Genomic DNA, 57156 nt, shown 5'->3' with positions numbered 1-57156 from the left:
GCAACGTGGTCACCCAGGCCTTGGGCGTCACCGACCCGATGCACCTGAATGTGGCCAGCATGACCGGCGAACTGCGCCCGGGCATGCAGCTGCTGTTGTGCAGTGATGGCCTGACCGAGGAAGTGGACGACAGCAACCTGGCGCGCACGTTGCAGTACGACGACTGCAGCGCCCAGGAATGCGTGGATACGCTGGTGGCCGCCGCCCTCGATGGCGGCGGCTCGGACAACATCACCGCGATCCTGGTGCGCTGCCACTGAGCACTCGGCGGCCGGCCAGCCTGCCGGGGATGGCCCACCGAGTCAGGGGGCCACCGTTTGCACAGCAAAGCGCGCGGCGGCAGCGCGAATGCGATGGCGCGTCATCGGACAACATCACCGCGATCCTGGTGCGCTGCCACCGACCGGGCTGGTCGCCTTGCACCGGCGGCGAGCACTCACACCTGCGCACTGGCCTCGCGCTCGCCATCCCAGAGCGCATGTCCGGATTTTTTACGCAGTTTCGCCAGCCGCGCCTCGTGCGCTTCCAGCTCCGAGGCGGTTGCCACCACCCGCGGGCGCGGCAACAGGATCGCCGGTTCGAACACCCGGGTCGCTGCATCGCCCTCCCCGCGCTCGCCCTCTACCTGAGCGAACCCGATTTCCTCCTGCCCGGAGGTCAGCGCGATGTACACATCGCCCAGGATCTGCGCATCGAGCAGCGCGCCATGCAACTGGCGGTGCGAGTTGTCCACGCCCAGCCGCCTGCACAATGCATCGAGCGAATTGCGCTGGCCGGGGAAGCGCTCACGCGCCATCAGCAGGGTATCGGTGACCGTGACCCGCTCGGCGAGCACGCCCCGGCCGGCCAGTGCCATCTCGTTCTGCAGGAAGCCCATGTCGAACGCGGCGTTGTGGATGATCAGCTCGGCGCCATCGACGTAGGCGAGGAATTCTTCAACGATCTCCTCGAACCGCGGCTTGTCGGCGAGGAACTCCAGGGTCAGCCCGGTCACTTCCTGCGCGCCGGGTTCGAACTCGCAATCCGGCTTCAGGTAGTAATGGAAGTTGTTGCCGCTGGGGCGGCGCTCGAGCAGTTCGACGCAGCCGATTTCAACTACGCGGTTGCCTTTTTTCCAGTCCAGGCCAGTGGTTTCGGTATCAAGAATGATTTGACGCATATCCGCCTCAGTTTGCCGCCACGCCCGCGCGCACGCGGATCGCCTGGTCACGCGCCAGCTCGTCCACGCGTTCGTTGTCAGGATCGCCGGAATGCCCCTTCACCCAGCGCCAGTCGATCGTGTGCTGCAGGCTGGCCGCATGCAGCCGTTCCCACAGATCGCGGTTCTTCACCGGATCGCCGCCGGCGGTTTTCCAGTTGCGCCGCACCCAGCCGGCCATCCATTCGGTGATGCCCTGGCGGACGTACTGCGAATCGGTGAACAGCACGATCTCGCACGGTTCGCTCAGCGCCTCCAGGCCCATGATTGCAGCCATCAGCTCCATCCGGTTGTTGGTGGTGTGGGCTTCGCCGCCCGTCACCTCGCGTTCGTGGCCGCGATAGCGCAACAACGCCGCCCAGCCGCCGGGTCCGGGATTGCCCAGACAGGCACCGTCGGTATGTATTTCAATTGATTTCATGTCGTTCCGAAAAAGAGGTCAGGTCGCCACCGGTCCACGCCAACCCACCGGCACCACGCCGGAAGGAGTCATCCCCGCCACGCGTTTTTCCGCTTCCAGCACGCATACCGCCCGCAACGAGGGCAGTGCCGAACCAGTGGCACCGGCACGCTCGCCCCACAGCGGCCCCAGATAGCGCACCGGACCGCACAGCAGTCCTTCCCGCTGCAGCAGGCTGCGGCAGCGCAACAGCGAGGCTGGACGCAGCCCATGCCGCTGCCAGCGCACGCGGTACGGGCTACAGGAATTGAGCTGGGTCATCCACAGCCGCCCGCCGGGCATCAGCAGCCGCGAACATTCGGCAATCAGCGCCGCCAGGTCGGCCCTGTCGGCGTGCTGGATCACGATCGCGTTGACCGCCTCACCGGGCATCGGCAACGGCAACCGGCAGCGCAGATCGCCCTGGAAGCCATTCCCGGCCGTGGCGTGCAGCCGCACCCCGCGTCCGGCCGGCAACGGAGACGGCGTCCACCCGGTCGTCGGGCTGAGCCACAACCAGGGCTGGGAAGGCAGGCGGTGCAGCTGTTCACGCAGGTGATGATGCTCGAGCTGGCGCAGACAACGGGCGCCTTGCATATCAAACCATGCTGAGACTGCTGCTTGACGGAGGAACGGGGCGGCAGGCATGGTCCAATTCTATGCGACTGACCCCCCTGCCCGCATTCGAGGACAACTACATCTGGGCGCTGCGGGCGGCTGACGGTCGCGCGGTGATTGTCGATCCCGGCCAGTCGGCACCGGTTCTGGCCGCCGCCCGCCAGGGTTTGCAGCCGGTGGCCATACTGCTGACCCACCACCACAACGACCATATCGGCGGTGCCGCGGACCTGCTGCGGCAATGGCCGCAGCTGCCGGTGTTCGCGCCGGCAGATGAACGCATCACACTGGAATGTGAAAAAGTCGGCGAAAGTGACCGGGTACAATTGCCCGGCTTCGACTTCGAGGTGCTGTCCGTACCCGGGCACACCCGCAGCCATATCGCCTTTTTCGGCCACGGTCATCTGTTCTGTGGCGACACGCTGTTCAGCCTGGGCTGTGGACGCATGTTCGAAGGTACCGCCGCCCAGATGCACGCCTCGCTGCAACGCCTGGCGGCATTGCCGGCGCAGACCCTGGTCTGCTGCGGTCACGAATACACACTGGCCAATGCCGCCTTTGCCCGGCATGTCGAGCCCACCAACGCTGCGTTGCAGCGCCGACAACAGGAAGCCCTGGACATGCGCAGCCGCTCTCTCCCCACCGTTCCGTCCGTATTGGCCAGCGAACTGCAATGCAACCCGTTCCTGCGCACCGCTTCGCCTGAAATCCAGCGCAGCGTGGCCACCCGTCTGGGCCGGCCAGCCGCCGACGAGATCGAGGTATTCGCCGAATTGCGGCGCTGGAAAGACGGTTTTCGCGCGTGAGCCGGCGCAGGCTGGCATGGGCGCTGGGGCTGGTGCTGGGAAGCTGTCTGGGCACATCCGCCGCTGCACAGACGCTTTCCGCCGGGCCCGGACTGGGCCAGAACCTGGCGGCGCTGGCGTCACTGCCGATTGATCCGGCCTCGTTGCCAGCGCCGACGATCCGCAACGGCCAGGAAATATTTGCGAACTTCCGCGAGGGTCTGGCCGCTCCCCAATGCGATACCGACGCCGCCAGCGCCCAGTGGCACAAACAGTTCGCCCATGCGCCCACGCGCCTGGGCAATGTCGACGAAGACGTGCTGCCACTGTTCGGCTACGTGGTGGACGAGTTGCGCAAGGCCAGCCTTCCCACCGAGTTCGCACTGATTCCCTTTATTGAAAGCGGCTATCGCCCCGGCGCGCGCAGTGCCAGTGGCCCGGCCGGTTTGTGGCAATTCATCGCCAGCACCGCCCGCAGCCACCGGGTGCCGATGGAGGCCGGCTACGACGGCCGGTTGTCCGCGGTGGATTCCACCCAGGCTGCGGTGCGTTACCTGAAGACCCTGCATGGCATGTTCGGCGGCGACTGGCGGCTGGCGGTCATGGCCTACAACGCCGGTGAATACCGGGTGCTGCAGTCGCTGCGCCGCGGCGGAATGAACGCGCAGAATGCGCGCCCGGCCGAATTGCCGGGGCTGTCACCGATCACCTACGCCTACGTCGAAAAGCTGCATGCGCTGGCTTGTGTACTCGAACAGGCCGAAACCGAAAATGGGCTGATGGCGTCACTGGACCGCCCGGTGCCGATTCTGCGCGGGCACTCGTTGCCCGCCGGCACCACGCTCAACCGCTGGGCCGAGCAACGCTCGCTGGACCCGGCGCGGATCGCGCGACTGAACCCCGCCGTGGCCGGCGCCCACCCCGGCGCCAGAGTGCTGGCCCCCGCTTCGCCCGCATTCCTGCCTGCAGATGTGGCCAGCGGGTCGCTGGCGGCAGCACCAATCACCGCCTCATCGACGGCCCCCGCGGTAGCGGCGGCGGGCACGCGTGCCAGTGGCGGCCGGCGGCATACGGTCCGCATCGGCGAATCGGCCTGGTCGATCGCGCGCCGCTATGGCATCCCGGTCAAAGCCCTGCTGGCAGGGAACAATCTGGGTCCGGCCAGCGTGCTCAAGCCAGGGATGGAGCTGAGTTTCGAAGACACGCGCTGAGCCGCCGTGGCGCATCCTGTGCGTTGATCGCCGCAGACGGTCAAGCCAGCGCTCCAAACCGGCCCACCGCGGCTGCAACGCGGCGGTCGGCAGCGGTCGCCGGAAAGTCACGCCGCTCAGTCTCCACCGGCCAGCGCTTGGCGATCCGAGGCCTGCGCTGATCGCACCCGGCCCGACTCCAGTCCGACCTTGTCGCGGCCCGGCATAACGCATGCTGCCCGCACGGGCCAGTCCGGCACGTGACACCCAGCCGGTCAGCTCATGAGCCGCCCCCTGGCCTACCGCCTCCCATTGCGCGCTGCTGGCGCACCATGCCGATCCAGCCAAGCCGGGCCATACCCCCTGCCGAAGAAGGCCGTAAGGCGGTCACTCCTGGCCTGCCGCGCCTGCACTGCAGCCGCGGCAGGCCAGGGGTAGAAAACCGGGCCGGTTTCAATGGCGATCAATGCCGCCGCATCCTCCGCACCTGCCTCAACCCAGGCATGGGCCAGCACACGGTCCGCCTTGCCGCGCCTGCAATCGTCCATCTTCAGGCGGCCGCCCTCGGCCCGGCCCGATACCACCGCCTTTTCCTGCGCTGCACAACCCGCCGCACCAACAAAAAGCCCGGCGATTGCCGGGCTTTTTGTTGCGCATCAACGCACCATCAAAGCTGCGACTCTTCAGTCTGCACCTTGAAGCGTTTGCGCATCGCGTCCACGTAGGCCTTTGCCGCTGCGGCGCCATCGATCTGGCTCAACTGCTGCTTCAGCATCACCTGCTGCGGTTCCGGTACCTGGGCCAGGTCGCCCGGCGTCACCTTGGTCACCGCAAATACCGCATAGCGGCCATCGTCCATCTCGATCTTGCCGTAGCTGGGGGTGCCGTCGACCGGCACCGGCGCGGCAAAGATCGCCTGATTGGCCGCCACGCTCGGCATCGGCGCCATGCGCGGCAGACCCGGCATCGGCATCACCTGCAGATGCTCACTGGAGGCCAGCGCCTGCAGCGTCTGACCCGCCGCTAGCTTGGCCAGCAATGCGTCGACCGCCTTCAGCGACGCCTTCTCCGCACGGTCCGCGCGAATGGCCGCAATGACCTTTTCGCGCGCCTTGTCCAGCGGCAACACCTGCTCGGGCGTATGCGCGGTCACGCGGATCATCACCGTATGATTCGGCGTGATCTCGATCGGGTCGCTGACAGTGCCGTCCTGCACCAGCACATCGGAAAACGCAGCGCGCAGTACCGCCGGATTGGCCGCCACGCCAGTGGCACTGGTCCGGGTAAACGGCCCCAGCACCTGCACCGGCAACCCGACTTCCTTTGCCGCCGGCTCCAGCGCGGTGGGATTCTTGTAGACCAGGTCAACCAGACGGCCGCTCAGTTCGTTGAACGCGCGCTCGGTGTCGGCTTGCAACTGCTCGGCGGCCAGCTGGTCGCGTACCTCCTCGAACGGCTTGCCTTCGCCCCCTTTGACCTCGCGCAGCTTCAGCACGTGATAGCCGAATTCGGTCTTGACCGGCCCGCTCACGTCGCCGGGCTTCATCGCAAACAGGGCCTCTTCGAACGGCTGCACCATCACGCCCTTCTCGACCCAGCCCAGATCCCCGCCTTCGGCCTTGGAACCGGGGTCATCGGAGTTGGCCTTGGCCAGTGCGGCAAAATCGGCACCGGGCTGCCTGGCTTCCGCGGCCAGCTTGCTGGCCTTGGCTTGCGCAGCCTTCTGCGAATCCGGATCGGAGCCGGCGCTGATCAGGATGTGCGAGGCCAGGCGCTGCTCGGGCGCAACAAAGCGCGCTTTCTCTTCCTGGTAGCGGTGACGCAGAGTGGCCTCGTCCGCCGCCGCAGCAGCCGGCATGTTGGCCGCATCCAACTCGACGTATTCGATGGATACCGATTCGGGCTGACGGAAATCCTGCACATGGCTTTCATACCACTGCTTGATTTCGGCTTCGCCGACGTCCGCGGTATCGGCTTCAGTAGCCGGCAGCAACGCGATTTCAACATCGCGGGTCTCGCCCAGCAGCTTCAGCAGACGCTCGCTTTCACCCTTGGTGGCGAAACCGGACTGCGCCAATGCGCTGGGGATGATCGACTGCCGCAGGCTGTCGCGAACCAGCTGTTCGAACTGGGCCGGCGTGCGCGGCGGCGCGCCTTGGGCCAGCGCAAGACGGTACTGTTCGGGATCGAACTTGCCATCGCGCTGGAACGCCGGAATCGTGGCGATGTAATCACGTACCGCCGCATCGCCGATGACAATCCCGGCTTCCTCGGCGGCCAGTCGCACCACCTGCTCGTCAATCAGCTGGTCGAGTACCGCCAGCTTGTTTTCCAGGGTCTCGAATTCGCGCGGATCGAAACTGTCGCCCTGTTGCTCACGGGCCTGCATCCGCATCTGCTCGAAGCGGGTGCGGAATTCTTCCGTGGTGATTTCATGGTGCCTCCACAACAGCGAAGCCGGCCACCAGGACGGCGCGGACTTCCACCAGGACGGCGGCGCCTGCACCTTGGCCACGTTGTTCGCACCGACACCGCCGAGATAGCTGTTATCGATCACAAACAGGAAGGGAATCATCAGCAGGCCAAGGATTGCCGTGGCGATCCAGCCTGAGGTCTTGTCGCGGAGTTTCTGCAGCATTGTGGAATCACGGCCTGATGACGAGCCGCGCAGTTTAACCCGCTTATGCCCCCGACTCCCAGCATGCGCCGATTGCAGCGGCTCCACACCTCCGTGGTCGAGCGCAATGAGAGCGGGCGGCCAACCGGAAATAAAAAAAAGCCCCCGGTATGCACCGGGGGCTTTGAGACAACTGGCGGAGCGGACGGGACTCGAACCCGCGACCTCCGGCGTGACAGGCCAGCATTCTAACCAGCTGAACTACCGCTCCACTTCGAACCCTGCAACTGCGTCCCTGCGGTTTTACCCGACGGGATCGGCCTCCCTTGGGGAAACCGTTGAAACTGGCGGAGCGGACGGGACTCGACCCCGCGACCTCCGGCGTGACCGGCCCGCCGTCTAACCAGCTGAACTACCGCGCCGCACTTGACCTTCTGCGTTCCCGCGCACCCGAGGTGCGGTGGAGAAAGCGAGGCCCCTGATGACTCAGGGGCCTCATTGACACTGGCGGAGCGGACGGGACTCGACCCCGCGACCTCCGGCGTGTCAGGCCAGCATTCTAACCAGCTGAACTACCGCTCCGCACTTGACCTTCTGCTTTCCCGCGCACCCGAGGTGCGGTTGAGAAAGCGAGGCCCCTGATTACTCAGGGGCCTCATTGAAACTGGCGGAGCGGACGGGACTCGAACCCGCGACCTCCGGCGTGACAGGCCAGCATTCTAACCAGCTGAACTACCGCTCCACTTTCAATACTGCTACTGACGATGCCTGGTGGGTGCTGAGGGTTTCGAACCCCCGACCCTCTCCGTGTAAGGGAGACGCTCTACCGCTGAGCTAAGCACCCCCGGTGAGCCGCTTAGTTTACGGCATCCTTCAGGGCTTTGCCAGCCTTGAATGCCGGATTCTTCGAAGCGGCAATCTTGATCGTATCGCCGGTCTTCGGATTGCGGCCGGTGCGCTCTGCACGCTCGCGCACCTGGAACGTACCAAAGCCGACCAGCGTCACAGCGTCGCCCTTCTTCAGCGCCTTGGTGATCTCACCGATGACAGCGTCAACGGCGCGACCTGCCTCAGCCTTGGACAGATCAGCAGCAGCGGCAACGCCATCGATCAATTCGGTCTTGTTCATTCTGTAAAACTCCCTTTGCGGTCATCCCGCGGAATTGATTGGTCGGCTCCCGTCACGTCACGCGTCACGGAAACCGCAAGATCTTTCAAACACCGCACCCGCATTCACTGCCGGTGGATGAGTCGCACTTTTATACCAGCAGCCCCCTACCCACGCAAGCTGAAAAGCCAATAGCGACAGGGGTTTCAGGCATATCCACCCCATTGATCAGTGCTTGACGCGCGCTGCCGGAGCTGTCTTCGCCTTGCTGCGTACCGCGACCCGCTGCCCACTTTTAGCCACCTTCCTGGGCTTCAGCGGCCGCTCCAACGCGATGTCCAACACCTCGTCAATCCACTTCACCGGCACGATCTCCAGATCGCGAGTGACGTTGGCCGGAATATCGGCCAGGTCCTTGCGATTCTCTTCGGGGATGATGACGGTACGGATGCCGCCGCGCAGCGCAGCCAACAATTTCTCCTTCAACCCGCCGATCGCCGTCACCCGCCCCCGCAGGGTGATTTCGCCGGTCATGGCCACATCCGCCCTCACTGGCACCTTGGTCAGCATCGACACCAGCGAGGTCACCATTGCACTGCCGGCACTGGGCCCGTCCTTGGGCGTCGCGCCATCGGGCACATGCAGATGTACATCGCTCTTCTGCAGGAAGTCGGTATCGATACCCAGCTGCTCGGCACGGGCACGCACCACCGACAGGGCCGCCGAGGCGGACTCCTTCATCACGTTGCCGAGCTGCCCGGTCAGGATCACCGCGCCCTTGCCCGGCACCAGCGTCGACTCGATCTGCAGCAGGTCGCCACCGACTTCGGTCCACGCCAGACCGGTGACCAGCCCGATTTCGTTCTGCTCTTCGGCACGGCCGAAATCGAAGCGGCGCACGCCCAGATATTTTTCAATGTTCTTGCCATTGACGATCAACAGCGCCTTCTTCTTCGCGCCTTTCTTCACCGCCCTGGCCGCAGAGACCGGCCCGGCCAGTGCGATTTCCTTGACCACCTTGCGGCAGATCTTGGCGATCTCCCGCTCCAGATTACGCACCCCGGACTCGCGCGTGTAATAGCGCACCACATCCTGGATGGCCTCCGGGACGATCTCCAGCTCCTCCGGCTTCAGCCCGTTGGCCTTGAGCTGCTTGGGCACCAGGTAGCGCATGGCGATGTTGAGCTTCTCATCCTCGGTATAGCCGGGAATGCGGATCACTTCCATGCGATCCAGCAGTGGACCGGGGATGTTCAGCGTGTTGGACGTCGCCACGAACATCACTTCGGACAGATCCAGATCCACTTCCAGGTAGTGGTCGTTGAACGCGTTGTTCTGCTCCGGATCGAGCACTTCCAGCAGCGCCGAGGACGGGTCGCCGCGGAAGTCCATCGACATCTTGTCGATCTCGTCGAGCACAAACAGCGCATTCTTGCTGCCGACCTTGTTGAGGTTCTGCACGATCCGCCCCGGCATCGAGCCGACATAGGTGCGGCGATGACCGCGGATCTCGGCCTCGTCACGCACGCCGCCCAGCGACATGCGCACGAACTTGCGGTTGGTGGCCTTGGCGATCGACTGACCCAGCGAGGTTTTACCGACGCCCGGCGGGCCGACGAGGCACAGGATCGGCCCCTTCATCTGCTTCACCCGCGACTGCACCGCAAGATATTCAAGGATGCGGTCCTTCACCTTCTCCAGACCGTAATGGTCGGCATCCAGCGTTTCCTGCGCGACCTTCAGGTCCTTGCGGATCTTGCTGCGCTTGTTCCACGGCACCCCGAGCAGCCAATCCAGATAGTTGCGCACCACCGCCGACTCTGCCGACATCGGCGACATCTGCTTGAGCTTGTTGAGCTCGGCCTTGGCCTTGGCTTCCACCGCCTTGGGCATGCCAGCTTCGACAATCTTCCGCGCCAGCTCCTCCAGCTCACCGGGCGCTTCATCCAGATCGCCCAGCTCTTTCTGGATCGCCTTCATCTGCTCGTTGAGGTAATACTCGCGCTGGCTTTTTTCCATCTGCGATTTGACCCGGCCGCGGATGCGCTTCTCCAGCTGCTGCACATCGATTTCGCCATCGACCAGGCCGACCAGCATTTCCAGCCGGTCGCCGATCTGCAGCGTCTCCAGCAATTTCTGCTTGTCGGACAGGCGCACGCCGATGTGCGCGGCGATGGTATCGGCCAGGCGCGCCGGCTCTTCGATGCCGGCCAGCGTCTGCAGCAGTTCCGGCGGCAGCTTGCGGTTGGTCTTGATGTACTGCTCGAACAACGACATCAACGAGCGTGCAATCGCCTCGATCTCGCGCGGGTCGCGCGACTCATCGGAATGCACTTCAACACCCTGTCCCTGCAGCGCGCCGTCATGCTCGAACACCTTGTCAACATGCACGCGCGAGAGGCCTTCGACCAGCACCTTGATGGTGCCGTCGGGCAGTTTAAGCAGCTGCAGCACCTGCGCCAGCGTGCCCACCGGGTAAAGGTCGGCCACACCGGGATCGTCGGTTTCAGCCGACTTCTGCGCTACCAGAAGGATCCGCTTGTCTGCCTCCATCGCCCGCTCCAGCGCGCGCATGGACTTGTCACGACCCACGAACAGCGGGATCACCATGTGCGGGAAAACCACCACATCACGCAGCGGCAGGACCGGCAAATCAAGGACTTCGAGTTGGGACTGGGCCATGAGGGCTCCGCAGGAAATTCAGGAAAACGAGCTAAAAAAAAGCCGATGGCCCCGTTATGGGGCCATCGGCGCAACGATGCAAGAGCAGACGTCCCGTCAGTGAATGCCGGCCGGGCAACGCCGCCGGAACACACCATCCCGGACTGCCAATTCAGTCGCCTGAAGCCGCCTTCGGCGCTGCCGGTGGCGTCTGGTAGATCAGGTACGGCTCGGACTTGTGTTCGATCACCGACTCGTCCACCACCACCTTGCTGACATTTTCCTGCGAGGGCAGTTCATACATCGTGTCCAGCAGGACCGACTCGACGATGGTGCGCAGGCCGCGGGCACCGGTCTTGCGCTTGATCGCCTTCTTGGCGATCGCCGCCAGCGCGTCGGGGCGGAACTCCAACTCGACACCTTCCATCTCGAACAGTTTCTTGAACTGCTTGGTGATGGCGTTCTTGGGCTCGCTCAGGATCTTGATCAGCGCCGGCTCGTCCAGTTCCTCGAGCGTGGCCACCACCGGCAGACGCCCCACGAACTCGGGAATCAGGCCAAACTTGATCAGGTCCTCCGGCTCGACTTCGGCCAGGATCTTGCCCACTTCCTGCTTCCGCTCGGCACTTTTCACCTTGGCACCGAAACCAATGCCACTGGCATCCGTGGACCGCGCCTGGATGACCTTGTCGAGCCCGGCAAATGCACCGCCGCAGATGAACAGGATGTTCTTGGTGTCCACCTGCAGGAATTCCTGCTGCGGATGCTTGCGCCCGCCCTGCGGCGGCACGCTGGCCACGGTGCCTTCGATCAGCTTCAACAGCGCCTGCTGCACGCCTTCGCCGGACACGTCGCGGGTGATCGACGGGTTCTCGCTCTTGCGCGAGATCTTGTCGATTTCATCGATATAGACGATGCCCTGCTGCGCCTTCTCGACGTCGTAGTCGCACTTCTGCAGCAGCTTCTGGATGATGTTCTCCACGTCCTCGCCCACATAACCGGCTTCGGTCAGCGTGGTCGCATCGGCCATGGTGAACGGTACATTGAGCAGCCGCGCCAGCGTTTCGGCCAGCAGCGTCTTGCCCGAACCGGTCGGGCCGACCAGCAGGATGTTGGACTTGGACAGTTCGACGTCGTCGTTCTTCTGACGGCTTTCGATGCGCTTGTAATGGTTGTACACCGCCACCGCGAGCGTGCGCTTGGCGCGGGTCTGGCCGATGACGTACTGGTCCAGGACTTCGAGGATCTCCTTCGGCTTGGGCAGCGAACTGCGGGCCGACTGGGCCTTTTCCTCGAGTTCCTCGCGGATGATGTCGTTGCACAGTTCCACGCATTCATCACAGATGAACACGCTCGGACCCGCAATCAGCTTGCGAACTTCGTGCTGACTCTTGCCGCAGAACGAACAGTAGAGAATCTTGCTGCTGTCCGCGGAACGACCTTGCCGGTCTTCGCTCATGCTTCGCTTACCCAGTTGCTCCCCCCGATGAACGGGGGATTCGATTTCGAGAATAGCACAGGGCCGGGAGGACTCGCGTCCCGCCCCGACCCTGCGGAAATGCCATGTTTCTGTAGGCTCTTGCTGATCAAGACGCTTGGATCGACTCTTCCGGACGACGCTCCAGCACCCGGTCGACCAGCCCGTACGCCTGGGCCTCGACGGCACTCTTGAAGTTGTCGCGCTCGGTGTCACGGGCGATCGTTTCCAGCGACTGGCCGGTGTGCTTGGCCAGCACTTCGTTCAGGCGCGAACGCAGGGTCAGGATTTCACGCGCATGGATGTCGATGTCCGAGGCCTGGCCCTGGAAGCCGCCCAGCGGCTGGTGGATCATCATCCGTGCGTTGGGCAGCGCATAGCGCTTGCCGGCAGCACCGGCCGCCAGCAGCAGCGCGCCCATCGAGGCGGCCTGACCGATACAGGTGGTGCTCACATCCGGCTTGATGTACTGCATGGTGTCGTAGATCGCCATGCCGGCCGTGACCACGCCACCGGGCGAGTTGATGTAGATGCTGATGTCCTTTTCCGGATTCTCCGATTCCAGGAACAGCAGCTGCGCGACCACCACATTGGCCATGTGGTCATCGATCGGCCCGACCAGGAAGATCAGGCGCTCTTTGAGCAGGCGCGAGTAGATGTCATAGGCGCGCTCGCCGCGGGCGGTCTGTTCGACCACCATCGGAACCAGATTCAGGGCTGTGATTCGGTTGTCCATTACGTGAGGCACCTATCTTTGAAGGGAACTCCCCGCGCCGGAGCGCGGAGATGGCACAGCATCATCACGCCTTACTGGCGGATGGCTTCCTGGAACGACAGGGGCTGCTCGGTGTGCTGCGCACGTTCGGCGATCCAGTCGATCACCTGCTCTTCCATTACGCGGTTCTGCAGGCCACTCATCAACTGGGGGTCATTGCGGTACATCTCAATGACCTGCTCGGGCTGTTCGTAGGTCGAGGCGATCAGGCGCATGGTTTCATTCAGACGCTTCGGGTCCAGACGCAGCTCGTTGCGGCGGGCCACTTCGCCGACCAGCAGGCCGACCAGGACGCGCTTGCTGGCGGCATCCTTGAAACCTTCATGGGCGTCGGCCGGGATCTCGCCCGGATCGCGGCCACTGCGGCGGATCTGTTCCACCTGCTGGCCCAGCATCGAACGCGCTTCGTTCTCCACCAGGCGCGGCGGCAGCTCCACCGACGCATAGGCGGCAATCAACTGTTCACCGACTTCGCGGCGCAGCCGGTTCATCAGCGCACCCTTGAGCTCACGCTCCAGGTTGGCCCGGATGTCCTTGCGGAACTGGTCGGCATCGCCGCTCTTCACACCGAAGCTCTTGATGAACTCCTTGTCCACGTCCGGCACTACCGGCGCGGAGACTTCGACCGCCTTGACCGTGACCTGGACCTGCTTGCCGGCCAGCGCCGGCACGCGCCACTCGGCCGGGAAATCGACGGCCAAGGTCTTTTCCTCACCCTTGGCCAGGCCGACCAGGCCCTTCTCGATCTGCTCGAACATCATGCCCGAGCCGATCACGACACTGCCCTGCTCCACGCCCTCGGCCGGCAGCCGCTCATCACCGGCCTGCGACCAGGTTTCCAGCGCGACCAGGTCGCCTTCCTGGGCGGCACGCCCGGCCACCTGCCAGCTGCGACGCTGCTGGCGCAGGTTCTCGATCATCTGGTCGATATCGGCATCATTGATTTCAGCCGTATGCCGGATCACGCTCAACCGGGTCACATCGACATCGCCGAAATCCGGCACCAGCTCGACCGTGGCGACAAAATCCAGCTCACCCTCGCCCGCCTTGTCGATACGGGGGTTGCCGGCAATCCGCAGCTCGTGCTGACGCAGCGCGGCATCGAAGGATTCGCGCAGCAGGCCATCCATCGCCTCTGCCCGCACCTGCGGACCAAAGCGCTGCTCGATCACCTTGGCCGGGACTTTGCCCGGACGGAAACCCTTGATACGCGTGGTGCGCGCGATCTCGCCCAGACGACCACTGATGTGGGCCTGCAGGCGCTCCTCCGGCAGGGAGAAGGTCAGACGGCGTTCCAGGTTGCCGGTGGATTCGATCGAAGCTTGCATGTGGACTCCTGCCACCGGTAGCGCCTTGGCACCGGTTCGATGTGGTAGAGAAACGGATGGACGCGGATACACATATCCGTCGCAGCCCCGTAGTTTCGCTGATTCCGGCGGGCGCTGCCAGCCTGACGCATCACCGGCCCGCCCGGGCCGTGCGGGCCGCTTCCCGCCCGGCCGATGAGCACACTCGCAGCGCCGCCATGACCGGGCGCCGGGATGGTGCGAAAGGGGGGACTCGAACCCCCACGCCTTGCGGCACTGGAACCTAAATCCAGGGCGTCTACCAATTCCGCCACTTTCGCGAGACTACGTTTTGCCCGGCCATTGTCACAGGCTCTGCGGCAAAGAAAAAGGCACCCGCCGGAGCGGATGCCTTGGTCTTGGTGGGCCGTCAAGGATTCGAACCTTGGACCTATTGATTAAGAGTCAACTGCTCTACCAACTGAGCTAACGGCCCTGAAACTAGACGCACATTTTAGCGTGCTTTTTGATTTCCGCAACACCCGATTCAAAAAAATCGGAGGTTTTTTCAGTGGGGTGGCTGAGGGGACTCGAACCCCCGACCACCGGAATCACAATCCGGAACTCTAACCAACTGAGCTACAGCCACCACTGAAACAACAACTCTCCTACCGCTTGCACCGATGGCGCGCCCGACAGGAATCGAACCTGTAACCGCCGGCTTAGAAGGCCGGTGCTCTATCCAGTTGAGCTACGGGCGCCCAGACCGGATTGTCGCATTCCAATCCCATTTTGAGCAGCGGACTGGTCGGGGTAGAGGGATTCGAACCCCCGACATCCTGCTCCCAAAGCAGGCGCGCTACCAGACTGCGCTATACCCCGGCGGTGAATCTCTCTCGAGGTTCCCCCCGAAAGGTCGGCTATTGTGGGAATTCGCACGCAGTCTGTCAACGCTCAAATGCGTTTATTTGCATTTGGTTATGCTCGGCAGCGCAATCGGCAATGTCCCGCCCCCACAACCACAGGGAAAATCATATGCGCAGTGGCAACCCCGCCCTCCAGGAATCCACCTTCCTCGATCTTGGCAGCGGCACCGTGGTCTCGCGCGATGGCGGCGCCATGACCCTCGACGGCACCGTCAACAAGACCGGCATCCTGCTGGTGCTGACCGTGCTCACCGCCGCCTTCGCCTGGAACAACACCCTCACCGCCAGCGGCGAGCTGGCACCCGGGGCGACGCTGTATCTGTGGGGCGGCATGATTGCCGGTCTGGTGCTGGCACTGGTGACGATCTTCAAGAAGACCTGGGCGCCGGTCAGCGCGCCGCTGTACGCGCTGGCGGAAGGCTTTTTCCTCGGCTCGATCTCGGCCATCTACGAAGCGCGCTTCCAGGGCATCGTGTTCCAGGCGGTACTGCTGACCTTTGGCACCCTGTTCGCGCTGCTGTTCGCCTACCGCAGCGGGCTGATCAAGGCCACCGAAAACTTCAAACTGGGCGTGGTCGCCGCCACCGGCGGCATCGCGCTGGTCTATCTGGCCACGATCGTGCTGGGCTTTTTCCACATCACCATCCCGCTCATCCACGGCTCGGGCCTGTTCGGCATCGGCTTCAGCCTGTTCGTGGTGGTGATCGCCGCGCTGAACCTGGTGCTGGATTTCGACTCCATCGAAAGCGGGGTCGCGCAGAACGCGCCGAAGTACATGGAGTGGTACGGCGCGTTCGCCCTGATGGTGACGCTGGTGTGGCTGTACATCGAGTTCCTGCGCCTGCTGTCCAAGTTGCAGTCGCGCAACTGATCACACCTGTACCGCGAGGAACGGAAAAGGCGCCGCAAGGCGCCTTTTCCGTATCCGCAAGCCGGGCCGGTCCATCTGCCTCCACCAGCACCGGAAACGGAAACGGAGCGCCAGGGCGCTCCGTTCCGGGTACCGCCGTCTGCAATTCCAGATTACACGCGGCTGGCAATCGCCTTGGCAAAGCCCATGGTGCTGCCGGTGCCGCCGAGGTCGCCGGTCAGCGAGTCCCTGGCCTCCATCGTGGCGACGATGGCCTTGCGCAGGCGCTCGGCGTTTTCCGGCTGGCCAATGTGGTCGAGCATCTGCGCAGCACCCAGCAGCAGCGCGCACGGATTGGCCTTGCCCTGGCCGGCGATGTCCGGCGCGGTGCCGTGCACGGCTTCGAAGATCGCCACATCGGCGCCGATATTGGCACCCGGGGCCAGACCCAGGCCACCGACGAGGCCGGCGCACAGGTCGGAGATGATGTCGCCGAACAGGTTGGTGGTGACGATGATGTCGAACTGTTCCGGGTTCATCACCAGCTGCATGCAGGCGTTGTCAACGATCATTTCCTGGAATTCGATCTCCGGATATTTCGCCGCCACTTCGCGGGCGACATCCAGGAACAGGCCCGAGGTCGACTTGATGATGTTGGCCTTGTGCACGGCGGTGACCTTCTTGCGGCCGGTGCTCTTGGCCAGCTCGAAGGCGTAACGCACGATGCGCTCGGAGCCCTTGCGGGTGATGCGGGTGCCGGAGAACGCGGTCTCGCCGTCGGCCGAGACTTCCTGGCCCTCGGCCAGGTAGGCGCCCTCGGTGTTCTCACGCACGGTGATCACATCGATGTTTTCGTAGCGCGCCTTGGTGTTCGGGAACGAGATCGCCGGGCGCACGTTGGCGTACAGGTCGAACTGGCGGCGCAGGGCCACGTTGATCGAGCTGAAACCACCGCCGACCGGCGTAGTCAGCGGGCTCTTCAGCGCGACCTTGTTCTTCTTGATCGATTCCAGCGTGGCGGCCGGCATCAGCTCGCCATGCTTTTCCAGCGCGGCCAGGCCGGCGTCGGCGTATTCGTAGGTCAGGCCGGCGTTCAGCGCATCGAGCACGAACAGGGTGGCGTCCATGATCTCCGGGCCAATGCCATCGCCACGGATGACGGTGATTGTCTGCGTCATAAGATAGATATTCCGAACAGGGAGAGGGAAGCGCCGTCCGGCTGCCCGGATCGCAGGCGCGATTGAAAAGGTTTCAGCTGGCAATTATGCCCGATCCAGCCCCCTCTCCCCAAACCCGGCCCCGGCCCGGGTTCAGCTGTGGTCGTGCCCAGCCGGTGCCGTGGCGCTGCCGTTTTCGAGCTGGTCGAGGAAGTCCACCGCCCGCCGCAGGTGCGGAATCACGATCGAGCCGCCGACCACCAGCCCCACCGAGAAGGTCTCGAAGAACTCCTCGCGGCTGACCCCGGCCTCTTTGCACTGGGCAACGTGATAGCCGATGCAGTCGTCGCAGCGCAGCACCATCGAGGCCACCAGCCCGAGCAGCTCCTTGGTCTTCACATCCAGCGCGCCGGCCTGGTAGGTCTGGGTATCGAGCGCGAAAAAGCGCCGTACCACCTGGTTGGGCTCGGCCAGAATGCGCTGGTTCATGCGCTGGCGGAACTCGGTGAATTCGGCGACCCGGTCGGCCGCCTTGCCCTCGCCGCTCATGGACGCGCCCCGGTGAACAGCGGCTCGAGTTTGCCGGCGCGGTGCATCGCCATCATGTCGTCATAGCCGCCAATATGGAGGTCGCCGATGAAGATCTGCGGCACGCTGGTGCGGCGGGTGGCCGCCATCATTTTCTCGCGCGCGACCGGATCCAGGTCGATGCGCACCTCGGTCCACGACTGGCCCTTGCTCTTGAGGAAGTTCTTGGCCGCCACGCAATACGGGCATACGGCGGTGGAATAGATGGTGATCTCGGGCATGGCGCCCGCGGCTTTGCTGGATATGTCAGAGGTCACAGGAAACTCCACGCTGGAAACTGGGTCCATACATGGTAGCGGTCGGGTGGTTTTTCGATATCACCCACGCAACACTGTGGATTAACCCGCGCTTCACACTGTCGCCGCGCCCTGCCGTCATCCTCCGCCCAGCCCTGCCCCGGAGTTCCGTTTGCGCCCCTTGCTGCTCGCCACCGCCCTGACCGTGATCCTGGCCACCCCGCTGGCGGCCGCCCAGGACGCGAAACTGCCCGACATCGGCTCCTCGGCCGGGGAGCTGCTGACGCCCGCGCGGCAGGCCGAATACGGCGGCATGATGCTGCGCGAGCTGCGCAACTACGGCTATCTGCTGGACGATCCGCTGACCGATGAATGGCTGCAGGCGATGGGCGCACGCCTCGGTTCCAACAGCGCCCAGCCGCGCCAGCCGTTCACGTTCTTCATGCTCAAGGACCGCCAGATCAACGCCTTCGCCACGCTCGGCGGCTACATCGGGGTCAACGCCGGGCTGGTCCTGACTGCCGAGCGCGAAGACGAGGTGGCGGCCGTGCTGTCGCACGAAATCGCCCATGTCACCCAGCAGCATGTGCTGCGCAGCGTGGAGCGCGCCCAGCGCGACCAGATCCCGATCCTGCTGGGCATGCTGGCCGCGGTGGTGGCCGCACAGCAGGCGGGCGGCCATTCGGCCGGCAACGCCACCATGGCCAGCATCACCGGCGCGATGGGGCTGATGCAGCAGCGGCAGATCGACTTCACCCGTTCCAACGAATCCGAAGCCGACCGCCTCGGCATCCGCACCCTGGCCCGCAGCGGCTACGACGTGGACGCGATGGCCGGTTTCTTTGAACGCATGTCGCAGGCCATGCGCGGCAACGAAGGCGGCTACAGCGTGCCCGACTTCCTGCGCACCCATCCGGTCACCCTGACCCGCATCAGCGAGGCCAAAGCACGCGCGGTGCAGATGAAGAAAGACACGGTGCTGCTGACCACCCGGACCCCGGGCGGGGTGCGTCAGGAGCGGGTCAATCCTTCCGATCCGGCGGCCAACCCGCTGGGCGGCAGTGGCAATCCGCTGCTGCCGGCGTCGATGCAGCTGTCATTGCCGATGGCCGGCGCGGGCGGCGGCAACGGCCAGTTCGACTGGGCACGCGAGCGGCTGCGCGTGCTCAGCGCCGCGACCCCGTCGGACCTGATCCGCGAATACCAGGATCTGCGCCGCGGCCAGAAACAGGGCCTGAGCGACCCGCAACGCTACGGCGTGGCGCTGGCCCAGCTGCGCAATGGCAGTGCGCCGCAGGAAGTGCTCGGCGAGTTACAGCAACTGCTGGCCAGCCATCCGGACAACCTGTGGCTGGCGCTGGCGCTGGGCGAGGCCGAATCACGCGCCGGCCGGCCCGCCGAGGCCAACCGCCGCTTCGAGGCGCTGCTGCAACGCCTGCCGCTCAACCGCGCGGTGGCCCTGACCTACGCCGGCATCCTCAACGAACAGGGCGGCGTGGACGCCGGGCGCCGCGCGCAGGCGATGCTGCGCCCGCTGCTGGCCCGCTCCGGGGATGACCCGGTATTCCAGCGGATCTTCGCCCGCGCCTGCGAACTGGCCGGCGACCCCGCCCGCGCCAGCGAAGCCTATGCCGAAGCGGCGTACCTGAACGGACACCCCGAGCAGGCGCTGATGCAGTTCCAGGCGCTGCTGAAACAGCCTGGGCTGGACTACGTGAGCCGCGCCCGGGTCGATGCGCGGATCGAATCGATGATGCCCACCGTGCTCGAGCTGCGCCGGCTGGGCGTGCGCGATCCGGATGTGGAGCGCCGCTGAGTGCGACAGCTGTCATAAACCGGTCATGAAACCGTAGTCTACTGGGCGGGATCCCGATTGGCGGGCTTTACGGTGGGCATGTGCAGAAACGCATCCTGATTGTCGATGACGAACCCGCGATCCGCGACATGGTCGCCTTCGCCCTGCGCAAGGGCGACTACGAACCGGTGCATGCCGGCGATGCGCTGGAAGCGCAGACGGCCATTGCCGATCGCGTGCCGGACATGATTCTGCTGGACTGGATGCTGCCCGGCACCAGCGGGCTGGAACTGGCCCGGCGCTGGCGCAAGGAAGCCGTGACCCGCGAAGTGCCGATCATCATGCTCACCGCCCGCGGCGAAGAGAACGACCGCGTCGGCGGACTGGAAGCCGGCGTCGACGATTACGTGGTCAAACCGTTCTCGGCACGCGAGCTGCTGGCGCGTATCCGCGCGGTGCTGCGCCGCGCCCGCGACGACGACGAGGACGGCAGCGTGGTGATCGGCCCGATCCGCATCGACGGTGCCGCGCACCGGGTATTTGCCGGCGAGGCGCCGGTGTCCATCGGCCCGACCGAATACCGCCTGCTGCATTTCTTCATGACCCATCCCGAACGCGTCTATACCCGCTCGCAACTGCTCGACCATGTGTGGGGCGGGAGCGTGTATGTGGAAGAACGCACCATCGATGTGCATATCCGCCGCCTGCGCAAGACGCTGGAACCTTTCGCCGCGCAGGACATGGTGCAGACCGTGCGCGGCGCCGGCTACCGCTTTTCCGCCGCGGTCTGACCCTGCAATACCGCAGCGCAACCTCGCGCCGCTGCCTGCAGCGCGCGGTCCTGCTATAAACAGGGGCCACTTCCACGGATTTTCCGCCTACCCGAGAGTGCAATGCCCGGCCACATCCAATCCGCCTGGTTGAAGACACTGGCCTCCGTGGCCGCGGCGCTGTTGCTTGCCGGGCTGCTCGGGCTGCTGGCCGGACACCCGGGCGCCGGGGTGGCCATCGCCGCGCTTGGCGTGCTGGCCTGGCACTACTGGCGCCTGCGCCAGGTGCTGATGCGGCTGACCGCCCGCCAGCGCTGGGAAACCAGCGATGGCAGCGGCGTGTGGAACGAGCTGGACCGCCTGCTCTACCGCAACCAGCGCGAGATGCGCGCGCGCAAAAGGCGCCTGCTGGACATGCTGCGCAGCTACCGCGCCGCCGCCGCCGCGCTGCCCGACGCCGTGGTGGTGGTCGATCGCAACACCCAGCGCGTGCAATGGTTCAACGAGGCGGCCTCAAGCCTGCTCGGCCTGCGCCACCCCGGCGACCGGCATGCCGCGCTGGTGGAACGCCTGCAACCGCTGCCGCTGGCGCACTGGCTGGCCGCCGGACGCCATGCCGAACCGATCCTGGATGCGGACTCGCCCGCGGACCCGGGCATCCGCCTGCACTTGCGGCTGATTCCCTACTCGGACAATTACTGGCTGCTGCTGGCGCGCGACGTCACCAAGCTGCTGCACCTGGAGCAGGTACGGCGCGACTTCGTGGCCAATGTCTCGCATGAGCTGCGCACCCCGCTGACCGTGGTGCACGGCTACCTGGACATGATGGACCCGGAGGATTTCCCCGGTACCGGGCCGATGCTGCTGGAGATGCGCAAGCAGTCCCAGCGCATGGCACAACTGGTGGAGGACCTGCTGACGCTGTCGCGGCTGGAATCGCAACAGCACTCCGAGCAGGAAACCGTGGCGATGACGCCCATGCTGATTTCATTGCGGCGCGAGGCCGAAGCCCTCAGCCACGGGCGCCACCGCATCCACATCGAGGACAGTGCCGGGGTGGACCTGCTCGGCTCCAGCAAGGAACTGCACAGCGCCTTCTCCAACCTGGTCAGCAATGCGGTGCGCTACACCCCGGCCGGCGGCCGTATCGCCATCACCTTCGCCCGCGAACCCGGTGGCGCGGTGCTGTCGGTGACCGACAGCGGTTATGGCATTCCCGCCTCCCATCTGCCGCGGCTTACCGAACGTTTCTACCGGGTTTCCAGCAGCCGCTCGCGTGAGAGCGGCGGCACCGGGCTGGGCCTGTCCATCGTCAAGCACATCCTCGGGCTGCACCAGGCGCGGTTGGAGATCCACAGCGAAGTCGGCAAGGGCAGCATGTTCTGCTGCCACTTCGACAGCGACCACCTGCGCCCGCGCCTTCCTTCCGCCTTGTCTGCTGAAGACCGCCCTGCATGAGCCCTCCTGTTCCGGCCCTGGTTGCCGTCCCGACCGCCTGCGACCCGCTGCGTGACCCGGCGCTGTATATCAACCGTGAACTGTCGCAGCTGGACTTCAACTTCCGGGTGCTGGCGCAGGCGCTGGATGCGCAGGTGCCGCTGCTGGAACGGCTGCGCTTCCTGTGCATCTCGTGCACCAACCTGGACGAGTTCTTCGAGATCCGCGCCGCGGCGGTACGCCATGCGCAGGAGTTCGGCCTGCCGCCGGCCCCGGACGGATTGAGCCCGCAGGCGATCCTCAACGCCATCCACGACCGCGCCGCCGAACTGGTGGAACAGCAGTACCGCTGCTGGAACAAGGTGCTGCGTCCGGCGCTGCTGGAGGCCGGCATCGGCGTGCTCGCGCACAACAGCTGGACGGCGCGGCAGAAGCGCTGGCTGCGCGCCTACTTCCGCAACGAGATCATGCCGGTGCTGTCGCCGCTGGGGCTGGACCCTTCGCACCCGTTCCCGAAGATCCTCAACAAGTCGCTCAATATCGTGGTCGTGCTCAAGGGCACCGACGCCTTCGGCCGCGCCGGCCATCTGGCGCTGGTGCGGGCGCCGCGCTCGCTGCCACGCATCATCCAGCTGCCCGAGTCGCTGGGCGGCACCCAGAATTTCGTGTTGCTGTCCTCGGTGCTGTCGGCCTTTGTCGACGAGCTGTTCCCGGGCATGGAGGTGCAGGGTGCCTACCAGTTCCGGGTCACCCGCAACTCCGAACTGGTCGTGGATGAAGAAGAGGTGGAAAACCTGGCGCTGGCGCTGCGTGATGAACTGGTCGACCGCGGCTACCGGCCGGCGGTGCGGCTGGAGATCGCCCATGACTGCCCGCGCCCGATCGTGCAGACCCTGCTGCAGAATTTCGGACTGCCGGAAAACGCGGCCTACCGGATCGATGGCGCGGTCAACCTCAATCGCGTCAGCCAGGTCTACGACCTGGTGCAGCGGCCGGACCTGAAATACCCGGCGATGACCCCGCGCATCCTCAAGACGGCCGAGGGAATTTTCGAGCACGTCTCGCGCAACGACGTGCTGCTGCACCATCCGTTCGACTCGTTCAACACCGTGCTGGAGCTGATCCGCGAAGCGGCCATCGACCCCAACGTGCTGGCGATCAAGCAGACGCTGTACCGCACCGGCAAGGATTCGGCGATTGTCGAGGCGCTGGTGCTGGCCGCGCGCAACGGCAAGGATGTGACCGTGGTGGTCGAGCTGCGCGCCCGTTTCGACGAGGAGGCCAATCTCGGCTTTGCCGACCGCCTGCAGGAGGCCGGGGTGCAGGTGGTGTACGGCGTGGTCGGCTACAAGACCCACGCCAAGATGCTGCTGATCGTGCGCCGCGAGGGCCGCAAGCTGCACCGCTATACCCATTTGGGCACCGGCAATTATCACGCCGGCACCGCGCGCGCCTATACCGACCTGGGCCTGATCACCGCCGATCCGGACATCGGCAACGACGTGCACCTGCTGTTCCAGCAGCTGTCCGGGCTGGCGCCGAAAATGAAACTCAAACGCCTGCTGCAATCGCCGTTCACCCTGCATGCCGGCGTGCTGCAGCGGATCGAGCGCGAGACGCGGCTGGCGGCCGACGGCAAGCCCGGACGCATCATCGCCAAGATGAACGCCCTTAACGAGCCGCAGGTGGTGCGGGCGCTGTATGCCGCCTCGCAGGCAGGGGTGCAGATCGACCTGGTCGTGCGCGGCACCTGCACCCTGCGCCCCGGCGTGCCGGGGGTGTCGGACAACATCCGCGTGCGCTCGATTGTCGGGCGCTTCCTTGAACACAGCCGCATCTACTGGTTCGGCAACAACGGCGCACCGGAACTGTTCTGCGCCAGCGCCGACTGGCTCGAGCGCAACCTGCTGCGGCGGGTGGAAACCTGCTTTCCGATCCTGGATCCGGACCTGGCGCGGCGGGTGTATCGCGAAGCCCTGCAGAACTATCTGGAGGACAACCTCAACGCCTGGGCGCTGCAGCCCGACGGCCACTACCGCAAGTGCGAACCTGCTCCCGGCGAACCGCCGCATTCGGCGCAGATGGCGCTGCTGGAAGGCATGTAGGTGTCGGCCCACCCCCGCGGCCGCCGCAGCGCAAGCTGCCGGCCGCGGCCGGCCTTCGGCTACCATTCCGCCATGCCCAACTCCACCACCACTCCGCCGCTGCAGGAAGGCGACCTGCTGGCCGCCATCGACATGGGCTCCAACAGCTTCCACATGGTGATTGCCCGCTACCTGCTGGGGCAGTTGCGGGTGGTGGATCGGTTGCGGGAAACCGTGCGCATGGCCGATGGTCTGGACGGCCATGGCGGCATTTCCGCCGATGCCCGCCAGCGCGCGCTCGAATGTCTGGCCCGCTTCGGCCAGCGCATCCGCGATATCCCGCCGCTGCGGGTGCGCGCCCTGGCCACCAATACCGTGCGCCAGCTGCGCTCGCCGCTGGCGTTCCTGATGCCGGCCGAAACCGCGCTGGGCCATGCCATCGAGGTGGTCAGCGGCCGCGAGGAAGCGCGCCTGATCTATCTCGGTGTCGCCCACGCGCAGCCGCCGCACACCGACCAGCACCGGCTGGTGATCGACATCGGCGGCGGCTCCACCGAGTTCATCATTGGCCGCCGCTTCGAAACCCTCGAACGCGAAAGCCTGCAGGCCGGCTGCATCGCCAGCACCCGGCGCTTTTTCCCCGGTGGCAAGCTGTCACGGAAACGCTGGAAAGAAGCGCTGACCGAGATCGGGGCCGAGTTCCAGCCGTTCGCAGCCAAATACCGCGCCCTGGGCTGGCACGAGGCGCTGGGTTCGTCCGGCACCCACAAGGCCATCAGCGACATCTGCGCGGCGATGAAACTGAGCAAGGGCGCGATCACCGCCGAAGCGCTGCCGCAGCTGCGCGACGAGCTGCTGCGCGCCAAGCACGTGGACGATATCAACCTGCCCACGCTGTCCAGCGATCGCCGCCCGATCATCGCCGGCGGCGTGCTGGTACTGGAAGCCGCATTCCAGGCGCTGGGCCTGCAGAAATTGCAGGTGAGCAAGGCGGCGATGCGCGAAGGCATCCTCTACGACATTGTCGGCCGGGCCAGCGAAAACGATCCGCGCGACGAATCGGTGGCCGCGCTGATGCAGCGCTACGGCATCGACAGCCTCCAGGCCGAACGCGTCGAAGCCACCGCACGGCGGCTGTTCGAACAGGTCGCCCCGGCCTGGGGACTGGAGCCGGACGACGCGCAGATGCTGGGCTGGGCCGCCCGCCTGCACGAGCTGGGGCTGGCCATCGCCCACAGCGGTTATCACACCCACGGCAGCTACGTGCTCGAGCATTCGGATATCGCCGGGTTCTCGCGCCAGGAACAGTATCTGCTGGCCGCGCTGGTGCGCAGCCATCGGCGCAATGTTTCCAGGTCCGCGTTCGACACCCTGCCCGACCGCCTGCTGGCGCCCGCCCGCCGGCTGACGGCCCTGCTGCGCCTGGCGGTGTTGCTGCACCGCGCGCACGAGGCCGACCCGATTCCAACGCTGGAATTGAGCGTGGATGGCAGCCACCTGTCGCTGGTGCTGGCGCAGCCCTATATCGATGCGCGTCCGCTGCTGCGCGCCGACCTGATCGGTGAAGTCGATGGCATGACCGCACTGGGCATCACCTTCCGTCCGTTCGTGGCCTGAAAACCCGGGATGCCCACGCACGCCGCTGTCACCCGGCCGGCATCGCGCTGACAGCGGGCTGCCATTGCCGGCGGCGACCCGCAGCTGCGTGAGGTCCGCGGCTGCGACGGCCACGGGGTTGCCGCGATCCACGTCGGCGGTATCGCTGCCAAAAAAAGTTGATCGGCGCAGCGCTGCCCTGGACTGGGCGCACGCCCTACAATGCGCGCATGACCACGCTGTTCATCTCCGACCTGCACCTGGACCCCAGCCGTCCAGCCATCACCGACCTGTTCCTGGGGTTCCTGCGCGACGAAGCGCGGCACGCCGAGGCGCTGTACATCCTGGGTGACCTGTTCGAGGCCTGGATCGGGGATGACACCCCCTCCACCGCCGCCGACGCCGTGGCCAGCGCGCTGCGCGGGCTCACCGGGGCGGGAGTGCCGGTGTATTTCATCCGCGGCAACCGCGACTTCCTGCTGGGCGAGGACTACGCCGCGCGTGCCGGCATGCGCATCCTGCCCGACCCCAGCGTGATCGACCTGTACGGCAAGCCGGTCCTGCTGCAGCACGGCGACCTGCTGTGCACCGACGACACCGCCTACCAGGCGTTTCGTACCCAGACCCGCAATCCGGCCTTCCAGGCGCAATTCCTGTCGCAATCGCTGGAGGCGCGGATTGCTTTCGCCCAGAAGGCACGGTCAGCCAGCCAGGCGCGGCAATCGGAAATGAAGGAAGGCGATCGCGCCCAATTCGAGACCGTCACCGATGTGAGCGCGGCGGAAGTGGCCGCCACCTTCACCCGTTATGGCGTGGACACCATGATCCACGGCCACACCCACCGCCCGGCGATCCACACGTTGAACGCGGGCGGGCGCACCTGCACCCGCATCGTGCTCGGCGACTGGTACGAACAGGGCTCGGTGCTGCGCGTGGATGCGGACGGCTTCAGCCTGGATGCGCTGGCCTGAGCGCCGGCACCACGGTCCCGATAACCAGACGGCAGCCTCGCGGCTGCCGTTGCTGTTTCAGGGCGCTTGCACCGGCACCGCCGGATCGCGGGCGCAGCCCTTGAAGGTTTCCGCGCCCAGCACAAACTGCGCGGTATACGGATGGGCCAGATCGGACATGCCATCGGAGCAGCTCGCTCGCTGGATGGTCAGGCGGAATGCACCCTGCCCTTCACCACCGTGCACCAGCAAGCGCCCGTCGCGCATTTCGCGCGTCCCTTGCAAATGCTGCGGGTTCTGCCGGGTGTCCGGCGTGGTGTAGTCCAGCGCCGCGCCGGACACCCGCACCCCCCAGAACGGCTCGGTGCCGGCGGCCTGCAGAACAGCCGGATAGTCATCGGCGGCAGCCGGCGCGGTGATCGCCGGAGACGACCCAGAGGGGGCAGCGGCGACCGGTTCTGGCGCCTGCCGGCTGCAGGCCAGCAGACCCAGCATCGGCACTACCACCCAGAAGGGGGAAGGCTTCATTTCAGGTTCTCGCAAGCAATGACGGACTTCAACCCTACAGCACCGGCGCCGGTGGCTGTACCACCTTGCCGGCACCGCCGGACATTCAAGCCCGGCGGTGCAGGCAGCTCAACCGGCCTGTTCAACCAGGTCGGCCAGCTCGTCCTCGTCGAAGCCGGCCAGCAGGCGCGCTTCGATGTTGAAGGGGCCATGCAGGTAACCGCCGGCGTACTCGCGCAGCAGTTCCTTGAATCGGGCGCGTGGTGCGACCCCGGCACGCGCGCAGTACCAGCGGTACCAGCGTGAGCCGGCAGCGACATGCGCCACTTCCTCGCGCAGGATCACCTCCAGCACCTCGGCAGTGGCACCGTCGCCGAGCGCGCGCAGCTTGGCGATCATCGCCGGGGTGACATCCAGCCCGCGCGCTTCCAGCACGCGCGGCACCAGCGCCATGCGTGCCAGGCCGTCGTGGGCGGTTTTCTCGCACATTTCCCACAGGCCGTTGTGCGCGTCGAAGTCGCCGTAGTCATGGCCATGGGCCAGCAGGCGCTCGCGCAGCAGCAGGAAATGCCGCGATTCGTCATCGGCACAGCTGACCCAGTCGGCGTGGAAGCTGCCCGGCAGGCCGCGGAAGCGGTACACCGCGTCCCAGGCCAGGTCGATGGCGTTGAGTTCGATATGGGCGATGGCGTGGATGAAGGCCGCACGCCCGCTCACCGAACCCAGCCCGCGCCGCGGCAGGTCGCGCGGATGCACCAGTGCCGGGGTGGGCGGCCGGCCCGGCATGCGGATCGGCGCCGGCGGTGGCGCGGCCTCATCCACCCGCAGTCCACCGGCCCGGAAACGCGCCGCGAAATGCCGGGTCAACGCCACCTTGCGCAGCGGGTCGGCTTCGGCCAGACACCGCTGCGCGGCCTGCAGCAGGTCGCCGCCGACCTGCGGAAACCCGTTGTCCGTTTCTGTCATGACAAGGGATCAGGCCCGGCGGTGGGTCTTGGCCTCGTCCGAACGCAGCTGCTGGATCCGCTCGAAATAGCCCGGCTCGATCCCGGTGGCGTACTCGCCGTTGAAGCAGGACGAATCGAACGCCTTCAGGTCCGGATTGCCTTCGCGCACCGCCGCCTCCAGGTCTTGCAGGTCCTGGTAGATCAGCCAGTCGCAGCCCAGGAACCGTTCGATGTCCTCGATGCTGCGGTTGTGCGCCACCAGTTCCTCGGCGGCCGGCATGTCGATGCCGTAGATGTTCGGATAGCGCACCGGCGGCGCCGCGCTGGCCAGATAGACCTTGCGCGCGCCGGCATCGCGCGCCATCTGCACGATCTGCTGGCTGGTGGTGCCGCGTACGATCGAATCATCGACCAGCAGCACCACCCGGTTGCGGAATTCCAGGTTGATCGGATTCAACTTGCGGCGCACCGACTTCACCCGCTCCCCCTGCCCCGGCATGATGAAGGTACGGCCGATGTAGCGGTTCTTGATGAAGCCTTCGCGGTACTTCACCCCGAGCGTATTGGAGATCTCCAGCGCGGCGTCGCGCGAGGTGTCCGGGATCGGGATGATGGTGTCGATGTCGTGATCCGGGCGCAGCCGCAGGATCTTCTCGCCCAGCTTGATGCCCATGCGCATGCGCGCCTTGTGCACCGAGACGTTGTCGATCATCGAGTCAGGGCGCGCGAAGTACACATACTCGAAGATGCACGGCGAATGCACCGCCGGCTCGGCACAGATTTCCGAGAACAGCTCGCCGCGACCGGTGATCACCAGCGCCTCGCCCGGACGCACGTCGCGCACGCGCTGGAAGCCGAGCACATCGAGCGCGGCCGACTCGGAGGCCACGATGTACTCGTCGCCTTCGGCATGGCTGCGCTTGCCCAGCACCAGCGGGCGGATCCCATGCGGGTCGCGGAAGGCGACCAGCCCCAGGCCCAGCACCACGCTGATCACCGCATAGCCGCCCTTGCAGCGGCGGTGCACACCACCCACCGCACGGATCGCCGCCTCCGGGCTCAGCTGCTTCTGCGCGTCCAGCTCGTAGGCGAACACGTTCAGCAGCACTTCGCTGTCCGAATCGGTATTGACGTTGCGCCGGTCCTGCTCGAACACCTGCTGGCGCAGGGCTTCGGTATTGATCAGGTTGCCGTTGTGCGCCAGCGCGATGCCGTAGGGCGAATTGACGTAGAACGGCTGCGCCTCGTCCATGCCTTCCGAACCGGCCGTGGGGTAACGCACATGGGCGATGCCGATGCGCCCCTGCAGCACGTCCATTCGCCGGGAATCGAACACATCGCGCACCAGGCCATTGGCTTTCTCGACCCGCAGCCGGGTGCCGTGCGCGGTGGCGATGCCGGCCGCGTCCTGGCCGCGATGCTGGAGGACGGTCAGGGCGTCATAAAGCTGGCCGGCCACGTTCTGGTTGCCGACGATTCCGACGATGCCACACATGTTGCGCGATCTCCGCTGGGACGTGCCCGTTAACGTGAAGGTGGCCGTGCCTGGCCCGGGGACTCGATCCGCGCCGGATCGGGCTGACCCGGTCGCACCTGCGCCGGATCGATGTTGGCGGGCAACGCCCCCGCCATCGGCTGTCGGTCACTGTCAGCATTGCCATCACGCGGGCCGGTGCCCAACGCCTTCGACATCGCCTGCTGCAACCCGCCGCCTGCAACCATTTCGCTCAAGGCGGCATTATCGCCTGCGATGGCCCCCCTGCCCAAGTCCATATCCGACAATTTTCCCAACTCGATATCCGGCACCGACAGGTCCGGCAATTGCGCGCGCATCCAGCTGGCGCCAGGCAGCAGCAGCGGCAAAAGCTTCGACTGCTGCCATGCAGCTTCACCCGGCAACGGGGTGAAACCCATCAACAGCACCAGCAGGCAACCGAAAAAACCACCGCGCAACAGGCCCAGGCCAAACCCCAGCGCGCGGTCGGTGCCATTGAGCCGGGTCGCCTCCACCGCGCCGCGCAGCAGCATGCCGATCACCGCCACCACCACCAGCACCGCCACGAAGGTCAGTGCATAACCGCCCAGGTACTGGGTGGTGGTCGGGCGTGCGCCTTCGGCCAGCCAGTGCGCGGTGGCATCGCCAAACTGGAATGCCGCCCAGCCGGACAGCAGCCACGACAGGGTGCCGACAACGATGCCGACCAGGCCTTTCATCAAGCCCAGCAGGGCCGATACGCCGATGACCGCCAGCAGGACCAGATCGATCATGCGCCCGGCTCCGGTCCGGCCCGGCCAACGCTACGCAATGCGGGGCCGCGCCCGGTCAAGGATGCGGCCGGACCATGCCGGCCACGCCCACTTTGGCGGCGACTTGCGCCTTGAGCTGTTCGGCCGCCTCGCGGCTGGCGACCGGACCGACGCGCACCCGGTTGAGCGGGCCCTTGTCGGTCTGCACCTGCTCGACAAACGCGCTGAAACCGGCCGCGCGCACCTTGTCACGCAGCGCATTGGCATCGGCTGCCTGGCCGAACGCGCCCAGCTGCACGGCATAGCCGACACTGCTGGCGGCCGGCGCCGACGGCGCGACCACCGGCGGGCGGGTCGGCGCGGTGACCACGGGCTTGGCCACCTCCGGGCGCAGCGGCTCGGTTTTGGCCGCTGCCCGTTTAGGTTCGGGTTCTAGCGCGGGTACCGGCTTGGACGCCGGTGCCGGCGCGGCGGCCACCGGCGTGGCCGGTTGCGGCGGCAGTGTTTCGGTGCGTACCGGGGGCGATGCCGATGCGGCCGCCACCGGGGCCGAGGGGGCCGGCGCGGCGGCGTTGGCATCCAGCACCACCACCTGCGCATTGACGTCACTGCGCACCTTGGTGGCCTGCAACCGGACCAGTTCGGCCTCGGCGCGGTCGGCATACGGGCCGATGCGCACGCGCCACGCCTGGCGGCCATTGATCGTATCGGCCTGGCGGAAACCGGGCAGCTGCGATTTTTTCAGATGGGCGATCACCGCGTCGGCATCGGCTTCGGAGGCGTAGGCACCGAAGTTGACCGCGTAGTTGCCGGCCGCGACCGCAGGCGGGAAGGCCTGGGTGTTTCCACTGTCCGCCAGATCGGCGGCATCGGGATTGTCCTGCGCCAGCGGGGCCGCGGGCATGCCCAGCGCACCGCCCGCGGCGGGCGTCACCAGCGGCAGTTCCCGGGTCTGGAACTGGCCATCGGCCGGCGCCGCCGGCGCGGTCAGCGGCACATCCCTCACGCCGCTGTCAGGCGCCGGGCCTTTGACCAGCATCGGCAGGAAGATCACGGCCAAGGCCACCAGAACGATGGCACCGATCAGTCGCTGTTTCAGGGGAGTATCCACGTAGGCGTGTTGGCGGCGCGGCGGAATGCCTCGGCGATTATAAGCGTGTCGACCATCGCGCGGCCTCAGCCAGATGAATGGAGAAAGTGCAGCGCTTCGGCGGCGGTGTGGAACGAGCCGAACACCAGCACCCGGTCACCGGCCTGCGCCTGCGACAACACGTGCCGCAAGGCCACCGCGACATCGGCCAGCTCTTCCCCGTGTGCGGCCGCGGTACCGGGCAGACGCTCGCGCAGGGCTGCCGCCGCCTGTCCACGCGCCCCGCCCAGCCCGGCCAGGCACCAGTGATCGACGTCCTGGGCCAAGGCCTCGACCACGCCGTGCACATCCTTGTCGACCAGCGCGGCGAATACCGCCACGGTCCGTCCCAGCACCGGCTTGAGCTGCAACGCCGCCGCCAGTTCACGCGCGGCCTGCGGGTTGTGCCCGACATCGACCAGCACTTCCACCCCTTCGCGCATGAACGCCTGCAGCCGTCCCGGCAGCGTGGCCGCGGCCACGCCGGCGGCGAACGCGGCGACCGGCAACTCGATATCCAGCGCGCGCAATGCGGCAATCGCGGTGGCGGCATTGGCACGCTGCACCGGCGCCCGCAACTGCGGGTTGGGCAGTACCAGTTCGGCGCCGACTTCACGCCAGCGCCAATGGTCCTGGTCGACCGGCTCATGGAAGAAATCACTGCCGCCGCGGATGGCGTTGGCACCCAGCGCGTAGGCACGGCGCAACACGCTCGACGGCGGATCGGTCTCGCCCAGCACCACCGGTTTCCAGGCGCGGATGATCCCCGCCTTCTCCACGCCGATGGCTTCGCGGTCCTCACCGAGCCAGTCGCTGTGGTCGATATCGACGGTGGTGATCACCGCCACGTCGGCATCGACGAGGTTGACCGCGTCAAGACGCCCGCCCAACCCGACCTCCAGCACCGCCAGATCCAGCTGCGCCTGCTGGAACAGATACAGCGCGGCCAAGGTGCCGTATTCGAAATAGGTCAGCGCGGTGTCGCCGCGGGCCGCTTCCACCGCCGCAAACGCGGCGACCAGCGCAGCGTCATCTGCCTCCACGCCATCGATGCGCACGCGCTCGTTGTAGCGCAGCAGGTGTGGCGAGGTGTACGCCCCCACTTTCAGTCCGACGGCGCGGGCGATGGCCTCGATGAACGCCACCGTCGAGCCCTTGCCGTTGGTACCACCGACGACGATGGTGCGTGCGGCCGGCGGGCCCGGGGGCAGCCGCTGCGCGACGTCGCGCACACGCTCCAGCCCCATGGCGATGCCGGCCGGATGCTGCTGGTCGATGTAGCTCAGCCACTGCTCAAGCGTGGCGGGAGAAGACGAAGACATGCGGGAAATTCTCGGAACTCGTGGAGGCGGCCACCGGGGCCGGCAGCGCGTTGCGCGCGGGAAAGACGGCCATGATACAGACGCGCCGGCAGGCATACAGACGCGCGCCAGGCTCCCCATTGCGGCGCCTGGTGGCGCGTAGGCCAAGGGGAGAGCGCGCCGGCCCGCGACCTGCATCGCGCATTACCTGCAGTACCGGCAGCGGGCCATCACGCAGCGGGGCGCATCCAGCCCGGCCTGTCGTCTGTCGCCGCCCGATACCGGCAGCGGCGCGTGCGCCAGGCGCCGGCCGCAGGGCCGCGCAACCGGTCACGCGGTTCACTGCGCGGGGCGCCTCCAGGACGCGCAGGCGCAGCCCCGTCAGCTGCCGGGGCGCAGGCGCTTACAGCGCGCGGTGCCTGGCTTCACCGAAGAACGGGGTGTGATGCGCACAGTCATTCAGACGCACCACTTCCAGGCTGTCCAGATCCCTGCCTTCCAGCAGGTTGAGCGTGGTCGGCGCCTGGCGGAAGGTCCACAGCTTGCTGATCGGCAGGCCCAGCACCCTGCACAGGATCACCCGGTTGACCGCGTCATGCGCCACCACCAGCAGGGTGTCGTCTTCGCCCAGGCCTTCGGCCGCAGCCGCCAGCCCGCGCCAGCTGCGATCGAGCACCTGCCGCAGCGATTCGCCGCCGGGCATCAGCACCGTGTCCGGCTCTTCGCGCCAGGCACGCAGGCGGGCCGGGTCCCTGTCGTTGATCTCGCTGGCCAGCAGGCCTTCCCACTCGCCGTGGGCGATTTCCTGCAGGTCCGGCTCGGTCAGCAGCATGGCTTCACGATCGGCGCCCAGTGCGAACCTGGCGGTGCTCTGCGCGCGCGCCAGCGGCGAGGCCACTGCACGGGTGATCTCCAGCCCTTTCAGCCGCTCACCCAGGGCCTTGGCCTGCGCCTCCCCCAGCGGTGACAGGGGAATGTCGATCTGGCCCTGATAGCGGCCTTCGGCGTTCCACGGCGTTTCACCGTGACGGGCAAGCAGGATGCGCATGCAGCGGGATTTCCATTGAAGTGGGAGGGCATCCCGGTGAATGGGGATGGGCCGGCATCATAGCGCGGCGCAGCAAAGCGCAGGCCGCCCCTGCCCGGCCTGGCCGCGCGGGCATGAAAAAACCCCGGACCAGGGGGTCCGGGGTTTGTCTGCCCCGCGCCTTTACTGGGCCCGTCTTTACTGGGCCAGGTTCAGTTCCTTCAGCAGCTGGGGCGCCGGCGCCACTTCCTGCATGATCCACTGCATGTAACGGCTGTCGACCGAGATCATGCGGGTCATGATCGGGTCGAACACCCAGTTGGAGCTGACCGATTCCCAGTTGCCGTCGAACGCCAGGCCGACCAGCTTGCCGTGCGCATCGAGCACCGGCGAACCGGAGTTGCCACCGGTGATGTCCAGGTTGGACAGGAAGTTGACCGGCACCGAGCCGATGCGCTTGTCTTCCAGTCCGCCGTAGCGCTTGGCCTTGACCGCATCGAGCAGCGCCTTGGGCGAATCGAACGGGTCCACGCCGGTTTCCTTGGCGACAATGCCTTCCAGCGTGGTGAACGGGGTGTAGGCCACGCCGTCCTTGGGCGCATAGCCCATCACGTTGCCGAAGGTGATGCGCAGCGACAGGTTGGCATCCGGGTACACGAACTCGCCCTGGCTCTTCTTGTAGTCGGCCAGTGCCTGCAGGTACAGCGGGCGCGCCTGCAGCGATTCGCCAGCGCGGGTCTTGCGCTCCTGCTCCAGCTTCAGCAGGGCCGGCATTGCCGCCACGGCGTACTGGATGGCCGGATCGGTGCTGGCTTCAAACGCGGCGCGATCGGCCTTGAACCACTTCAGGCGCTCGTCCAGGCTGCCCAGCTTGCTGCCGGCCAGCTTGCCGACCAGACCGTCAACGGTCCTGGCATCGTTGCCACCCAGCCACTGGTCCAGCACCGCGTTGCGCTGGTTGGCCGGCAGTGCGAGGTACTGGTTGAGCCAGTAGCCCTGCAGCTGCTGGTCCATCCTGGCCACGTAGCGGCGGTCCATCTGCTTGAGACCGCCCTCGATCGACGGCAGGTCGCGCTCCTGGTAACCGGATTCGCGCTCGGCGTCGGGCTTGGCGCGCTCCAGCGACAGGCGGTACAGGTTGATCGCCGCGCCCACCACCGCAGTGTTGTTGAACTGGCCCACGATCAGATCGCGTTCGCGGGTGGTCCTGGCCTGCTCGTTGAGCGCCACCAGCTTGGCGTGCGCGCCCAGCGCGGCGCGGCCCTGGGCGCCCTGCTTTTTCAGCCATGCCAGCACCGCCGCTTCCTCGGCATGCTTCTGGCCGGCAGCGTCGATGCGCTTGAAGCCGTCCAGCTGGCCGCTGAAGTTCTTGGCGGTGTTGTTGAGCCCGGCCATCGTCGCGGCGTACTTCACCTTGATGTCGGCGTCCTGCTCCCCGGCCTTGCCGATCAGCGCGATCATCGCGTTGTAGTGGCGGGCGATGGTCGGATAGGTCCAGCTGGCGGTGTTGTCGAACTCGCCGGCCAGCGCGTAGCGGTTGGTCGAACCCGGGTAACCGGCCACCATCACGAAGTCACCGGCGCCCAGCGGCTGGTCGGCGAACTTCAGGAAATGCTTTGGCTGGTAGGGCACGTTGTCGGCGGAGAACGCCGCCGGCTTGCCGTCCTTGCCGACGTAGGCGCGGTAGAACGCGAAATCGCCGGTGTGGCGCGGCCACATCCAGTTGTCGACGTCGCCGCCGAACTTGCCGACGCTGCCCGGCGGCGCATAGGCCAGGCGCACGTCCTTGATTTCCATGTTCTTGAACAGGCGGTAGGTGTTGCCACCGGAGAAGCTGTACAGGCGGCAGCGGAAGCCTTCTTCGGCCTCACAGGCGGCCACCTGGGCCTTGTCGAAGGCTTCCAGCGCGCGGGTGCGGGCCAGCGGATTGTTGCCGGCGGCGGCGATGGCGGCCTTGGCCTGGGCGGTGACGTCGGTGATCTGGTCCAGCACGAACACGCGCGCGTTCGGGCCGGCGCTCAACTCGTCCTTCAGGGTCGGGGCGTTGAAGCCGTTCTGGATCAGGTTGTTCTCGGCGGTGGAATTGAGCTGGATCGCGCCGTACGCGCAATGGTGGTTGGTGACCACCAGGCCCTGCGGCGAGACGAAGCTGGCGGTGCAGCCGCCCAGTGCCACCACCGCGCCCATCGGGTCGCCGGTGAGGTTGGACAGCTGTTCCGGCGACAGCTTGAGCCCGGCCTGCTTCAGCGGCCCGGCAATCTCCGGCAGCTGCTGCGGCACCCACATGCCTTCGGCGGCATGGGCGAGCTGGGCCAGCCCGAGGCTGGCGACGACGGAAAATGCAAGCAGATTCGAGCGCATCAAGCACCCCTTGGGAAGTGGAACCGCCGATTGTAACGCCGGTGACGATTTCCCCGCCCCGTGCCATTGGACACGGACCGGGCCTGCCGTGGTTTACCGGCAAACGCCTATAATCGACGGCTTTCCTACTGTGGTTTTCCGGCAATGGCACAGACAATGAAGGCGCTGGTGAAGCGCGAAGCGGGCAAGGGCATCTGGATGGAAGAGGTGCCGGTACCGACGCCGGGCCCCAACCAGGTGCTGATCAAGCTGGAAAAGACCGCGATCTGCGGCACCGACCTGCACATCTACCTGTGGGACGAGTGGAGCCAGCGCACCATCAAGCCGGGCCTGACCATCGGCCACGAATTCGTCGGCCGCATCGCCGAAATCGGCCCGGGCGTGACCGGCTATGAAATCGGCCAGCGCGTGTCGGCCGAAGGCCACATCGTCTGCGGCCACTGCCGCAACTGCCGCGGCGGCCGCCAGCACCTGTGCCCGAACACGGTGGGCATCGGCGTCAACATCAACGGCGCCTTCGCCGAATACATGGTGATGCCAGCCTCCAACCTGTGGCCGATCCCCGACCAGATTCCCTCCGAGCTGGCCGCGTTCTTCGATCCGTACGGCAACGCCGCGCACTGCGCGCTGGAGTTCAACGTGATCGGCGAGGACGTGCTGATCACCGGCGCCGGCCCGATCGGCATCATCGCCGCCGGCATCTGCAAGCAGATCGGTGCGCGCAACGTGGTGGTCACCGACGTCAACGATTTCCGCCTGAAGCTGGCCGCCGACATGGGTGCCACCCGCGTGGTCAACGTCACCCATACCTCGCTCAAGGACGTGATGGCGGACCTGCACATGGAAGGCTTCGACGTGGGCCTGGAAATGAGCGGCAATCCGCGCGCGTTCAACGACATGCTCGACTGCATGTACCACGGCGGCAAGATCGCCATGCTCGGCATCATGCCCAAGGGCGCCGGCTGCGACTGGGACAAGATCATCTTCAAGGGCCTGACCGTGCAAGGCATCTACGGCCGCAAGATGTACGAGACCTGGTACAAGATGACCCAGCTGGTGCTGGGCGGTTTCCCGCTGGGCAAGGTGCTCACCCACCAGCTGCCGATCGACGATTTCCAGAAGGGTTTCGACCTGATGGAAGCGGGCAAGGCCGGCAAAGTGGTGCTGAGCTGGAACTGAGCCGCCTGCCGGGTACGCGCGGCCCCGCATAGCGCGGGGCGTCCCGCCGGGAATGTGCGGCCGGGCCTTGCCCGGCACCACCGCGCGGCCAGCAACCACGGAAAAGGCGCCTTGCGGCGCCTTTTCCTTTTGCGGCAAGCGCGCGGCTTACTGCGCGATTTTCAGCGACAGGACCACGCGGTTGTCGGCCAGCTTGCCGAAACTGCGGCGGCCGCTGCCGTCGGTGCCGAAGTAGCCCAGCGACACGTTGGCGATGCCGATGTTCTTGCCGACGCTGACATTCCAGTCGGTGTAGTCATCGGCTTCGGCGGCAAGGCGGTCACTGAAGGTGCTGCGGCCGACGTTGGCGGCGATGCTGAAATCCTGCGGCAGCGTCCACTCGCCACCGACGCTGTAGTACCAGCCGTCGGTGGCGGTGTGGAACACATCGTTGGTGTAACCCACGCTCACCTTCCAGGTATCGGCGAAGGTCGCGGTGGTGATCAGTTCGTTGTACGCCAGCTCGCTGGCACCGGGATAGCTGTAGCGGTTGAGCAGCACATCCAGGTTGACCTGCCCGTTGAGGTCGAAGCCGTAGCCGACGAAGTAGTCCACTTCGACATCCGGGCTGCCGTCACCGAAATCCACACCCGAAGCCCAGCCGCCGGCATACAGGCCGAACGGCGCGGTCCAGGTGATGCCGGCTTGCGCGGTCGGCTTCTCGTCGGTCTGCGAGACGCCGCGGAACAGGTAATCCGATACCGCGCCGATTTCCCAGCTGATCGGCGAGGCCGTTTCTTCCTGGGCACAGACGGCGAACGGAACGGACAGCAGCAGGGCGCAGGCGGACGCGATGAGGGGTTTGCGGTGGTTCACGGTGAATCTCCAGACGGTGGGCGGAGCCAATAATGCATGAGCCGGCGCTCCGGTTCACGAATTTTTAACCTGATGGATACTGCGCCGCAGCAATTTCCTCGTCAACCGGAATCCACCCAGCACCTGTGCAATGGGCGACCACCCACACACGCCGTAACGGCATACCCGCAGCGGCATCTGCGCCACCTGCGAAAGCGGGCGCGCAGGCTGCCGGCAGTTCCACTTCCACCGGCGCGGCGCCCGGCGGCAAGGTGGCAGCCGAACCGCTGCGTTGCCGCGACTCCGCCGTTGTCACCTGCCCTTGGCCCCCGCCAGATCCGCCGGGCGCCCGAGGATTTCCCTCGGGCAATCCGCCCGGTCCGGGCGCGGTTCCGGCCGGGCGGCTAAAATCGGTGCTTCCCTATCTGCAGCACGGCCCCGCCATGACTTCGATTCCGACCGTCTCCCCGCTGACCCGGCATTACGCCGAGGAACTGGACGCCATCCGCGCCCAGGGCCTGTTCAAGTCCGAGCGCATCATCACCAGCCCGCAATCGGCCGAAATCACCCTGGATGACGGCCGCACGGTGCTGAACTTCTGCGCCAACAACTACCTGGGCCTGGCCGACCATCCGGACCTGATCCAGGCGGCCAAGGACGCACTGGACAGCCACGGCTTCGGCATGGCCTCGGTACGCTTCATCTGCGGCACCCAGGACCTGCACAAGCAGCTGGAAGCGCAGATCGCCGGGTTCTTCGGCAAGGATGACACCATCCTGTACGCGGCCTGCTTCGATGCCAACGGCGGCCTGTTCGAGCCGCTGCTGGGCGAGAACGACGCCGTCATCTCCGATTCGCTCAACCACGCCTCGATCATCGATGGCGTGCGCCTGTGCAAGGCCAAGCGTTTCCGCTACGCCAACTGCGACATGGCCGATCTGGAAGCGCAGCTGCAGGCCGCCGATGCGGCCGGCTGCAGGACCAAGCTGATCACCACCGACGGCGTGTTCTCGATGGACGGTTTCATCGCCCCGCTGGATGAAATCACCGCGCTGGCGAAGAAGTACAACGCGCTGGTGCACATCGACGAATGCCATGCCACCGGCTTCCTCGGCGCCACCGGCCGCGGCTCGGCCGAGGTCAAGGGCGTGCTGGACAAGATCGACATCATCACCGGCACCCTGGGCAAGGCCATGGGCGGCGCGCTGGGCGGCTTCACCTGCGCCAGCGCCGAGGTCATCGAGCTGCTGCGCCAGCGTTCGCGCCCGTACCTGTTCTCCAACTCGCTGCCGCCGCACGTGGTCGCTGCCGGCATCAAGGCGTTCGAGATGCTGGCCGCCGCCGATGACCTGCGCGAAACGCTGCGCCAGAACACCGCCTATTTCCGCGAGAAGATGATCGCCGCCGGTTTCGACGTGAAGCCGGGCGTGCACCCGATCAGCCCGGTGATGCTGTACGACGCGCCGCTGGCGCAGCGCTTCGCCGAGCGTCTGCTGGAAGAAGGCATCTACGCGATCGGCTTCTTCTTCCCGGTAGTGCCCAAGGGCCAGGCGCGCATCCGCACCCAGATCAGCGCCGCGCACAGCCGCGCGCACCTGGATCAGGCCATCGACGCGTTTACCCGCATCGGTCGCGAGCTGGGGGTGATCAAGGGCTGAAGTTTGCCTTTGGTTTGAACAAAAAACAGGCGCCCAAGGGCGCCTGTTTTTTTGTTCTGTAGAGCCGAACCATGCTCGGCTGGGGCACTAGCGGTAAAGCCGCTGCCGGGCATGGCTCGGCACTACGTGCGGGGTTCTTGGTATTTCTTGGCTGGTGCGGCCGTCGGTGCGGCTGCACCTTTGGCCACGCGGATGCCGTGGGCCTTCATCCACGCATCGAACTGGTCGGCGCCCATTTTCTGCCCGTCCTGTTGCATCATGAAACGGTAATTGCCCAAGGCGTCGCGCTCACCGCCGGACGCCGCCTTGAGCGGGACCTCCGCTGCGGTCGCCGCCGCTGCCGCGGGCTGTTTCCCCGTCGAAGCACAGCCGGCAGACAGCAGTACAAATCCACCGAGCAGCAGCGCAATGCCGCAACGGTGACAAGCAAGAGATGACATCACGGCATCCTTGAGAGCGGTTCAGAACTGCAGTCTAAGCCCTTACCTTAAAAAATCATCTCATGTGATTGAAAAAAGGTTGATTTCTAGACATTCATTCCACAACAAACGCTGCCCCGCATCCGCGCTGGCTGGCCAATGCTCAGCACTTTCAAGACGGGCGAGCCGATTCCCAGCCGCGGGCAGCGGTGGACCCCTGCAAGTCGAAGCCCGCCTCCGCTGCCGGAGCCGCAGGGGGTCAGGCGGCGTTCGGCCGTCGCGCAGCCCCCGCGGAGTGAGAGGCCGACAACCCCTCGCGGTCTTCATGCGCCCCGGCGCAGATGCGTGCCAGCAGTGGCGGATCAGGCATCGACCGACCTGCACAGGATCTTGTCCGGCCCCGTCAACGGGTCAGTGAGGCAGCCGCCTACCGGTGCTGTTGATGGCAACAGCAACAGGCTTTACCGCCTTGTCCCGAGGCGCGAGCGGCGCCCACGACGGCAGCGCGCGCCATCAAAGCGGCAATACCGGGCATCACCACCACTCCCGGCACGTGGCGCTGGTCAACCCGCCCGCGAGGTGTGTTGAGTATCAGATAACGGTAGTTGCTCGCCCCCGGCAACTGGCCCGCCACCGCGCTGCGGCGACGGCTGCTGCGCAGGATCGGAAATTCCGGAATGACGGATGACCCGAGCATCAACGCTGACGCAGCCTGCCCCTGAAATCCAGCGCGCGGCGCGGGTGCGTGAGCACACGGCTGGCTTGAAAAGTGCCCACACCAGGCCCTTCCGGGCTCTGACACGCTCCGCAGGCGCGGGCCGGTTATGCGTTCTGTGCGGGGGAGCGGGCGCGCTTTTACATCCTGGCGCGCGCCCCTGCCCGGCGGATTACTTCACTTCCACCGGCGCCGGCTCGGCCGCCGCCTCTACTGGCGCCGGACGCGCCTTCACCACACGCACGCCGCGCGCCTTCATCCAGGCATCAAATTCTTCTGCGGTCATGCGCTTGCCGTTCTGGCTCATGTCAAAGCGCCAGGGCGTGTTGTCGAATTCGGTCGCCGGCTTGTACGCCGCCGGGTCATTGGCCTTGATTGCCGGCGTAGCCGGGATGGCGTTGGCAACGCTGTGGCAACCTTCCACGCGCAAACGCATCAACACCCGGTCCAGCGACTGGTCGTCATTGAAATTGGATGTCAGCACGCCTGCGGGCATGCCCAGCTGTACCTGGCGGGTGTAGAGCTCGGAAGCCACCGGCGCGATCACCGTGGCTGGCAACGGCAGTGGCGTAACCGCACTGGCCGAACAGTCAATGGCTGCGTGGGCGACGGGAATCAGGGCCAGGCCAAGCACGCCAGCCATTGCAATACGCAGCATCGGATTTTTCCATTCGGACAAGGACAACGCCCGGAGTGTAGGCAGCGCCTGGCCCGCTTTCAACCATTGTTTGCAGGGCATGCCGGAAACTTGCCAAATGGGTGGCAGAACCGGCGCCTCGGGCGGTCGTCACATGTGCTGTGTACCCATAAAAAAAAACAAGGCCCGGCAAATGCCGGGCCTTGTTCAGCAAGCGAAGCGTCCGGTCAATTCTGGACGTTCAGCTCGGTACGACGGTTCTTGGCGCGACCTTCCGGGTTATCCGAACCATCCGGGTTGGTGTTCGGGGCAATCGGACGGCTCTTGCCGTAACCGATCGGACCGACCATACGCGAGGTATCAACGCCGTTGTTCTTCAGGTAGTCGTACACCGCAGTGGCGCGACGCTCGGACAGCTTCTGGTTGTATGCATCGCTGCCGATGGAGTCGGTGTGACCGGCAACCTCAACGCGCAGATCCGGGTAACGCTTCAGGATCTCGGCCGCTTCGCCCAGGATCGCAACCGCATCGGGACGCAGGGTGGACTTGTCGAAGTCGAAGTTCACGCCCTTCAGATCGATCGAGACCGGCACCGGGCAACCATCCGGACCGATGGTCTGGCCAGGCTGGGAGTTCGGGCACTTGTCGTCGCAGTTGTTGACGCCGTCACCGTCGTCATCCAGATCGGCGCAGCTCGGCGCAACCGGAGCCGGCGGCGGAGCCACGGCAGCCATCGGAGCCGGTCCCAGCGGGATCACGACGCCGACCGAAGCCAGCACGTCGCCAAACCAGTTGTTGTCATGTCCGGCAAGCGTCGGGTTCACGCTCTGGTCGTCGAAATCAGCGCGGTACGCCAGTTCGGCACGCACGGCAATACGCTTGTCGAAGGTGGTCTGCAGGCCGACACCGGCCTTGGCGGCCAGGTTGCCATCCTTGCGCTTGGCCGGCGAGTTGATGCTGTTGATCACATACTCTTCTTCCGACTTCTGGTAGCCCAGACCGAACAGCAGGTACGGGTTCCAGCCGCGGCCGTCCTGGATGAAGTGGCGACGCAGATCCAGCGAAATACCGTACTGCGACCAGTTCAGATCCTGGTTGGATTCAAAATTCGGGTTCTGGTAGTTCAGCTCGCCATCCAGCGACCAGTTCGGGCTGATGAACTTGCCCAGGCCCAGGGTGCCGAACGGAGCATCATTGGTACCGCGATCGTTGTCCTGGAAGTTGAAGCCGGCCGAACCGGTCAGATACCAGCGATCATCGAATTCCTGTGCCGACGCAGCCTGGGCAAACGCCAGACCACCGAGCAGTGCGGCGGTGAGGATTTTCTTATTCATGAATACAACTCCTTGTTTCGTGGGTATGTAACCGGTGGAAGCAGGTCAAGCACAGTAGTTTCTTAATGTTCAGACGGCCATTTCCGCACGCCATCGCAACGCACAGTATGCTCAGCTGAGTGAAGACGGCGTTAACAGCTGCATAACATATGGGGCTGTTTTCGGCGCTGCCACTGCTCCTCGGGCGCACCCTATACAGGTTGATGAACCCGCGCAAGCGCAATCTCCAGACCCGGGCTGGCCGTTATCGCGTTTGATGGATTTGCGGCAAAACAACGCAAATCCCGGGCGCTGCCGGCAGCGTCAAACGCGGACAACGGCTAAAACCGCTGCGTATCATGGCTCCGCCCCCGTCCATTCGGAGCTACCTCGCCATGAAAGCCGTCGGCCTGACCCACTATCTTCCCGTCAACGACCCGCAGTCGCTGCTGGACCTCGACCTGCCCGCCCCGCCCCCGCCCACCGGCCACGACATTCTGGTGCGGGTGCAAGCGGTTTCCGTCAATCCGGTGGATGCCAAGCTGCGCGGACCCAAGCCCACCGTGGAAGCCCCACCACGCATCCTGGGGTTTGATGCGGCCGCTGTGGTGGAAGCCGTCGGACCACAGGCAAGCGCCTTTGTGCCCGGCGACGAGGTCTATTACGCCGGCGATGTCACCCGCTCCGGCAGCAACGCGCAGTTGCAGCTGGTGGATGAGCGGCTGGTGGGACGCAAGCCGGCCACACTGGACTTCGCCGAGTCCGCGGCCCTGCCGTTGACCACGCTGACGGCCTGGGAGCTGCTGTTCGAGCGCATGCCCTTCCAGCTGGATGGCCAGCGCCACCTCGGCAGCACGCTGCTGGTGATCGGCGGCGCCGGTGGCGTTGGCTCCATGGCGATCCAGTTGGCGCGCCATGCCGGGTTCAGCGTGATCGCCACCGCTTCGCGTCCGGAAAGTGTGGCCTGGTGCAAGCAGCTGGGCGCCGCGCATGTGATCGACCATCGCCAGCCATTGGCGCCGCAGCTCAAAGCGCTGGGCATCGACCAGGTAAATGCCGCCCTCAACCTGGCTGACACCGACCATTACTGGCAGCAGCTGGGCGAGCTTCTGGCACCCCAGGGCCATGTCGGGCTGATCGTGGAGCCGGCCGGCGAATTGCGTATCGGTGATCCGTACAAGGCCAAGTGCATCGGCATCCACTGGGAATTCATGTTCACCCGCGCGCGCTTCCGCACCGCGGACATGATCGAGCAGCATCGCATCCTCACCCGCGCCGCCAGCCTGATCGACGCCGGCGAGCTGCGTACCACCGTGACCCGGACCTTGGCGCCGATCAACGCGGCCAATCTGCGCGAAGCCCATCGCCTGGTGGAATCGGGCCGCACCATCGGCAAGCTGGCGCTGGCCGGCTGGGACTGACCACCGGGCCCGCGCCAACCGGCTGACCGCTCGCGCCGACCGCCGGAGTTTCCCTGGACTAGGACCGGGGCGACGCCGATGGAATCCCGATAGTGCAACCGCCCCTGGCTGGCCGTCGAGCGGGCAGCCGCGTCATCAGCGCCGGAGCGCCAGCCGGTCGTGACCGGCCGCTGCACGCGCCGGTCCCCGCTAGACTCGGCGTCCCCACCCTGTTTTCTGGAACCCGGATGACCGCCCTGCCCGTGCGCCTGATCCAGTTGCTGGCCGGCCTGTTCCTGTACGGCCTTGGCGCGGCGCTGATGATCCGCGCCGGGGTCGGAGTCGCGCCGTGGGATGTGCTCAGCCAGGGCATCGCCGCGCAGACGCCCCTGTCATTCGGGCTGGCGACCAATATCGTCGGAGCACTGGTGTTGCTGCTGTGGTGGCCGATCCGGCAGAAACCGGGAGTGGGCACGGTGCTCAACGTGCTGGTCATCGGTCCGAGCGCGCAGCTCGGCCTGTGGCTGCTGCCGGAAATCCATGGCCTGGCGCTGCAGTCGGGCGTGTTCATGCTCGGATTGCTGCTGGTCGCCGTGGCCACCGGCCTGTACATCGGCGCCCGGCTGGGACCGGGTCCACGCGACGGCCTGATGACCGGGCTGCATGCGCGTTATGGCTGGGCGATCTGGAAGGTACGCAGCGGTATCGAAGCCGGCGTGCTGCTGATCGGCTGGCAACTGGGCGGTGATGTCGGCGTCGGCACACTCGCGTTCGCGCTGCTGATCGGGCCGCTGTGCGGCATCACCCTGCCGCTGTTTGGCGTTCGCAAGCCGGCGCCCGTGGTGCTGGAGGGAACGCCCCCGGGCGCCTGACCCAGGCTTGCTCGGCTTCAAAACGCGCGCCCAGCCGATCCAGGACACCAGCCCGCGCGCATCGCGCCATACCTGTGCCCCTGCCGTGCCGTGCCGGCATCCCGGCGCGGCCCCTTGCCCGGCGCGGCGTTTCGCGGCACGCTGGGGCAATCCGTACGCAAGCGTATCCATTATGTCGCCCGCCACCGATTCCGCTTATCCGCATCTGTTCACCCCGCTGGACCTGGGCTTCACCCGGCTCCGCAACCGGGTCCTGATGGGTTCCATGCACACCGGGCTGGAAGACCGCGCCCGCGATTTCCCCAAGCTGGCCGCCTATTTCGCCGAACGCGCGGCCGGTGGCGCCGCGCTGCTGGTGACCGGCGGCTTCGCCCCCAACGTGGCCGGCTGGCTGGCACCGTTCGGCAGCAAGCTGTCCTGGCCGTGGGAAGTGCGCCGGCACCGGCAGGTGACCGCCGCGGTGCATGGACACGGCGCCAAACTCTGCCTGCAGCTGCTGCATGCCGGCCGCTACGGCTATCACACGTTGCAGGTGGCGCCCTCCAAACTCAAGGCGCCGATCAGTCCGTTCACCCCGCGCGCGCTCTCGGCCCGTGGCGTGGAGCGGCATATCGCCGATTACGCCAACGCCGCGCGGCTGGCGCGCGAGGCCGGCTATGACGGCGTCGAGGTGATGGGCTCGGAAGGCTACCTGATCAACGAGTTCATCGTCAGCCGCACCAACAAACGCACCGATGCCTGGGGCGGCGATGCGGCCAAGCGCATGCGCTTCGCGGTGGAAATCGTGCGCCGCATCCGCGAGGCGTGTGGCGCGGACTTCATCATCATCTACCGGCTGTCGCTGCTGGATCTGGTGGAAGACGGCAGCAACTGGGAGGAGATCGTGCTGCAGGCCAAGGCGATCGAGGCGGCCGGCGCCACCTTGCTCAACTCCGGCATCGGCTGGCACGAGGCACGGGTGCCGACGATCGCCACCTCGGTGCCGCGCGCCGCCTTTGCCGGGGTGACCGCCAAGCTCAAGCCACATGTCGGCATTCCGCTGATCGCCAGCAACCGCATCAATATGCCCGACGTCGCCGAGGGCATCCTCGCCAGCGGCGGCGCCGACATGGTGTCGCTGGCGCGGCCGCTGCTGGCCGATCCGCAGTGGCCCAACAAGGCCCGCACCGGCCGCGCCGAATCGATCAACACCTGCATCGCCTGCAACCAGGCCTGCCTGGACCATGTGTTCCAGCGCAAGCACGCCAGCTGCCTGGTCAATCCGCGCGCGGGCAACGAGACCGAGCTGAACTACCTGCCGACAACCGCTGCCAAAACCGTCGCGGTTGTCGGCGCCGGCCCGGCGGGACTGGCCTGCGCCACGGTAGCGGCCGAACGCGGCCACCGGGTCACGCTGTTCGATGCCGGCAGCGAGATCGGCGGCCAGTTCAACCTGGCCAAACGCATCCCGGGCAAGGAGGAATTCCACGAAACGCTGCGTTATTTCCGTCACAAACTCGCCGAAACCGGGGTCCAGGTGAAGCTGGGCACCCACGTCGATGCGGCCGCGCTGGGCGGCTTCGACGAGGTGGTGCTGGCCACCGGCATCCTCCCGCGCCAGGTGGATTTCCCCGGCGCCGACCATCCGATGGTGGTCAGCTATCTGGATGTGCTGCAGGGCCGGGTGATCGCGGCCGACAGGGTGGCCATCATCGGCGCCGGCGGCATCGGCTTCGACGTGGGCGAATACCTGGTGCATGAAGGCCCTTCGCCGGCGCTGGACCCGGCCCGCTGGATGGCCGAATGGGGCGTGGACCCGGGCTTCGAGACACGCGGCTCGCTGGCGCGGCCGCGGCCGGAAGCGCCTGCGCGACAGGTATGGCTGCTGCAACGCAGCCCCGGCAAACCCGGCGCGCGGCTGGGCAAGACCACCGGCTGGATCCATCGTGCCACGCTCAAGGCCAAGGGCGTGCAGATGCTCGGCGGGGTTGAATATCTGGGTGTGGATGATGCCGGCCTGCGTATCCGTATGGATGGCGTTGAACAGCGCCTCGCGGTCGGCACCGTGGTCATCTGCGCCGGCCAGGAGCCGCGCCGCGAGCTGGTCGCCGCGCTGCAGGCGGCCGGCAAAACCCCGCATCTGATCGGCGGTGCCGATGTCGCCGCCGAGCTCGATGCCAAGCGCGCGATCGACCAGGGCAGCCGGCTCGCCGCCGCCCTGTAAGCCTGCCGGGGCGGCCCCGGCAGCGGAGTCCAGGGGTCGTCCAACCCAGTTACAAACCTGAATGTCAAGCGATACCGTTCAGGAATAGTTTGGGGTTTGCCCCCTACCTTGCGCCGACTTTCACTCACCACCCAGTTCCGGTGGGTGCCTGGCCCGCCAATGGGCCGGTCCCGGGCGGCCCGACGAGCCGCCTCCCCATGACGCCAAGCCTGTCCTGTTGCGCTTTCCTGCTGCGTTGGAAAGGAACATGCCGCGGCCCATACGGAGCAAGGAGATTTATGAAACTGGCCTGGATTCTCTGGCTGTCGCAACTGTTGCCGCAACCAGCCGCCGATTCGCTGTGTTTGAGCACCACCGTTTACCTGGAAGCCCGCGACCAGACCCTTCGCGGCCAGCAGGCCGTGGCCGAGGTCGCGCTGCGGCGGCTGGACAGCGGGCTGTGGGGCGATTCGATGTGCCAGGTGGTGACGGCGCGCAAGCAATTCGCCCCCACCATCGTCGCCCCCGGCACCCAGCTGGGGAATACCGACGCCTGGGTCGATGCGATGGATGTCGCCTTTGCCGCCGAGCGCAACTGGGCGCTGCCGGCCGGCAAGCGCAAGGAAATCGTGCCCGGCGCCAGTCACTTCGCGGCGTTGTCGATTGCCAGTCCGAGCTGGCGCAACGCCTACCAGGTGGCGACCATCGGCGGCCACACTTTCTTCAAGGTGCAGACGCTCAAGCCGCGGGCTTCCTGAGCCTATCCGCAGGCCGTCCGCCGCGACGCGTTACGGGGATAATCGCAAGGTCACCCGACCCCGAGGATTCCCATGAAGCTCTATACCAAACCCGGCGCCTGCTCCCTGGCCGACCACATTGCACTGCACTGGTCCGGCCTGCCCTTCGAGGTGGAGGTGGTGGATGCGGCGGCGATGAAATCACCGGCATTCCTCACGCTCAATCCCGCCGGCGCGGTGCCGGTACTGGTGGAAGGCGACTGGGCCTTGACCCAGAACGCGGCAATCCTGCATTACATCGCCGACAAGGCCCCGGCCCGTGCGCTGGATGGCGGCAACGATGCGCGCCAACGGGCCGAAGTGAACCGCTGGCTGGCCTTCGTCAATGCCGACGTGCACCCGCAGTTCCGTCCGCTGTTTGGCGCCACCCGTTATCTGGAAGAGGCGGCCATCATTGCCCGCACCCAGGAGGATGCGCGGCAGCGGCTGCACGAGATGTTCCTGCGCATTGATGGGCAACTGGCCGGCAATACCTGGGTGGCCGGCACCGCCACACCTTCCGTGGCCGACGCTTATATATATGTCACCTTGCGCTGGGCCCGCGGTGTGGGCGTGGACCTGGCCGGGATGCAGGCGCTGGAACGTTTCGAGCAGCAGATGCGGGCCGACCCCGGCGTCCAGGCCGCACTGAAGGAAGAAGGCCTCAGCTGAAACCCCGCATACGCGCGTCACTCTCTTCCCTGCACCGGAATAGAAAGGCCACCGGCAGTTGCCGATGGCCTTGTGCCTGCCTCACCCGCAATTCAAGCCTGGACCAGCGCCCGGGTTTCTTCCAGCCAGCGGTTGGCGAACGCCGGGCTCTTGGCCTTGCCCAGTGCATTGGCCACGTCGGGCCACAATTGCTCCAGACCGCCGACGTTGCCACAGCGCTCGATCTTCAACTGGATGAAGTACCCCTTCAGACCGAGATGCTTGCGCACCGAATCCAGCATCCAGTCATTCAGTTGCCGGTAGCGCTCCGGATCATCGGCCAGATGCGCCGTCATCGGCACCGCGGGCGCGACCGGCGCGGTCCCGGCCACCGCTTCGATCAAACCCATCTCCACCAGCTGCACCAACGCATCTTCCGGTGCCCGCAAGCCCTGGCCGAGCTGTCTGAGTTCATTGTCATCGCGCTGGCCATCCACCATCAGCAGCACTGAACGCAATGCCGGCGGCAGCCGTCGCGAACGGTCTTCAATTTCCTGACGGCCAACCTCCGTCTTGGCATGGATCAACGCCATCCCCCCCTCCAGATTTTCCTGTATCGAAAAATGCCGGGGCGTGGCTGCAGCGGCGTGATGCGCTGTGCAGCCACTCTCCTCCTGCCCCGTCCCGTGCGATCGCGCAGACCCGGCTGCGGCAGCCGGACGCACCATTTCCCCGGTGCGCAATGGTTTCTGTCCGCACCCCGGTCGATCCCGCGTCGAACGATCCCCCGGGTCGCGCCGCCCCACCGATGCCTGCAACGAACGTCCCCGCAGCTTACCTGAACAGATCTTCAGGATGTGCATTAGTACCCCCGCAACTGCGACCGCGCCCCATGCGTGCGGCACGGCCCCGTGCAGCAACGAGGCCGACACCCGGCCGCTACTGCCCACACGTGCCTGCCGGGCGCGACCGGTGGCGTGAAAACATCCCTTCCCGGACGACGACGCCCTGGTGGCCGGCCCGTTCAGAACGGTGGCGGCGATTCAAATGCCATTGCCTGGGCGGTGGCCGGATGGGTGAATGCCAAACGCCGCGCGTGCAGGCAGACCCGTCCGGCGACATCGGCATCGGCGCCATAGAACACATCCCCGATGATCGGATGGCCGATGCTGGCCAGATGCACCCGCAACTGGTGGGTGCGGCCGGTGACCGGTTCCAGCTCCAGCCGTGTCTGCCGGTTCGCCTGGTCGCGCTCCACCACCCACCACCGCGTCAGCGAGGGTTTGCCGGTTTGGTGATCGACCTTCTGGCGCGGACGGTTGGGCCAATCGCGGGTCAGCGGCAGGGCAATCTCGCCGCTGTCGGCGTCGATCACACCGCACACCAGCGCCTGGTAACGCTTGGTGACCTGGCGCTGTTCGAACAGTACCGACAGCGCCACCTGCATCGCCTTGCCCCGCGCATACAGCATCAGCCCCGAGGTGACCTGGTCCAGCCGATGCACGGTCAGCACCTCCGGATGGCTCGCCTGCAGCCGGGAAACCACGCAATCCCGGTTTTCCGGCAGCCGGCCGGGTACGGACAGCAGCCCGGCCGGCTTCTCGACCACCAGCAGGTGCGCATCGAGGTAGTGGATGAAACCATCCGATCGCATGCCGGCAAAATTCAACGCGAAGGCATGCATGAAAGGACTTCACGGGCACCGCACGCGGCCACCGAGGCGGGGTCGCCCCACCTGCCCCTGTCCAGCGCCAGCAAAATCCGCGTGACCGGCATGACAATCGCCTTTCTGATATAAGCCAATATGCAAGTGGAAATAACCCACCGATGGAAAGCATGCACGGAGGTTGCCATGCATCACCCAGGCGTTTTTTTCGCAGTCCTCTCCAGCTTCGCCCTGGGCTTTACCGCCCAAGCCGCTCCGGACACCAGCAGCAACGAGACCGTTGCAGTGTATTGCAACAGCTCGACCAGCAAAGCCCTGCCGGGCGACTACAACTTCTGTCTGGGACACAAATACTGGGAAGCCGGCAAGTACGAGTCGGCCAGACAGATGCTGGAACTGTCCGCCAGCTGGGGCAACAAGGCCGCACAACGGGCATTGGGAGTGGCTTACTTCAATGGCGACCACCTGGCTATGGACCGGCCGCTTGGCCTGGCGTGGCTCGCCCTGTCAGCCGAACGCGAAGACCCTGCCGCGGCAGGCTATTACAATTCCGCCCTCGACCACTCCTCGATGGAGGAGCGGAAAGCGGCAGCCGTGCTGCTGGCACACCTCAAGACGCGCTATGCCGATGATGTTGCCGCGGTACGCGCCGACAACCGTTTCCAGCGTCAAATCCGCGCCATGAGCAGCAACCCGGTCTATGGTCGCGGCCAGTGCCTTGAAGGCGCCGGCGGCCTGCCCGCCGCGGCCATGGCCGGTGCTGCAGCCGATGGCGCGGGCAGCTGCAGCATGGCCAGTGATGATCGTTTCATCGCGGCGCTGGAGAAACGTTACGACGATTACTCCGCAGGGTGGAAGCGCAGAGTCGAACTGGGCGCGCCAGAATCGGTTCCTGCCCGCTGATTGCCCAACGCGATCCATAAAAAAACGCCGGATCTTGACCCGGCGTTTTCTATTGCTGCAAGGACTCGACCTCAGCCCAGCAGGTCGGCCACGCCGGCGCGCTCTTCTTCCAGCTCGGCCAAGGTGATGTCGATGTACTTCTTGCTGAAGTCGTCGATCGGCAGGTCCTTGATGATCGTGTACTGGCCGTTCTCGGTGGTCACCGGGAAGCCGAACACCACGCCTTCGGGAATGCCGTAGGAGCCGTCGGACGGCACGCCCATCGTCACCCACTTGCCGTTCGAACCCAGCACCCAGTCATGCACGTGGTCGATGGCCGCGTTGGCAGCCGAGGCGGCCGAGGACAGGCCACGGGCGGCGATGATCGCCGCGCCACGCTTGCCGACGGTCGGGATGAAGGTGTTGGCGTTCCATTCCTGGTCGTTGATCAGTTCGGCCACAGCGGCGCCGCCGGTGGTGGCGAAACGGTAGTCCGGGTACATGGTCGGGCTGTGGTTGCCCCACACGGTGAACTTCTCGAAGCTGTCCACGGTCTTGCCGGTCTTGGCGGCCAGCTGGCTCAGCGCACGGTTGTGGTCCAGGCGCAGCATGGCGGTAAAGTTCTTCGGGCTCAGGTCCGGCGCCGACTTCATGGCGATGTAGGCGTTGGTGTTGGCCGGGTTGCCGACCACCAGCACCTTCACGTCACGCTTGGCGACGGCGTTCAGGGCCTTGCCCTGCACGGTGAAGATCTTGGCGTTTTCCAGCAGCAGGTCCTTGCGCTCCATGCCCGGGCCGCGCGGACGGGCGCCAACCAGCAGGGCCACGTCGACGTCCTTGAACGCCACCAGCGGATCGGCGGTGGTCACCACGCCGGCCAGCAGCGGGAACGCGCAGTCTTCCAGCTCCATGACCACGCCCTGCAGGGCGGCCTGGGCCTTCTCATTGTCGATTTCCAGCAGCTGCAGGATGACCGGCTGGTCCTTGCCCAGCATTTCGCCCGAAGCGATGCGGAACAGCAGGGCGTAACCGATATTGCCGGCGGCGCCGGTGACGGCAACACGTACAGGAGTCTTCATGGGGGATTTCCTCTGCTAAGAAGCGTGTGGGGTGGGAGTCTGCTCAGGTCGTCGTGGCGATCACGACGGCCGGATCAAAAACGGCCACCTGTACAGGGTGGCCGTCGCAAGGAATCAGGCGGCGAGGATCTTGTTCCACTCGGCCACGCGGTCGGCCTTGGCGGCCAGCACAGCGTCGGCATCGCCTTCGATGGTGATCTTGTTGATCACGTCGCCCATGGCCACGCTGTCGACCACATCCATGCCTTCGAGCACCTTGCCAAACACGGTGTGCTTGCCATCCAGCCAGTCGGTCTTGATGTGGGTGATGAAGAACTGGCTGCCGTTGGTGCCGGGGCCGGCATTGGCCATCGACAGCACGCCGCGCTCATGCGGCACGCCGCCCTTGGTCTCGTCTTCGAACTTGTAGCCCGGGCCGCCGGTGCCCGAACCCTTGGGGCAACCGCCCTGGATCATGAAGTCGGCGATCACGCGGTGGAAGATCAGGCCGTCATAGAAGCCGTGCTGGACGAGGTTGACGAAGTTGGCCACGGTCAGCGGCGCCTTGTCGGCGAACAGCTCGACCTTGATCGGGCCGCGGGAAGTGTCGAAATGGGCGATCAGGGACATGCGGAATCCTTGTGGGGAATGGATGATTTATTCAGCCGCATAGAATACACCTCCGCACCGGAACCGCTGCGCCCAGGCCCGCGAGCCGTTCCGGGCGCAAGCTGAATGGCATATGGGGAGTTGACCAAATCATTTTTCGCGCATCTGCCCGCTGCCCGTATAATGCTGGACTCATTTTCCCAAATCCGGCGCCGACTGGCCCCCTTTCGCATGTCTATCGAAAACCTTCGCAACATCGCCATCGTCGCCCACGTCGATCATGGCAAGACCACCCTGGTCGACTGCCTGCTCAAGAACTCCGACACGCTTTCCGAGCGCACGGTGCTCGCCGAGCGCGTCATGGACAGCAACGACCAGGAAAAGGAACGTGGCATCACGATCCTGGCCAAGAACACCGCCATCAAATGGAATGGCAACCGCATCAACATCGTCGACACCCCCGGACACGCCGACTTCGGCGGTGAAGTGGAGCGCGTGCTGTCGATGGTGGACTCGGTGCTGATCCTGGTCGATGCGATGGACGGCCCGATGCCGCAGACCCGCTTCGTGACCCAGAAAGCTTTCGCCATGGGCTTCAAGCCGATCGTGGTGGTCAACAAGGTCGACCGTCCAGGCGCCCGTCCGGAATGGGTGGTCGACCAGGTGTTCGACCTGTTCGACAAGCTCGGCGCCACCAACGAGCAGCTGGACTTCCCGATCGTCTACGCCTCGGGCCTGAACGGCTATGCCGGCCTGACCGATGACGTGCGCTCCGGCGACATGACCCCGCTGTTCGAAGCGATCATGCAGCACGTGCCGGTGCCCGACGTGGACCCCGAAGGCCCGTTCCAGATGCGCATCAGCCAGCTGGACTACAACAACTTCGTCGGCGTGATCGGTATTGGCCGCATCCAGCGCGGCAAGCTGAAGAAGAACATGCAGGTCAGCGTCATCGACCGCGAAGGCAAGAAGCGCAACGGCAAGGTGCTGCAGGTGCTGGGCTTCATGGGCCTGGAGCGGGTGGAAGTGGAAGAGGCCGAGGCCGGTGACATCGTCGCCATCTCCGGTATCCAGGAACTGACCATCTCCGACACCATCTGCCACCCGGATGCCCCCGAGGCACTGCCGGCGCTGACCGTGGACGAGCCGACCATCTCGATGACCTTCCAGGTCAACAATTCGCCGTTCGCCGGCAACAAGGACCTGTCCGGCGGCAAGTTCCTGACCAGCCGCCAGCTGCGCGAGCGCCTGGAGCGCGAAACCGTGCACAACGTGGCACTGAAGGTCGAGCAGTTGGAAGACGCCGACAAGTTCCTGGTCTCCGGCCGTGGCGAACTGCACCTGTCGGTGCTGATCGAAACCATGCGTCGCGAGGGCTACGAGCTGGCCGTGTCGCGTCCGGAAGTGATCATCAAGGAAATCGACGGCCAGCAGATGGAGCCGATCGAGCAGCTGGTCGTCGACATCGAAGAGCAGCACCAGGGCGGCGTCATGGAAAAGCTGGGCATCCGCAAGGGCCAGCTGAAGAACATGGAAAGCGACAGCAAGGGCCGTGTGCGCCTGGATTACATGATCCCGGCCCGTGGCCTGATCGGCTTCCAGAACGAGTTCAAGACCCTGACCCAGGGCTCGGGCCTGCTGTTCCACGTGTTCGACCATTATGGCCCGAAGGAACAGGGCGCCATCGCCAAGCGCATCAACGGCGTGATGATCGCCAATGCGCCGGGCAGCACCCCGGCCTACTCGCTGGGTCCGCTGCAGGATCGCGGCAAGCTGTTCGCTGCCGAAGGCGACAACGTGTACGAAGGCCAGCTGATCGGCATCCACTCCAAGGACAACGACCTGACCGTCAACGCGATCAAGCCCAAGCCGCTGACCAATATGCGTGCATCGGGCAAGGATGACGCGATCAAGCTGACCCCGGCCATCAAGTACACGCTGGAGCAGGCACTGGACTTCATCGAGGACGACGAGCTGGTTGAAGTCACCCCGACGGAAATCCGCCTGCGCAAGAAGGCGCTGACCGGAAGCGACCGCAAGAAAGCGTCGCGCGGCGGCTGATAACGTTGACTGGCGACAAGCCGTACAACCCGGATCCGCATGCGCATCCGGGGTTGCATGTCATCGCACTGCTGGAGGCCGCCAAGGCGGTCCTGGCACTGGTAGCCGCGGCCGGCCTGGAGATTTCCGGGCCGGCCGCGCTGCGTCACCTGGTCAACTCGCTGATCCAGCGCCTGGGTTCCGATCCGGAGCAGGGGCCGCTGGCGATGCTGCTCAAACTCATCACCCCGCATACCGTGCATCTGGGCGCGGCCGTGCTGGTGGCCTACACCCTGGTGCGGCTGCTTGAAGCCTGGGGCCTGTGGCGGGCCAAGGTATGGGCTTCGTGGCTGGGCTGCATTTCCGCCACGCTCTATCTGCCGCTGGATATCTACGCCATTGTCCGTCACCCCGGCTGGGCTTCTTGGCTGGTGCTGGGCATCAATGTGCTGGTGGTTGTGGTGCTGGCCCGCGACATCGGCAAACGGCATCCGCATCGCGCCTGATTGCTGCGGATTCGTTGCCAAGCCGGCCGCGTCTGGCTAGCCTGCAGCCACTGAAAAGGAATCCGAATGATGCGCTGTCTCGCGGTGTTGCCCGTGTTTGCCGCCCTGTTGGGCACGGCCTGCCAGCGTGACGCGGCCACCGAATCCCCGGCCCCTGCCGCGCAGGCGCCCTTTCCCTATGCCGAAACCAGCATCGCCGAACTGTCGGCGCGGATGGGCACTGGCGAACTGGACAGCACCACCCTTACCCGCGCCTATCTGCAACGCATCGCCGCAATCGACCGCGCCGGCCCTGCCCTGCGTGCGGTACTGGAACTCAATCCCGATGCAATGAAAGAAGCGGCCCGACTCGATGCCGAGCGGCGTGCCGGCACGCTGCGCGGCCCGCTGCACGGTATTCCGGTGCTGCTCAAGGACAATATCGACGCCACCCCGATGACCAGCACTGCCGGCTCGCTGGCACTGGCCGATTTCCACCCGGCTACCGACGCCTTTCTCGTGCAACGGCTGCGCCAGGCCGGGGCGGTGATTCTGGGCAAGAGCAACATGAGCGAGTGGGCGAACTTCCGTTCCACCCGTTCCACCTCGGGCTGGAGCGCGCGCGGCGGCCAGACCCGCAATCCCTATTCCCTGCAGCACAATCCCTGCGGCTCAAGTTCCGGCAGTGCGGTGGCCGTTGCCGCCAACCTCACCGCCGTTGCGGTGGGCACCGAAACCGACGGCAGCATCGTCTGCCCGGCGGCGGTCAACGGCATTGTCGGGCTCAAGCCCACGGTCGGCCTGGTCAGCCGCAGCGGCATCATCCCGATATCGTTCAGCCAGGACACCGCCGGGCCGATGACCCGCAGCGTGGCCGACGCCGCCGCGCTGTTGGGCGCGATGGCCGGGCGCGACGAAACCGACCCCGCCACCGCGGCGATGCCCGGCCGTGCCATCTATGATTACAGCGCCCGCCTGCGCGCCGACGGCCTGCGCGGGGCCCGGATCGGCCTGCTTGGCAACCCGCTCACGGCCCAGGCGGATATTGCCGCGGCGATGGACAGCGCGGTACAGGTGCTGCGCGACGCCGGGGCCACCGTAGTGGCCGTGGAGATGCCCGGCGATGGCCAGTGGGAAGATGCCGAGCAGGAACTGCTGCTGTATGAATTCAAGGCCGGGGTGGAGAAATACCTCGCCACCCGGCAGACCCCGGTGCGGACCCTGGCGCAACTGATCGAATTCAACAATCGCCACGCCCGCCAGGAACAGCCGTTCTTCGCCCAGGAGCTGCTGGAACAGGCCGCAGCCAAAGGCGGCCTGGGGGAGCTGGACTACATCCGCGCCCGCTCGACAGCCCGCCGCCGGGCCGGGCCGGAGGGGATCGATGCCGTGCTGCACGCCCATCAGCTCGACGCCCTGATCGCCCCCACCACCGGCCCCGCCTGGCTGACAATCCCCGGCCAGGGCGATGCCTTTCCCGGTGGCAGCTACAGCGCCGCGGCGGTAGCCGGCTATCCCAGTCTCAGTGTCCCCATGGGCCATGCCAATGGCCTGCCGCTGGGCCTGCTGTTCATGGGCACCGCCTGGAGCGAACCGCGCCTGATCGAGCTGGGCTACGCCTACGAACAACTGACCCGCGCGCGGCGGCCGCCCACGTTTCTGGACACGGCACCGCGCTGAGCGCGGCCGCGGCGCAGGCGGGCCGCGTCAACCGCTGG

Annotated in this window: 49 protein-coding genes, 9 tRNA genes and 1 pseudogene (1 of these 59 only partly in view); 21 read left to right on the top strand and 38 right to left on the bottom strand. The window is 65.9% G+C overall.

Annotated elements, in window-relative coordinates; genetic code table 11:
- Positions 1 to 260, top strand: partial view of a PP2C family serine/threonine-protein phosphatase gene (locus tag QZH66_RS08895; protein ID WP_305805589.1) — the end only. Its footprint begins 445 nt before the window's first position; the window shows 260 of its 705 coding nt (coding positions 446-705); its start codon lies beyond the left edge, outside the window; the stop codon is at positions 258 to 260.
- A gap of 176 nt (positions 261 to 436) precedes the next feature.
- Here QZH66_RS08895 and dnaQ read toward each other — a convergent pair whose 3' ends face one another.
- The 3 genes from dnaQ to QZH66_RS08880 are packed head-to-tail and all read right to left on the bottom strand — an operon-like array spanning position 437 to position 2234.
- Entirely contained in the window at positions 437 to 1159 is a 723-nt protein-coding gene (gene dnaQ / locus QZH66_RS08890; protein WP_305805588.1) for a DNA polymerase III subunit epsilon, read from the bottom strand.
- 7 nt (positions 1160 to 1166) lie between these two features.
- Entirely contained in the window at positions 1167 to 1619 is a 453-nt protein-coding gene (gene rnhA, locus QZH66_RS08885; protein WP_305805587.1) for a ribonuclease HI, read from the bottom strand.
- Between the two features lie 18 nt (positions 1620 to 1637).
- Complete coding sequence (locus QZH66_RS08880; protein WP_305805586.1) at positions 1638 to 2234, bottom strand: class I SAM-dependent methyltransferase; 597 nt, start codon at positions 2232 to 2234, stop codon at positions 1638 to 1640.
- A 62-nt stretch (positions 2235 to 2296) separates the two neighbouring features.
- Between QZH66_RS08880 and gloB the strand changes: the two genes are divergently transcribed.
- Together gloB and QZH66_RS08870 are read left to right on the top strand one after the other, a co-directional pair.
- Positions 2297 to 3061 (top strand): hydroxyacylglutathione hydrolase, encoded by a 765-nt coding sequence (gene gloB, locus QZH66_RS08875; RefSeq protein ID WP_305805585.1) that lies wholly within the window; start codon positions 2297 to 2299, stop codon positions 3059 to 3061.
- Positions 3058 to 4251 (top strand): lytic transglycosylase domain-containing protein, encoded by a 1194-nt coding sequence (locus QZH66_RS08870; protein WP_305805584.1) that lies wholly within the window; start codon positions 3058 to 3060, stop codon positions 4249 to 4251. Before gloB ends, QZH66_RS08870 begins: the two co-directional genes overlap by 4 nt.
- A 646-nt stretch (positions 4252 to 4897) precedes the next feature.
- Here the strand turns inward: QZH66_RS08870 and QZH66_RS08865 are convergent.
- From QZH66_RS08865 to QZH66_RS08795, 15 genes are all read right to left on the bottom strand, one after another.
- The gene (locus QZH66_RS08865; RefSeq protein WP_305805583.1) at positions 4898 to 6868 is read right to left on the bottom strand and encodes a peptidyl-prolyl cis-trans isomerase; all 1971 of its coding nucleotides are present in this window, start codon (positions 6866 to 6868) and stop codon (positions 4898 to 4900) included.
- Positions 6869 to 7041: 173 nt separating this feature from the next.
- A tRNA-Asp gene (locus QZH66_RS08860) sits at positions 7042 to 7118 on the bottom strand.
- A gap of 234 nt (positions 7119 to 7352) precedes the next feature.
- A tRNA-Val gene (locus QZH66_RS08855) sits at positions 7353 to 7429 on the bottom strand.
- 83 nt (positions 7430 to 7512) lie between these two features.
- Positions 7513 to 7589, bottom strand: a tRNA-Asp gene (locus tag QZH66_RS08850).
- Between the two features lie 27 nt (positions 7590 to 7616).
- Positions 7617 to 7691 (bottom strand) — tRNA-Val (locus QZH66_RS08845).
- 12 nt (positions 7692 to 7703) lie between these two features.
- Positions 7704 to 7976: an HU family DNA-binding protein gene (locus QZH66_RS08840; protein ID WP_305805582.1), complete on the bottom strand. Its 273-nt coding sequence runs from the start codon at positions 7974 to 7976 to the stop codon at positions 7704 to 7706.
- Positions 7977 to 8183: 207 nt separating this feature from the next.
- Entirely contained in the window at positions 8184 to 10637 is a 2454-nt protein-coding gene (gene lon / locus QZH66_RS08835; protein WP_305805581.1) for an endopeptidase La, read from the bottom strand.
- Between the two features lie 151 nt (positions 10638 to 10788).
- A complete protein-coding gene (clpX, locus tag QZH66_RS08830; protein WP_305805580.1) occupies positions 10789 to 12075 on the bottom strand; it encodes an ATP-dependent Clp protease ATP-binding subunit ClpX in 1287 nt (428 codons plus the stop codon).
- Between the two features lie 127 nt (positions 12076 to 12202).
- Positions 12203 to 12829: an ATP-dependent Clp endopeptidase proteolytic subunit ClpP gene (gene clpP, locus QZH66_RS08825; protein WP_305805579.1), complete on the bottom strand. Its 627-nt coding sequence runs from the start codon at positions 12827 to 12829 to the stop codon at positions 12203 to 12205.
- Positions 12830 to 12900: 71 nt separating this feature from the next.
- A complete protein-coding gene (gene tig / locus QZH66_RS08820; RefSeq protein ID WP_305805578.1) occupies positions 12901 to 14196 on the bottom strand; it encodes a trigger factor in 1296 nt (431 codons plus the stop codon).
- Between the two features lie 214 nt (positions 14197 to 14410).
- Positions 14411 to 14495, bottom strand: a tRNA-Leu gene (locus tag QZH66_RS08815).
- A gap of 79 nt (positions 14496 to 14574) precedes the next feature.
- Positions 14575 to 14650, bottom strand: a tRNA-Lys gene (locus QZH66_RS08810).
- A gap of 76 nt (positions 14651 to 14726) precedes the next feature.
- Positions 14727 to 14803 (bottom strand) — tRNA-His (locus QZH66_RS08805).
- 35 nt (positions 14804 to 14838) lie between these two features.
- Positions 14839 to 14915 (bottom strand) — tRNA-Arg (locus QZH66_RS08800).
- A 44-nt stretch (positions 14916 to 14959) separates the two neighbouring features.
- Positions 14960 to 15036, bottom strand: a tRNA-Pro gene (locus tag QZH66_RS08795).
- Positions 15037 to 15189: 153 nt separating this feature from the next.
- Between QZH66_RS08795 and QZH66_RS08790 the strand changes: the two genes are divergently transcribed.
- The gene (locus QZH66_RS08790) at positions 15190 to 15951 is read left to right on the top strand and encodes a Bax inhibitor-1/YccA family protein (RefSeq protein ID WP_305805577.1); all 762 of its coding nucleotides are present in this window, start codon (positions 15190 to 15192) and stop codon (positions 15949 to 15951) included.
- A gap of 152 nt (positions 15952 to 16103) precedes the next feature.
- Here the strand turns inward: QZH66_RS08790 and QZH66_RS08785 are convergent, their stop codons facing one another.
- The 3 genes from QZH66_RS08785 to grxC all read right to left on the bottom strand — a co-directional run bounded on the left by QZH66_RS08785 (position 16104) and on the right by grxC (position 17920).
- Positions 16104 to 17108, bottom strand: coding sequence for an isocitrate dehydrogenase (locus QZH66_RS08785; protein ID WP_305805576.1), 1005 nt, complete (start codon positions 17106 to 17108; stop codon positions 16104 to 16106).
- A 132-nt stretch (positions 17109 to 17240) separates the two neighbouring features.
- Complete coding sequence (locus tag QZH66_RS08780) at positions 17241 to 17636, bottom strand: carboxymuconolactone decarboxylase family protein (RefSeq protein ID WP_305805575.1); 396 nt, start codon at positions 17634 to 17636, stop codon at positions 17241 to 17243.
- Positions 17633 to 17920 carry a glutaredoxin 3 gene (grxC, locus tag QZH66_RS08775; protein WP_305805595.1) on the bottom strand — a complete coding sequence of 96 codons (288 nt, stop codon included), beginning with the start codon at positions 17918 to 17920 and terminating at the stop codon, positions 17633 to 17635. The genes QZH66_RS08780 and grxC overlap by 4 nt, the downstream gene beginning before the upstream one ends.
- 163 nt (positions 17921 to 18083) lie before the next feature.
- Between grxC and QZH66_RS08770 the strand changes: the two genes are divergently transcribed.
- The 6 genes from QZH66_RS08770 to lpxH all read left to right on the top strand — a co-directional run bounded on the left by QZH66_RS08770 (position 18084) and on the right by lpxH (position 26564).
- The gene (locus tag QZH66_RS08770) at positions 18084 to 19727 is read left to right on the top strand and encodes a M48 family metalloprotease (RefSeq protein ID WP_305805574.1); all 1644 of its coding nucleotides are present in this window, start codon (positions 18084 to 18086) and stop codon (positions 19725 to 19727) included.
- An 80-nt stretch (positions 19728 to 19807) separates the two neighbouring features.
- Positions 19808 to 20497 (top strand): phosphate regulon transcriptional regulator PhoB, encoded by a 690-nt coding sequence (phoB, locus tag QZH66_RS08765; protein WP_305805573.1) that lies wholly within the window; start codon positions 19808 to 19810, stop codon positions 20495 to 20497.
- 102 nt (positions 20498 to 20599) lie between these two features.
- Positions 20600 to 21934, top strand: a complete 1335-nt coding sequence (gene phoR, locus QZH66_RS08760; protein ID WP_305805572.1) for a phosphate regulon sensor histidine kinase PhoR — start codon at positions 20600 to 20602, stop codon at positions 21932 to 21934.
- Positions 21931 to 24018: a polyphosphate kinase 1 gene (gene ppk1 / locus QZH66_RS08755; protein WP_305805571.1), complete on the top strand. Its 2088-nt coding sequence runs from the start codon at positions 21931 to 21933 to the stop codon at positions 24016 to 24018. The genes phoR and ppk1 overlap by 4 nt, the downstream gene beginning before the upstream one ends.
- A gap of 72 nt (positions 24019 to 24090) precedes the next feature.
- Positions 24091 to 25614, top strand: a complete 1524-nt coding sequence (gene ppx, locus QZH66_RS08750; RefSeq protein ID WP_305805570.1) for an exopolyphosphatase — start codon at positions 24091 to 24093, stop codon at positions 25612 to 25614.
- A 209-nt stretch (positions 25615 to 25823) separates the two neighbouring features.
- Complete coding sequence (gene lpxH, locus QZH66_RS08745; RefSeq protein WP_305805569.1) at positions 25824 to 26564, top strand: UDP-2,3-diacylglucosamine diphosphatase; 741 nt, start codon at positions 25824 to 25826, stop codon at positions 26562 to 26564.
- A 57-nt stretch (positions 26565 to 26621) separates the two neighbouring features.
- Here lpxH and QZH66_RS08740 read toward each other — a convergent pair whose 3' ends face one another.
- The 8 genes from QZH66_RS08740 to QZH66_RS08705 all read right to left on the bottom strand — a co-directional run bounded on the left by QZH66_RS08740 (position 26622) and on the right by QZH66_RS08705 (position 36062).
- Positions 26622 to 27071, bottom strand: coding sequence for a hypothetical protein (locus QZH66_RS08740; RefSeq protein WP_305805568.1), 450 nt, complete (start codon positions 27069 to 27071; stop codon positions 26622 to 26624).
- 108 nt (positions 27072 to 27179) lie between these two features.
- A complete protein-coding gene (locus QZH66_RS08735) occupies positions 27180 to 28016 on the bottom strand; it encodes a ferritin-like domain-containing protein (protein WP_305805567.1) in 837 nt (278 codons plus the stop codon).
- A gap of 9 nt (positions 28017 to 28025) precedes the next feature.
- A complete protein-coding gene (purF, locus tag QZH66_RS08730; protein WP_305805566.1) occupies positions 28026 to 29492 on the bottom strand; it encodes an amidophosphoribosyltransferase in 1467 nt (488 codons plus the stop codon).
- 29 nt (positions 29493 to 29521) lie between these two features.
- On the bottom strand, positions 29522 to 30265 hold the full coding sequence (locus QZH66_RS08725; RefSeq protein WP_305805565.1) for a CvpA family protein: 744 nt from the start codon (positions 30263 to 30265) through the stop codon (positions 29522 to 29524).
- A 55-nt stretch (positions 30266 to 30320) separates the two neighbouring features.
- A complete protein-coding gene (locus tag QZH66_RS08720) occupies positions 30321 to 31355 on the bottom strand; it encodes an SPOR domain-containing protein (protein WP_305805564.1) in 1035 nt (344 codons plus the stop codon).
- 65 nt (positions 31356 to 31420) lie between these two features.
- The gene (gene folC, locus QZH66_RS08715) at positions 31421 to 32695 is read right to left on the bottom strand and encodes a bifunctional tetrahydrofolate synthase/dihydrofolate synthase (protein WP_305805563.1); all 1275 of its coding nucleotides are present in this window, start codon (positions 32693 to 32695) and stop codon (positions 31421 to 31423) included.
- Between the two features lie 382 nt (positions 32696 to 33077).
- A complete protein-coding gene (locus tag QZH66_RS08710; RefSeq protein ID WP_305805562.1) occupies positions 33078 to 33722 on the bottom strand; it encodes a histidine phosphatase family protein in 645 nt (214 codons plus the stop codon).
- 177 nt (positions 33723 to 33899) lie between these two features.
- Positions 33900 to 36062 carry a S46 family peptidase gene (locus QZH66_RS08705; RefSeq protein WP_305805561.1) on the bottom strand — a complete coding sequence of 721 codons (2163 nt, stop codon included), beginning with the start codon at positions 36060 to 36062 and terminating at the stop codon, positions 33900 to 33902.
- A 144-nt stretch (positions 36063 to 36206) separates the two neighbouring features.
- Here QZH66_RS08705 and tdh point away from each other — a divergent pair, with 144 nt between their 5' ends.
- Positions 36207 to 37241 carry an L-threonine 3-dehydrogenase gene (gene tdh, locus QZH66_RS08700; RefSeq protein WP_305805560.1) on the top strand — a complete coding sequence of 345 codons (1035 nt, stop codon included), beginning with the start codon at positions 36207 to 36209 and terminating at the stop codon, positions 37239 to 37241.
- Between the two features lie 147 nt (positions 37242 to 37388).
- Here the strand turns inward: tdh and QZH66_RS08695 are convergent, their stop codons facing one another.
- Positions 37389 to 38096 carry a TorF family putative porin gene (locus QZH66_RS08695; protein ID WP_305805559.1) on the bottom strand — a complete coding sequence of 236 codons (708 nt, stop codon included), beginning with the start codon at positions 38094 to 38096 and terminating at the stop codon, positions 37389 to 37391.
- 422 nt (positions 38097 to 38518) lie between these two features.
- Between QZH66_RS08695 and kbl the strand changes: the two genes are divergently transcribed.
- Complete coding sequence (kbl, locus tag QZH66_RS08690; protein WP_305805558.1) at positions 38519 to 39733, top strand: glycine C-acetyltransferase; 1215 nt, start codon at positions 38519 to 38521, stop codon at positions 39731 to 39733.
- 122 nt (positions 39734 to 39855) lie between these two features.
- Here kbl and QZH66_RS08685 read toward each other — a convergent pair whose 3' ends face one another.
- The 4 genes and pseudogenes from QZH66_RS08685 to QZH66_RS08670 form a co-directional block, all read right to left on the bottom strand.
- On the bottom strand, positions 39856 to 40173 hold the full coding sequence (locus tag QZH66_RS08685; protein ID WP_305805557.1) for a hypothetical protein: 318 nt from the start codon (positions 40171 to 40173) through the stop codon (positions 39856 to 39858).
- Between the two features lie 640 nt (positions 40174 to 40813).
- Positions 40814 to 40907: pseudogene (locus tag QZH66_RS08680) on the bottom strand (pseudouridylate synthase); the annotation flags it as partial.
- A 132-nt stretch (positions 40908 to 41039) separates the two neighbouring features.
- Positions 41040 to 41525 (bottom strand): hypothetical protein, encoded by a 486-nt coding sequence (locus QZH66_RS08675; protein WP_305805556.1) that lies wholly within the window; start codon positions 41523 to 41525, stop codon positions 41040 to 41042.
- A 206-nt stretch (positions 41526 to 41731) separates the two neighbouring features.
- Positions 41732 to 42838 (bottom strand): OmpA family protein, encoded by a 1107-nt coding sequence (locus tag QZH66_RS08670; protein WP_305805555.1) that lies wholly within the window; start codon positions 42836 to 42838, stop codon positions 41732 to 41734.
- Positions 42839 to 43212: 374 nt separating this feature from the next.
- Between QZH66_RS08670 and QZH66_RS08665 the strand changes: the two genes are divergently transcribed.
- The 5 genes from QZH66_RS08665 to QZH66_RS08645 all read left to right on the top strand — a co-directional run bounded on the left by QZH66_RS08665 (position 43213) and on the right by QZH66_RS08645 (position 48719).
- A complete protein-coding gene (locus tag QZH66_RS08665) occupies positions 43213 to 44238 on the top strand; it encodes a zinc-binding alcohol dehydrogenase family protein (RefSeq protein ID WP_305805554.1) in 1026 nt (341 codons plus the stop codon).
- Between the two features lie 227 nt (positions 44239 to 44465).
- Positions 44466 to 45089, top strand: a complete 624-nt coding sequence (locus tag QZH66_RS08660) for a hypothetical protein (RefSeq protein ID WP_305805553.1) — start codon at positions 44466 to 44468, stop codon at positions 45087 to 45089.
- Positions 45090 to 45261: 172 nt separating this feature from the next.
- Complete coding sequence (locus QZH66_RS08655) at positions 45262 to 47292, top strand: NADPH-dependent 2,4-dienoyl-CoA reductase (protein ID WP_305805552.1); 2031 nt, start codon at positions 45262 to 45264, stop codon at positions 47290 to 47292.
- A 278-nt stretch (positions 47293 to 47570) separates the two neighbouring features.
- Positions 47571 to 48029, top strand: a complete 459-nt coding sequence (locus QZH66_RS08650) for a cell wall hydrolase (protein ID WP_305805551.1) — start codon at positions 47571 to 47573, stop codon at positions 48027 to 48029.
- Positions 48030 to 48101: 72 nt separating this feature from the next.
- Positions 48102 to 48719, top strand: coding sequence for a glutathione S-transferase N-terminal domain-containing protein (locus QZH66_RS08645; RefSeq protein ID WP_305805550.1), 618 nt, complete (start codon positions 48102 to 48104; stop codon positions 48717 to 48719).
- A gap of 92 nt (positions 48720 to 48811) precedes the next feature.
- Here the strand turns inward: QZH66_RS08645 and QZH66_RS19040 are convergent, their stop codons facing one another.
- The gene (locus QZH66_RS19040) at positions 48812 to 49291 is read right to left on the bottom strand and encodes a hypothetical protein (RefSeq protein WP_345783839.1); all 480 of its coding nucleotides are present in this window, start codon (positions 49289 to 49291) and stop codon (positions 48812 to 48814) included.
- 431 nt (positions 49292 to 49722) lie between these two features.
- The gene (locus tag QZH66_RS08635; protein WP_305805548.1) at positions 49723 to 50382 is read right to left on the bottom strand and encodes an RluA family pseudouridine synthase; all 660 of its coding nucleotides are present in this window, start codon (positions 50380 to 50382) and stop codon (positions 49723 to 49725) included.
- A gap of 168 nt (positions 50383 to 50550) precedes the next feature.
- On the opposite strand from QZH66_RS08635, the gene QZH66_RS08630 reads away from it, so the two are divergent.
- A complete protein-coding gene (locus QZH66_RS08630; RefSeq protein WP_305805547.1) occupies positions 50551 to 51267 on the top strand; it encodes a hypothetical protein in 717 nt (238 codons plus the stop codon).
- 71 nt (positions 51268 to 51338) lie between these two features.
- Here the strand turns inward: QZH66_RS08630 and QZH66_RS08625 are convergent, their stop codons facing one another.
- Together QZH66_RS08625 and QZH66_RS08620 are read right to left on the bottom strand one after the other, a co-directional pair.
- Positions 51339 to 52325, bottom strand: a complete 987-nt coding sequence (locus QZH66_RS08625) for a malate dehydrogenase (RefSeq protein ID WP_305805546.1) — start codon at positions 52323 to 52325, stop codon at positions 51339 to 51341.
- Between the two features lie 114 nt (positions 52326 to 52439).
- Positions 52440 to 52934 (bottom strand): peptidylprolyl isomerase, encoded by a 495-nt coding sequence (locus QZH66_RS08620; RefSeq protein ID WP_305805545.1) that lies wholly within the window; start codon positions 52932 to 52934, stop codon positions 52440 to 52442.
- Positions 52935 to 53144: 210 nt separating this feature from the next.
- Between QZH66_RS08620 and typA the strand changes: the two genes are divergently transcribed.
- From typA to QZH66_RS08605, 3 genes are all read left to right on the top strand, one after another.
- The gene (gene typA, locus QZH66_RS08615) at positions 53145 to 54974 is read left to right on the top strand and encodes a translational GTPase TypA (RefSeq protein WP_305805544.1); all 1830 of its coding nucleotides are present in this window, start codon (positions 53145 to 53147) and stop codon (positions 54972 to 54974) included.
- 5 nt (positions 54975 to 54979) lie between these two features.
- Positions 54980 to 55459: a DUF2127 domain-containing protein gene (locus QZH66_RS08610; RefSeq protein ID WP_305805543.1), complete on the top strand. Its 480-nt coding sequence runs from the start codon at positions 54980 to 54982 to the stop codon at positions 55457 to 55459.
- A gap of 66 nt (positions 55460 to 55525) precedes the next feature.
- Complete coding sequence (locus QZH66_RS08605; RefSeq protein WP_305805542.1) at positions 55526 to 57118, top strand: amidase; 1593 nt, start codon at positions 55526 to 55528, stop codon at positions 57116 to 57118.
- Positions 57119 to 57156: the final 38 nt, after the last annotated feature.

This window comes from Stenotrophomonas sp. YIM B06876 (genome assembly GCF_030711595.1).
GTDB lineage: Bacteria > Pseudomonadota > Gammaproteobacteria > Xanthomonadales > Xanthomonadaceae > Stenotrophomonas.
The sequence above is the reverse complement of the archived record's forward strand: the minus strand, read 5'-3'. Positions and strand labels throughout refer to the sequence as shown.

Bases quoted from the DNA above. Each gene is read 5' to 3' on its own strand.
- dnaQ (WP_305805588.1), bottom strand. From the start codon at position 1,159: ATGCGTCAAATCATTCTTGATACCGAAACCACTGGCCTGGACTGGAAA.
- QZH66_RS08665 (WP_305805554.1), top strand. From the start codon at position 43,213: ATGAAAGCCGTCGGCCTGACCCACTATCTTCCCGTCAACGACCCGCAG.
- tdh (WP_305805560.1), top strand. From the start codon at position 36,207: ATGGCACAGACAATGAAGGCGCTGGTGAAGCGCGAAGCGGGCAAGGGC.
- QZH66_RS19040 (WP_345783839.1), bottom strand. From the start codon at position 49,291: ATGGCGTTGATCCATGCCAAGACGGAGGTTGGCCGTCAGGAAATTGAA.
- QZH66_RS08865 (WP_305805583.1), bottom strand. From the start codon at position 6,868: ATGCTGCAGAAACTCCGCGACAAGACCTCAGGCTGGATCGCCACGGCA.
- clpX (WP_305805580.1), bottom strand. From the start codon at position 12,075: ATGAGCGAAGACCGGCAAGGTCGTTCCGCGGACAGCAGCAAGATTCTC.
- QZH66_RS08630 (WP_305805547.1), top strand. From the start codon at position 50,551: ATGCATCACCCAGGCGTTTTTTTCGCAGTCCTCTCCAGCTTCGCCCTG.
- QZH66_RS08635 (WP_305805548.1), bottom strand. From the start codon at position 50,382: ATGCATGCCTTCGCGTTGAATTTTGCCGGCATGCGATCGGATGGTTTC.
- QZH66_RS08605 (WP_305805542.1), top strand. From the start codon at position 55,526: ATGATGCGCTGTCTCGCGGTGTTGCCCGTGTTTGCCGCCCTGTTGGGC.
- phoR (WP_305805572.1), top strand. From the start codon at position 20,600: ATGCCCGGCCACATCCAATCCGCCTGGTTGAAGACACTGGCCTCCGTG.
- lpxH (WP_305805569.1), top strand. From the start codon at position 25,824: ATGACCACGCTGTTCATCTCCGACCTGCACCTGGACCCCAGCCGTCCA.
- QZH66_RS08725 (WP_305805565.1), bottom strand. From the start codon at position 30,265: ATGATCGATCTGGTCCTGCTGGCGGTCATCGGCGTATCGGCCCTGCTG.
- QZH66_RS08620 (WP_305805545.1), bottom strand. From the start codon at position 52,934: ATGTCCCTGATCGCCCATTTCGACACTTCCCGCGGCCCGATCAAGGTC.
- QZH66_RS08880 (WP_305805586.1), bottom strand. From the start codon at position 2,234: ATGCAAGGCGCCCGTTGTCTGCGCCAGCTCGAGCATCATCACCTGCGT.
- QZH66_RS08670 (WP_305805555.1), bottom strand. From the start codon at position 42,838: ATGAATAAGAAAATCCTCACCGCCGCACTGCTCGGTGGTCTGGCGTTT.
- QZH66_RS08780 (WP_305805575.1), bottom strand. From the start codon at position 17,636: ATGAGCGGCGAGGGCAAGGCGGCCGACCGGGTCGCCGAATTCACCGAG.
- ppk1 (WP_305805571.1), top strand. From the start codon at position 21,931: ATGAGCCCTCCTGTTCCGGCCCTGGTTGCCGTCCCGACCGCCTGCGAC.
- QZH66_RS08625 (WP_305805546.1), bottom strand. From the start codon at position 52,325: ATGAAGACTCCTGTACGTGTTGCCGTCACCGGCGCCGCCGGCAATATC.
- QZH66_RS08710 (WP_305805562.1), bottom strand. From the start codon at position 33,722: ATGCGCATCCTGCTTGCCCGTCACGGTGAAACGCCGTGGAACGCCGAA.
- QZH66_RS08675 (WP_305805556.1), bottom strand. From the start codon at position 41,525: ATGCTGCGTATTGCAATGGCTGGCGTGCTTGGCCTGGCCCTGATTCCC.
- QZH66_RS08740 (WP_305805568.1), bottom strand. From the start codon at position 27,071: ATGAAGCCTTCCCCCTTCTGGGTGGTAGTGCCGATGCTGGGTCTGCTG.
- kbl (WP_305805558.1), top strand. From the start codon at position 38,519: ATGACTTCGATTCCGACCGTCTCCCCGCTGACCCGGCATTACGCCGAG.
- ppx (WP_305805570.1), top strand. From the start codon at position 24,091: ATGCCCAACTCCACCACCACTCCGCCGCTGCAGGAAGGCGACCTGCTG.
- QZH66_RS08785 (WP_305805576.1), bottom strand. From the start codon at position 17,108: ATGACGCAGACAATCACCGTCATCCGTGGCGATGGCATTGGCCCGGAG.
- lon (WP_305805581.1), bottom strand. From the start codon at position 10,637: ATGGCCCAGTCCCAACTCGAAGTCCTTGATTTGCCGGTCCTGCCGCTG.
- folC (WP_305805563.1), bottom strand. From the start codon at position 32,695: ATGTCTTCGTCTTCTCCCGCCACGCTTGAGCAGTGGCTGAGCTACATC.
- QZH66_RS08685 (WP_305805557.1), bottom strand. From the start codon at position 40,173: ATGTCATCTCTTGCTTGTCACCGTTGCGGCATTGCGCTGCTGCTCGGT.
- clpP (WP_305805579.1), bottom strand. From the start codon at position 12,829: ATGGACAACCGAATCACAGCCCTGAATCTGGTTCCGATGGTGGTCGAA.
- QZH66_RS08840 (WP_305805582.1), bottom strand. From the start codon at position 7,976: ATGAACAAGACCGAATTGATCGATGGCGTTGCCGCTGCTGCTGATCTG.
- QZH66_RS08645 (WP_305805550.1), top strand. From the start codon at position 48,102: ATGAAGCTCTATACCAAACCCGGCGCCTGCTCCCTGGCCGACCACATT.
- rnhA (WP_305805587.1), bottom strand. From the start codon at position 1,619: ATGAAATCAATTGAAATACATACCGACGGTGCCTGTCTGGGCAATCCC.
- purF (WP_305805566.1), bottom strand. From the start codon at position 29,492: ATGTGTGGCATCGTCGGAATCGTCGGCAACCAGAACGTGGCCGGCCAG.
- QZH66_RS08650 (WP_305805551.1), top strand. From the start codon at position 47,571: ATGAAACTGGCCTGGATTCTCTGGCTGTCGCAACTGTTGCCGCAACCA.
- typA (WP_305805544.1), top strand. From the start codon at position 53,145: ATGTCTATCGAAAACCTTCGCAACATCGCCATCGTCGCCCACGTCGAT.
- QZH66_RS08790 (WP_305805577.1), top strand. From the start codon at position 15,190: ATGCGCAGTGGCAACCCCGCCCTCCAGGAATCCACCTTCCTCGATCTT.
- tig (WP_305805578.1), bottom strand. From the start codon at position 14,196: ATGCAAGCTTCGATCGAATCCACCGGCAACCTGGAACGCCGTCTGACC.
- QZH66_RS08655 (WP_305805552.1), top strand. From the start codon at position 45,262: ATGTCGCCCGCCACCGATTCCGCTTATCCGCATCTGTTCACCCCGCTG.
- gloB (WP_305805585.1), top strand. From the start codon at position 2,297: ATGCGACTGACCCCCCTGCCCGCATTCGAGGACAACTACATCTGGGCG.
- QZH66_RS08660 (WP_305805553.1), top strand. From the start codon at position 44,466: ATGACCGCCCTGCCCGTGCGCCTGATCCAGTTGCTGGCCGGCCTGTTC.
- QZH66_RS08705 (WP_305805561.1), bottom strand. From the start codon at position 36,062: ATGCGCTCGAATCTGCTTGCATTTTCCGTCGTCGCCAGCCTCGGGCTG.
- QZH66_RS08735 (WP_305805567.1), bottom strand. From the start codon at position 28,016: ATGACAGAAACGGACAACGGGTTTCCGCAGGTCGGCGGCGACCTGCTG.